The sequence below is a fragment of the Ectothiorhodospiraceae bacterium BW-2 genome (genome assembly GCA_008375315.1).
Lineage (GTDB): Bacteria > Pseudomonadota > Gammaproteobacteria > Thiohalomonadales > Thiohalomonadaceae > BW-2.
The window spans coordinates 749,731-807,401 of the sequence record CP032507.1; the positions used below are offsets into that span (position 1 = coordinate 749,731).

Genomic DNA, 57,671 nt, shown 5'->3' on the forward strand with positions numbered 1-57,671 from the left:
TTAATGACCAGACGATACCAGCTAGGTTCAATAAGCGTCACAATCAGATCATCGATCACCCCCCCCTGCCGATTGAGCATACAGCTATAGAGCGCCTTACCGTGGTTACCGTCCAGTTTAGCGACATCGTTAGCGAGTAGATAGCGCAGCATCTCGCGGCAGCGAGGGCCTTTGAGATCGACAATCCCCATGTGCGAGACATCGAACAGGCCAGCGCGGTGGCGTACCGCATGGTGCTCATCGAGTTGCGAACCATAGTGGAGCGGCATCTGCCAGCTTCCAAACTCGACCATGGTCGCCTGTTGTTGGCAGTGGATAGCGTAAAGGGGGGTCTGTTGCGACATAGCGTTTCATTCACTCCGTTAGTGGTAATGTTGATAGATCGGCATGATAGGAGCTACGAACCATCGGCGCTGATTGGACCCAAGGAAAGCCTATCTCTCGCGCCATCTGGCCATAGCTCTGAAACTCCACCGGGGTGACATAGCGTTTCACCGGTAGATGACATCGTCCCGGGCGCAGATACTGCCCCATCGCTATACGCTCCACCCCTACCTCGTACAGATCACGCAGCACCTGTTCGACCTCACTGTCGCTCTCGCCGAGCCCTAGCATGAGTGCCGATTTAGCCGCCACGCCATCAAGAGCGGCGGCCTGCTGTAGTAGCTCCAACGAGCGCTGATAACGACTCCCCTTGCGCACGGTCGCATAGAGCGAGGGGACGGTTTCAATATTGTGTCCCCAAACCCACCGTTTCCCCGCCGGTAGCACAGAGCGCAGTAGCGCCACCGCCTCAGCCTGGCAGTGGCGAAAATCGGGGGTTAATAGCTCCTGCCCGATAGCCGGATTGAGTGCGTAGAGGGCGGCCATCGTCGCGGCAAAGATCGCCGCTCCGCCATCGGCTAGCTCATCGCGGTTGACCGACGTGAGCACCACATAGCTAAGCCCCATCTGTTTAACCGCAGCGGCAACCCGCTGCGGTTCGTCGCGATCAACCGCGAGCGGTCGACCCGTTTTAACCGCACAAAAGCCGCAGGCACGGGTACAGATATCGCCAAGTAGCATAAAGGTGGCGCTCCCCTCGCTCCAACACTCCCCCCGATTAGGGCAACGAGCCGACTCACACACCGTATGGAGCTGCTGTCGATGGAGTGTTTTGGCGGTCACGCTATAGAGTGCGGCACCTAGGGGTTGTCGAATCCAAGCTGGCATACGAGAGACATTCACCTGAGCAGAGTGGTCAAACGGTGGCCGTTCAAACTCAGCCTCAGACAAAAGAGAGCCCCTCATTGATGCGTGTCAGCGGCAGCTCAAGCAGCAGGCGATTACCGCCAGAGCGGGGGATAATATTGAGCTGACCCCGATGAGCGTAGATAATCCGCCCCGCTAAGTTAAAGCGAAATTTATAGAAGTGGCTGCGCGCATCCTCTGACCACTCGCGATGGCGAAAGGGATCTTCAGCTAACAACTGCTCAATCTCCTGCTGCGACTTCGACTCCCCCCCATACTCAAAGCTAATGGCGGCCCGCTCCGCCTGTGGCTGCCACGAGATCAACAACGGTAGCTCAGGATCACTCTCAAATAGCAGATAGTCAAAAATAATTTCCAACGCATGGCGCATACGCAGACAGTCGATCTGAACCGAGAGCTCACCCCCTGCCTCAATGTGCAGCCTCTGGTGGCGCTCTACCAAGCGTTTGCGATAACAACTCGATAGCTCCTCAATGAGATCGCCGACCATGTAGGGCTGTAGATTAAGCTGTAGGGTATTCGATTCGAGTCGTGACAGATCGAGCAGATCGTTAAGCCAGCTTAACATCCGCTGGCCGCTGTTATGGATATGGCCGAAGTAGTCGCGGATCTGTTCTGGTGAGAGGTGGCGGTAACGATGTTCGCCCATAGAGGCAAAACTGAGGATACCGTGTAGCGGGCTGCGCATTTCGTGCGACATATAGCTCAAAAAACGGCTCCTAACCAGTGAGGCGCGATGGAGCTGATCTAGCGCCTGCTGTAGTTCAGCCGTGCGTTGTAGCACCAGATTATCGAGTTTTAGGGTTAGCTTGAGCATATCCTGCTGATAGCTCTCTAGTGCCTGCTCTCTAGCGGTCACATCGCTCACCGCGCCGTAGAGGCGCTGCGCCTCCCCCCTCACAGAGCGCTCAACGGCTAGGCGACACTCTAGTAGCTGCTGCTCGCCATCGGGTCGCCGCGTAGCGCCCAGATAGTCCTGTATCGAGCAGTTCGGATCACGCAGTAGTCTGTTAATTAACCGTCTTAACATCGACACCCCACTACCAGCTAGGCGCTCGGTCAGCGCATCGTAATCTAGCCGACTATCGAGTGGTAGCTGTAGTAGCGTCCTCAGACCCGATGAGAGCTCAAGCCGATAGTCAGGCAACGACAGCTCCCAGTAGCCGATCTGCAATAGCTGCTGTAGCCGTTCGAAGCGGCTACTCTCCACCGCAATCTCCCCCTCATCCTGATCAGTCATCAACAGCCATATAGTAACGGTTAAGGGCTAATAGATACCGATGTCAAGATAGGTGCGGGAGAGCTTCTTCAGCGCTACCATATATGCCGCCGAACGATAGTCATCGACCGAGGCGTGGCGTTGTCGCTCTAACAGCGTCTCCTGCAACGCCATTCGCATGGAGTCATCGAGCCCCGAACGGACCAAATCGAGCTCGCCGGCACCGCGCACGATACCATCCCGAATCCAGTTAGGCAGATCATTGCCACACCCAACCGACTCAATCGCATCGACAATCTGCTCGCCTCGTGACTCATCGAGCCGCCGCTCTAGCCGTCCAAAGCGCATGTGGGTTAGGTTACGAATCCACTCAAAGTAGGAGACCACCACCCCGCCTGCATTGACTAGCGCATCGGGTAGAATCGTCACGCCACGCTGGCGCAGCAGCTCATCGGCCTCAGCGGTCACCGGCCCATTCGCCGCCTCGGCAATGAGACGACACTGAATCCGATTGGCATTGTCGGCATGGATCACCCCCTCTAACGCCGCTGGAATCAGAATATCGCACGAGAGCTCCAGCGCCAGATTACCATCATTGAGCACCTCTTTAGCACCGGGGTAGCCGACAACGGTGCGGTGTTCGAGTTTATATTGATAGACCGCTTCGATATTGAGCCCATCGGGGTTAACAATCGCGCCACTCCTATCGGTCACAGCTATAATGGTCGCCCCATCCTCCTCCGATAGAAATTTGGCCGCGTGATAGCCGACATTACCAAAACCGTGAATGACTATCCGCTTTCCCCCAAGTCCCAGAGTTAGGCCGCTAGCGGCCACCTCCTCTGGCTGACGAAAGAACTCCCGTAACAGATACTGCACTCCGCGACCGGTCGCCTCGGTTCGCCCCCGAATGCCGCCATGCTCTACCGGTTTACCGGTCACACAGGCGCTATGGTTAATATCATCGGGGTGGAGATGTTTGTAGGTATCGGCGATCCAAGCCATCTCCCGCTGTCCGGTACCGACATCGGGGGCCGGTACATTAATCGCCGGCCCTAAAAAGCCCTTATCGGCCATTTCGCGGGCAAAGCGGCGAGTAATCTGCTGTAGCTCATCGCGGCTGTAACGGGCCGGGTTAATCCGTAACCCCCCCTTCGCGCCGCCAAAGGGGACATCGACGATGGCGCACTTATAGGTCATTAGCGCCGCGAGCGCCTCTACCTCTGCCTGATCGACATTTGGAGCGTAGCGAATGCCCCCTTTCGAGGGGAGTCGGTGGATACTATGCACCGCCCGCCAGCCGGTAAAGAGCTCAATACGACCCCCAATTGAGACCGGAAAGGTGACCTGGAGCACTGAGGTACAGCTACGAATCGCATCGGCAATCCCTTGATCCAGTCCGAGCAGATGCACTGCCCGCTCAACCATTTTATCTACGCTGCGGCGAAACGAAACCCCACTAATCTCTGTGCCACTCATCGCTATCCTCCTCTCAATTAAACTATAGTAGCTGCTGTTTAGCTAACCCATACGCTAGCGCTCGCAAAAAGGCCCCATTCTCCGCCTCTCTGCCAACTGTCACCCGCAGGCACTGCGTTAACAGCCCCCCTTGTGGGTGCAGATTTTTAACTAACACCCCTTGCGATTTTATATCGTTAAACAGCACATCGACCTCTCCCCGCAGCAGCCGCACCAAGATAAAGTTCGCCTGTGAGGGGTAGGGGTGCAGGGCCTCATAGTGACTCAACTGCTGGTAGAGCTGCTGGCGCTGTGCGCAAATATCAAGCGCCTGCTGCTCAAAATCGCTAGCGTGCTGTAGCGCGAAGCGGGCGGTGAGCTGGGTTAGGCTGTTGATATTATAGGGCAATCTTAGCTTATGTAGCTGCTCTATCCAGCGCGGATCCCCCACCAAAAAGCCGCAGCGCAGCCCCGCCACCCCCCATTTAGAGAGGGTTCCCATCAGTAGCAGGTTAGGGTAGCGTGACAGCTCCCCCATCCAGGTGCGTCCTGCGGTAAAGGGGGCGTAGGCCTCGTCGATGACCACTAGCCCGGGGGCGGCGTCAATCATGGCCTCAATATCGGCTTTTGACCAGAGATTACCGGTTGGGTTATTGGGGCAGGCGAGAAAGATTAGCGCCGGCTGCCGCGCCTCAATCGCACTGAGCATCGCCCCCCTATCGAGGCTAAAATCGCTCTGTAACGGCACACCACAAAACGACATCCCGACCAAGGTGGCAATCATGCGATACATCACAAACCCAGGCTCCGGCGCCAGAACCACCCGTCCAGGTGCCGCCACAGCCAGCGCTAGTAGCTGAATAATCTCATCTGAGCCGTTACCGGGTAGTAGCGCCAATCCGTCGTCAATGCGGTAGTGTCGTCGTAGCTGTTGCAGCAGCTCGGTTGCGTTCGGATCGGGGTAGCGGTTCAGGCTCAACTGCTGTAGCTCTGCCATCCACGCCTGCTGCCTCTCAACCGGCCACTCAAGCGGCCAGTTATAGGGGTTCTCCATCGCATCGAGCTTCACCATACCACCGGCAGGGGGCACATGATATGCGCTCAGTTGGCGAATGGGGGGGGCTATCCACCGCTCTATCTGCTGTTCTATCGTCGTCATGGGCGCATGGTAGCACACCCAGCGCCGTTGAGGTAATAGCGACCGCTGCCGATCTGAACGACAACATTGGGTTGCCATCTGGCCAAGATACGACCATAACCGCAGCAGCGGGGGGAGCAGCTAGAATTAGCACAAGAGTTGATTCACAACCACCTGCCCAAGCCCTACAATAGAACCCTGCTGCTGCAACGGCTCGAACAACTATTGCGCAGGTAATCTAACCCTTTCCATCGACACAAGAGGCAACCTAAGGTGACACTAGAGCGAGATATGCTGGATAGACTCGATCGACTAACCCAAATCGGCATCGCCCTCTCCAGCGAACGAGATATTAACCGACTCATAGAGATGATCCTCATTGGCGCTAAAGAGCTCACCTACGCCGATGGCGGCACCTTTTACACCGTCGATGATGAGGCGCGAGAGGTCAGAATGGAGATTGTCCGCACCGACTCGCTCAACTTTGCCATGGGGGGCACCACTGGGGTGGCCATCCCCTTTGCGCCGATCTCGCTCTACAACGAACAGGGCGACCCTAACCACCAGATGGTAGTGACCCACGCGGTACTGGCCGATAAGATGATTAACATCCCTGATGCCTATAACGCCACCGGTTTCGACTTCTCCGGCACCCAAAAATTTGATCAAAAGACCGGCTACCGCTCGCGCTCATTCCTAACGGTACCGATGAAAAACCATAAAAACGAAATTATCGGCGTGCTACAGCTACTCAATGCCATCCACCCCACCACCAAAGAGGTGATCCCCTTCTCCGACGAGGCAGCGCAGCTCACCGCCTCACTCGCCTCACAAGCGGCAATCGCCTTAACCAACCGGCGGCTAATTGCCGATCTAAATACCCTGTTAGAGTCGTTAATTCAACTTATCGCCACCGCCATCGACGAAAAATCGCCCTACACCGGCGGCCACTGCGAACGGGTCCCCCAAATCACCATGATGCTCGCCGAAGCGGCCCACCAGCAGCAGAGCGGCCCTTTTGCTCAGTTTCAGATGAGCGAAGAGGATCGTTACGAACTCAATGTGGCCGCCTGGCTGCACGACTGCGGCAAGCTCACCACCCCTGAATATGTCGTCGATAAGCGCACCAAACTAGAGACCATCTACGATCGCATCGAGACCGTCACCACCCGCATTGAACTGTTAAAGCGCGATGCCACCCTTAACGCCCTAGAGCAGCGGTTAGAGGCACTAAAACGGGGCGAGCCCGATCCGATCGCGCAGCTAGAGAGCCAATTAAACCAGATCCAACAGCAACTCGATGCCGAGGCGAGCTTTTTAGAGAGGGCCAACACCGGTGGCGAATTTATGGATGCCGCCGACCAACAGCGAGTACGCGATATCGGCCAGCAGATGATCACCCTTCGAGGGGAGCCCCGCCCGCTGCTAAATCCCGAAGAGATCGACAACTTAACGATCTCTCGCGGCACTCTAACCAAAGAGGAGCGCGATATTATTAACCACCATATCGTCGCCACTATCGATATGCTCAATACCCTCCCCTTCCCTAAACACCTAAGCCGAGTGCCCGAATATGCCGGCGGTCACCACGAACGGATCGACGGTAAGGGGTATCCGAAGGGGCTCACCGGCGAGCAGATGTCACTCCAGGCCAAAATGATGGCCATTGCCGATATCTTCGAAGCGCTCACCGCCCCAGACAGACCCTATAAAGAGGGTAAAAAGCTCTCCGAGGCGCTTAAAATTATGGGCTTTATGGCCGGTGAGGGGCATATCGATAAGCAGCTATTTAAGCTCTTTATCGATGAGAAAATTTATGCCCAGTACGCCGAGCGCTTTATCGCCCCGCACCAGGTGGATGAGATTGTGGCAGAGAGGATTCCGAACTACGATAAGCTGATCGATTAGTCGGCGCGTGACAGACGATATAGCCTAATGCCAGTAAGCTCAATAGCAGCAGCAGGGGATCGAATCGGTTTGACTCACGACTCACCATCACACAACCTGGGGCTGCATTGGCGTTATTGATACTGTCACAGTCACTATATCCGGGAGTGTTCTGATCTTTACCGACAGGACAGTCGCCGATGCCATCACCATCTAAATCGGCACTATAGCGCCAATCGAATGGAAATAGGTCGTCCTTATCCGATACACCATCATTATCGTCATCAGGATCATCAATATTGGCGATGCCATCTCCATCAATATCTAAATAGGGGCTATTAATTAAATCGTTATCTTTGGCGTAGCGTAACCTGAGCATGGTTGTTGAAACTGGCTCTCCCCTACTGTCTAAAATATATGGCGTCTTTCCAGCACCACCTGACGCATCTGGATCAAGCAGATAACCACTATCGGGATCAACCTGATAGATAATGCCTTGATAGATAAATTGAGTCAACTGTCCTGCTTGACTATAAATATCATCCTCCTCGTCAGGAATACCATCCCTATCGCGATCCGAATGGAAAGCGGCTGAGTAGGGAAAATCATCTTCAAAGTCATTATAACCATCATTATCATCATCAGGATCGACATCATTAGTTAATCCGTCACCATCAGTATCATATAGATAGTGATTTAGGGCATTTTTGTCGGTCTCATACGCCCAAGGTGAGAGCGTGCCAGCAGGAATCGCGGGATTATTCGGTGCAATATCGATTAAATCAGGATAGCCATCGCCATCGCTATCCTTTGTATATTTTGAGTTATAGGGAAAGGCATCATCGACATCATTAACGCCATCGTTATCGTCGTCTGGATCATCAAAATTCATTATGCCATCGCCATCTAAATCGTGCACCATACTATCGACAAGATACTTGCTTTTCTCATAGGTTAAATCGCAATAGTCTGAAGCGATAGTAGAGCTATTATTTAAATTATTGATAATCAAATTTGCACCTGAAACCTCTCCAATCACCGTTCCTAAAACGCCAGATTCATCTTTATTTAAATCGGCCAAGGCCATCTGCTCTGAACACTCCCCCTCCAGATAGGTGACAGCGGCTGAAACAGGTCGATAAATCAGCAGTAGCATTAAATAGACAAGACTAAATCCAAAGAGAGAGTACTTCATAGTTTTATCCTGTATAAAAATATATTATTGAGTGACTTGCATCGCAAATAATGGCATAGAGAAGGCTTTTGCACCATTTCTTCCTAAGCCATCCATCGGATTATCAGAGAGTAGCGGCTCCCAATCAGCCCAACGGTTACCATCTCTATCGGTAATATCTCTAAAGTCTAGCAATAGACAGTCATTCAAATTACCATCAATAGAGCAACGAGAGACTAGCCCACTTAACTGTCTCTTTATGGGTGTGACATCATAGTCTTCACAAGGCTCTATACCTAATGAGTAACTTAATACATCATCATCATCATCCGCCTTAGCAATAACCTCATCCAAATCATCGTGATAGCTATAAAAATAAAATTTTATCCCACTATCGCCAACGACAATTGGCTCATTAAAGCAGACGCTAATTATAGCTGTAGTTTCATTGTACTCAGCCGAAGTGACAAAGGGTGGAATGGCATCTCTAATCACCACTTCAGCTTGGCTCTGTCTGTTAGGTGTCAATATATTTGTTGGTAAATCTTCGACATTGAAATTCAACCGCACCCTATTGGCACTCGCCTCCTGTTGTAACGCCATGATATTGTTAATATGCAAAGTCACGACATCAACACTCTCACCTTCACTATTGAGTAGGTTATTTTCAACTTGCCACCTTTCAATATGATCACTCCCGCTAACACAGGTCAAGCCAGGGATACAGCGAATATCTTCACTAAACGCCACACTAATCGCTCTAGTAGAGCCTGAATCGACAGACAGTGAGCTATAGACTCGGTCACTTTGTGTCAAGTTATCAAGCAGATGTGGAGTAAGGTATAGATAGGGGATTCCGGGAGTATTGTTATAGGCATAGTTAAGCTCCCCCCCACCCGTAAAAGCGCTAAAGTAGTGTGAAGAGGTACCGAACCGATTTCGCGTCCCCAGCAGATAGCTATTTTGTAGAACCGGAAAGGGGGGGACATTATCAACCAACTCATTCAAATCGGATGAGTTAATAGGACGACACGCTTCACCTAAACCGCAGTTCTGCTCTACCCCAGTTAACTTTAGTGGTACGCCGCGGTTACCAAAGTGATCTATCGGGGTAATTTCGACTCTCTGCCCTATTGCCACAGGCGAAAGGATAAAATCAACCCTTTCAATATTGGGCTCCATAGAGAATAGTCGCTTGGAACTGCTCACCGTAGATAACGGCTTAACTTGGGCTGTTTTTGGGTACTGATAGACCGCCTCAATACGACTGACAGTTTTAGTAGCCTCAGGTGATTGCCCCGCTGAATCTAATACGGCAATTTCATAGCTCCAGTTACTTCTATCTTGATCACCAGAAAATGTCAACTTAACTCTAGCAACAGAGACTTGCAACTGTTCTGCGATACGACTATAAGGCTCTCCTCCTGCACGAAGATACTCTTTTAATCTCGATTCCGACTCGGGGCTATTTAACATTTCAATCCCATCGCCCATTGCACCAGAATCAAAGTTATCCAGAAACACCTCGTTAAAATTTTGCACTAAATAGGCGTCATCAATATCACTCGTATCGTCATAACGCATCTGAATCAGGCTCCCGGCAATTTTTGGTACTCCGGTATCTCGCATAGTACATAATTGAATCTTGACCGATTTTATATCCTCATCGCCTTTGGTAACATAATTTAGGTTGGTTAAGGTGGTAAGATTTTTTCCTGTCAGATCACGCCAATACCCCTCTAATAGATGAACATCAAAATTTGTCTGCCGATCAAGCACACCGGTAACTTGAATCGTTAACATGTTGATAGGAATATTATCAAACCTCTCTATTAGAGTTAAAATTGAGTTATATTTTGAGACTGCTATATTATACTCTTTCTGTGCCTGCTCCTGCACATCAATAGTTACATTCTCTAACGATGAAGAGCTAGCCCCCTCCATGGTATCGATCAGCCTATCAAAACTGATACCTACCCCATCAGAGAGCACTTTGTCAATTTCATCCTGAGCTTGTTGAACCATATCATAATTAAAATTGAGCACTTCCTGTTCGCCATCCCCCGCCGCCTCTTCTGCAGGCAACGCACTATTATTGACAAAGACACTAATCACATCGTTGCCCTGCCGCAAATCTTCGAGATCATTTACTACCGAAAAGCTATTATTTAAGATAGAGATAACCTCTGATAACCCATCAGAATCAGCCGCTAGTTCAATATAATTACCAATATTCCGTCTCAAACTAATCGCAGCATTCAAAACACTACTAAACTCTGTCTGATACGCTTCAAAATAGGGTAGTGATGTATTGTAGTAAGAGGTATTTCTAATCATTACATTGTCACGCTGTATGTCGGTTAGCCCAACGCTAGGTTCTGAAATGTTATCAAATATATCCTTAAAACGGCTCAACATATTTTTTAGGTTGGTAATCGATTCGGATAGAGTTTGCATATCGAGCAGCAGATCATCCGCCTCTTTTTTCAATAACTCTGCTTGATCAACGACAATTTGGGCATCATCCAACTTTTGTGTAATTTCACTTGCCTGATTTAAAGAGGTAACAGAAACAGCAACCGGTTCCACAATTCGAGTATCATTCTCATTATCACTCCATTTTCTTATCACCACTGCGCTATCCCAATCTAAATTAGGCACATCTGCAATCGCCTCACTCAGAAAAATCTCAATTTTGCCAATGTTAGCATTCACATTCGTCGTCGAGATATTTTCAATGCCTAGGGCTAATTGAGCCCGATTAGGTAACGGGTTCCCTAACGAGTCGTTACAACTGCCGGGGACTAGGTTATTGATTGCGGTAATATAGGGGGCTTCCCCATCTCTATCCACAACTGTCACATCGATATAGCCTAAATCGATATCGACACCTGGAGTCGTCAAAAAGTCGGCATTAGTTTCAGCTTTGGTTCCATTGAAGCGTTGAATCGATTTAACCTCATATCTTAATAGGCTTTGGGCATCAACAGACTCCACAACTAGAGTAAATTGAGCGTTAGCTGGTACATTTTCAAAGACAAAAGCCCCGTTACTCTGCTTTGTTAGTTGCAACTCATATAGAGAACGACTACCCAAAGTGATATTAGGGTTATTTTGAGTATCATAACTGGTGGAAATAGTGCTGGAATTCAGTTCGGAGCTGTTATTTGATGGCGTTAAATAGTGCAGAAAATCAAAATCTTCGTCTAAAATTATTTTGATGGTTACTTCATCGAGTGGTGCCTTCGTTACGGCATCTCTAACGATACCGGTCACTTGGGCGGCGGAAACAAAGACGCGGCCTAAATCGAGTGGACTATTTTCAGAGAGGGTGAAATCGGATTCTGGGGTTGTCGATGGTAAATTATCTCCCTCAACACCCACCACTCCCATTCCGGCCACCACCAGATTGAGAGGGTGCTCAACCGGCACACCGATAAATGAGAACTCCCCATCATCACCACTGACCGTTTGGAACTGCGTCTTATCAAATATCAACGAAACCCCTGCTGCGGTCGCGATATTTGGCAATGCAAGCTCAAGAGGTCGTTGCGCGATAACGGTATTGTTTTGATCCCGCAGTGTTCCACTCACTGTACCGGTCATAGAGGGCAAATGAATGGTGGCCACTGTACCACTCCAGCCATCCGCGCTCAGTGTGGGAGTCAATAGCACAGTCACAGAGGGGTAGTTAGGCGCACTAATCGCTAGCTCCACCTCGCCGGTATCGGAGAGTAGGCCATTCGCATCAATCTTACTAAAGGTGTAACGACCATTGGTATCAGTCGATTCAATCCGATTTTTGGTCTTAACGACTGCCCCTGCTATCGGAAAACCATCTAGGGTACGGACGACTCCTGTTAAGGAGAGATCAGAAGGCTCGATCCCTCCCGTTGCGAAAGAGGCAACTCCAGTGGGCTCGGCCGTCCCTGCATCAGAATCACTACTGCTGTTACAACCACTTATGCTCAGCCATACCAAGACTAAGCCCAAGAGTCCAAATGTTCTGTACATCGCCTGTTTTCTCCATTAAAACACTTATCACTCTTTTGATCGGCAGCTAATGGAGAGAACTTGAGCGATATTGGCTGTTAATTGCTCCGTTAAACTTTAAGATCGATCTGCTGCATGGTACCGGCGTGGCCGCTCTCCATTAGATAGAGGCCGGTATGACGCACCTGCGCTAGGGTATCGTTATTAGAGTCGGTAATGCGGTGGGGGGTCTCTTGGCGCCCGAGGTAGAGCGCCCCGACACCACTTTGGGCTAGTGTGCTGAGGTTACCCTGCTCATCGCCGTTCCACAGCCGCAGTTTGACAAAGATGGTGTCGTTCTCATCAATCCAGCCGTTACCATCGCCATCATAGGCGGCGAGATCGGCGTAGGCGTCGCCACTAATGGCACCGAATAGTTCGGTGCCATTGTTCACTCGGCCATCGTTGTTGTTATCGAGCGCTAGCATCACATTGCCTCCAGTCAGTTTGGCGATATTTTCCATCTTGCCATCGGCATCGAGATCGAAGTTAAATCGTTCGGTTTCAGAGAGTGAGGTCGGCCCGCCGCCTAGGTTAAGGACTAGCGGATCTTTGAGGGCATCTCCCGCCTTTAGTGAGACCGATTCATAGGTCAGATACTCTCGGCTCATCTCTAGTTGCACATCTAGGTTAATTTGTCGCCCATCGGCCAGCTCCACCACGCCTTGGGCGTGAAAACCGCTCTTTTCCGACTCAAAATAGCTCTCTTCATAGTGGTACTCCATCCCCCACCCTTCGCGTTCATTAGCAGCACTTTCGCCTTTTTTCGCTCTATCCTCTGCCGGTAGGTCGGCGATTTCGCTATGTTTGGTCGGTGTTAGATCGTTCGCATCGAATAGCTCCATCTTTTTGCCGGTCATCTTCTCGACTAGCATCTGTACTAGCGAGGCTTTCATGTTGTAGGCCCACTCCTCCATGCTTTTGGGGGCCGCCTCATCACCCTCCTCCTCTGCCACTGCGCCGCTGTGGTTGATTCTCGATGCCTGTTCTGTCCGAGGGGGTAGTTCGATTGGCGGGCTCACTCGCTGCGGTGCGGCCGCTGGAGGTGTTGCCGCTAGCGCTCTTGGTGCGGCACCTCTTGCGTCATCTACCCAAAAGTGGAACTGTTCGCTCTTTTGATGTAATGAGAGCTGAGTGTGTTGGCTCTGCATGGCAATCGCGCTGTTGTTAATAATCATGGCACTTTTCTCCGGCTCAAAGAGGTTAATCGACAGAAGAGAGACTTTTCTTAAATCAGTATCCGTTTTAGCGGCTCTTGAGGCGGTTTCTTCAGTGTGGTAGCTATGGTAACTATGTAATGAATCGGTTGGGGGGAGTCTCTGTTCGTTCCTGCTTGCTGCGGTGGGTGAGCAGAGTCATTAGTAAGTTCGTGTATAGCAGGATCAAAAAAGGCAGCCCGAAGGCTGCCTTTTTCAGATCTTCCTGATCTTAATTATCAAAACTATTTGTAAACGGATTAACAGTATAGTTCGGATTAGTCGGTGCAGTACGACTACTTACTTCGCTAGGAACAGTTGTTCCCGTCGGTAAGATAAACGGATTTGCTGCAAAAGTTTTAATTTCAGCAGAAGCCTCAGTGGCTGTATCGGTTGCAGTCGCAGTAGCTGTCCCTGTGTTAGTTGCAGTAGCTGTCCCTGTACTAGTTGCAGTGGTTGTCCCTGTACTAGTTGCAGTGGTTGTCCCTGTGCTAGTTGCAGTGGTTGTCCCTGTGCTAGTTGCAGTGGTTGTCCCTGTGCTAGTTGCAGTGGTTGTCCCTGTGCTAGTTGCAGTGGTTGTCCCTGTGCTAGTTGCAGTGGTTGTCCCTGTACTAGTTGCAGTGGTTGTCCCCGTCAGTGGCTGTATCGGTTGCAGTCGCAGTAGCTGTCCCTGTGTTAGTTGCAGTAGCTGTCCCTGTACTAGTTGCAGTGGTTGTCCCTGTACTAGTTGCAGTGGTTGTCCCTGTGCTAGTTGCAGTGGTTGTCCCTGTGCTAGTTGCAGTGGTTGTCCCTGTGCTAGTTGCAGTGGTTGTCCCTGTGCTAGTTGCAGTGGTTGTCCCTGTGCTAGTTGCAGTGGTTGTCCCTGTACTAGTTGCAGTGGTTGTCCCCGTACCGGTGTCGGTAGCAGTCTCAGTAGAGGTAGCATTATCGTCATCGCTATCACTACATGCTGCCAAAGAGATCGACAGCAATGCAGCTAACAGGAGACGAAATGGCATTCTATATTTCGTCATAGTTGGAGTGCTCCTATTCAATTAATCATTACGATGGGCAGGAACGATGCGGCTGTTACCATTAGCATCAGTAGTGAGCGTCATTACCACAACTGGAGCTCTTACTAAAGCTGCTTCATTAGCATACATAGCATCGTCAGCAGCAGCCACGCCACTTCGATTTGCAGCATTAGCTACCGAACCTAGAGTAGTCGTACACATATCAGCAAAGGAGACCTGATACCAACCTTTAGTAGAATACCACAGGCTATTAGCTACGCCGCTTTGAGTGTCAGATACTAAGTTGACTTCAAAGGGAATACCTGTTGGAGCAACTGTTTGACCAGAGCCAATATCTCCAGAGAACACATCAGTGGTAAAGTTCTGTGCCGGTGTAAAGCGACGCTCGTGAGTGTCATAGCTGGTTACCGTATATTGAACCTGAGCTGTGCCATTACAAGCTGCGTCACGAGTACCAAAAATAAAGCTATCAGAGCCTGTCCCTGCGTTAAGAGCAACCGGTGCAACAGCCGTCACCATTCCTGATGTATTGGTAGTATAGGTTACAGCCGGACTGTTACCCGCAGCAGCCAGACCGGCCGCATCATTGGCACCATAATGGTTCCAATAACTCATACCATTAGCAACAATAGCGCCATCATTAAACTCCTGAATCATATTGTAGAGTTCTTGACGGAAGCCATAGTCATAGTCGTAGTGGCTTAAGTTAGTATCGTAGTCGTTGGTATTACGATCACTACTAGCATTATCATTCACATAGTCGATAAATGTTGCCAAAGTAGTGGTTGTGGGCAGAGAACCAATGGTAATGGGGTCAATACCCACATCCAAACCTCTGAATGAGCTAGTTTCAGAAGCATTAATTTGGTTAACTGTCGCATAGTCTGGTGAATTAGCCGGAAGGTGACGATATTTAGTCGGGAAGGTCACAATCAACAGACTCTCAGCATCACCAGCAGGAATGTCTGTATTGGTATTGTTAACCGACTTCTCCATACTATCGTAGGTACCGATAAAGCTAGCCGCACTTAAAGCCCGGTCAATCATGTTAATGTTATCGGTTGCCTGACCCGTTGCAGTAATGGCAGTTACAGCACCGGGAGCACCTGTTAAATCGATATCGTTAACAGCGCCAAAACGAACCCCTAAAGGCACATCATTTTCAGTCACCACATCAAATAGCGGGTTATCGATAACACCAGTACGGTCATCAAGATCTAAGACATCACCATCACCATTAGCATCAGCAGGGGCTGCAGTATCGTCTAGTGCAATCATGTGGTAGTGAAAAGGAGAGGCTTTATCAGCCAGTTTAACCACCACCTCACCAAAGAGCTGAATACGATCATCACTGGTATCTAGGCAGTAGTCTTCGGTATTGTTATTGCTGGTTTCAACATTGACACCACTAGCATAAACAGGGATACCATTGGAAGATATACAGTTAGCTGTATCATTAAAGTTTGTAGGATGAGTTGATGGGACAGGTAGATAGCCATCGTACATACCACCTTTATTCACACCACCAACAGTTGTTGTCTGACCACCACCAGATGTAATCGTTTCAGGGTTAGCGGCTGCAGCACTATTGAATACGACATTATCGATATCGAACAGAATCTCTTTCGGCATAGCACGAGCAATAAAATTCTCATTATTGGCCGAATAGCTGCGGTTTGCACCATTGCCGATTGCATCATTATCGTTATAAACAGCATAAACACCCAAAATTTCCACATGACCTAAGGTGCGGGTATCAGGGAAAGTTGACTTAAATAACGGTTGTGTATGAGGAGCTGCCGGCGAGGGAAATTTACCAGTAGTCGGTGTACCATCGGTACCGCCATTGGCATCGGTATAACCCACCAACATTGAGTCATCATCACTGACTAGGACAACCCGACCATCGGTATCTGTTTTAACAGTTCCGATCCACTCATCACCTGGTGACAGATAGAGTAAGAAGTTCAATAGATCGAGCGAATTTTCAGCAGAACGGAAAGAGACATGCGCTTTCACCGCAATATCGAGACTTGGATTGACCACACGAAACTCTGTGGTTTGACCATTTGCCGCAGCATAGATGGGTGCCAGCAACAGCTGACCGCGATTATCTTGGTCAATTTGAATCGCCTGCGCACTCATGCTTGCGGTAGCAGCCAGAACGGAAGCAGCTAAAGCCTTACGAGCAAATTTCATTGTTTCATTACTCCACTTGGTTTAAAAACAAAAACTTAAAAAAATTGTTAATTGCAGTAAATGCAGTTTGTTCACCACACACAACCTGCCTGTTCCCAAACTGTGAGGTTGGCTACTTATAGCGCCTTAAACCGAAATGCACAGCCAGAAAAGCAACAGTTGCCGACACAGTACCACTTTTTCGGCACGGTTTCAAGATACAGCGCAACGAAAAGAGTCCAGCTAAAGACCCCCACCTAGCTGTAAATCAAGGTGGATACTAAAGCAAACAATGGCCAATGGCAAAACTTTTTTCTTTTTTTTGTTAGCCAGTTAACAAAATAATTTAAGGTAACTACTTAAACAGAGCCGACACGGGGGATTACCCCACCCAACTTGCGGTTTTTGCAGTTAATTTCTTTATTGAGTGCTCGCCTAACCTGCTCTGTTGCCCTGCTCACGCTAACTAACGCTTAAAAGGCCTCTAACTGCCCCTGCAACCGCTTTACCGACACCTTACCTAACACCCCCAACTGCTGGGCAAATAGCGATAGCCGCAACTCCTCTAGCCACCAACGAAACTCAACCAGCTCCGCTGGCCTCTCCCTCTGGCCACGCTGCTGCGCCTGAGCCAACTTCTGCTGCCACTGTCGGCTAAGCTGCTCGATTTGGCGCTGCGCCTCCCGCTCACGCGCCAGATTCTGCCCCATCTTCTCATAACGCAGCGCCATCCCCTGTAGATAGATAGCCAGCCTCGGTAACCACTGCGGCGGAGTGTGGCTAATAAAATCAGGATAGATCAACCCCTGTAGCTGCTGCTCCATATCGGTTAGCTGCTCTAAATAGCTTGGCGGTAGCGCCTTTTTGAGTAGCTTACGACACTGCTGCTGCTGTTGTAGGGCGGCGACGACGGCATGAACCATCGCTGCCGCCGTCTCATGCAGTCGTGGGGCGAGTTCGCTTTGTAGCCGCTCAAACGCGGTGGCCGAGCGCGGTAGTGGGTGCTGTGACTGCGTTATGAGGTGGTGCAGGGTCGCTAACCAGAGCTGTTCGGTTAGCTGTTGGCAGCTCCCGAGCGGAGCGTAGAGTAGGCACGCCTGCTGCAACGGCTGCTGTAGCGATTTGGCCACCCCTTTAAATCGTTGCGCCTCTGTCAGCCGTAGCAGTCGCCACACCCCCTGTCGATGCGCTTCAGCGGCTTGGTGTCGATTATCGAACCGCTGTAGCTCGACCCCATCGCCACAATCGACTAGCGCCGGCCACGCTTGGTAATGAATCCCATGCTGCTGCCGCTGTTCGACCTCGGCTATCTCTCCTATCTGCCAACTTTGGTAACGACACGGCTGGGCAGGGAGTCTGGCGCTAGCCGCCACACCCTCTGTCGTAGGGTTAAACTGCTGCTGTAGCTGCTGTCGCGCCTGCGGGCCATAGGCTCGTTGTAGTGCGATAAGATCACGACTCTCGGCCACCACTCTGTTGCGTTCGTTTTGGAGCTGAAAGTTAAACTGTAGATGGTCACTGACCCGCTCAGGACGAAAGGCCTCTGGTGGTACCTCGACACCGGTCATCCGCTGTAACTCATGGCTCATCGCCGCAAGTAGTGGCTGACGCCCAAACTCAAGTCGCTGCTGTAGCGCTCTGGCAAAGTCGGTCGTCGGCACAAAGTTGCGTCGCAGCGCCTTAGGGAGCGACTTTAGCAGCGCCACTAGCCTCTCGTAGAGCATCCCCGGCACTAACCACTCAAACGGCTCCAGCGTGAGCTGAGTCAGCAGCGGTAGCGGCACAATCGCCGTCACCCCATCGGCCTTATGGCTCGGATCGAAGTGGTAGGTTAGCCGTAGCTGACAGCCATCGAGCTGTAGCTGATCGGGGTAGAGGTGGATATCGCTCGGGAGCTGCTGCTGCACATCTTCGCGCTGTAGATAGAGTCGTTCTGGATCGGCCTGTTTGGCGTACCAGCTATGAAATGAGCGGCTGTCGCGCACCTGCGCCGGTAGCCTTTGATCATAAAATTGGTACAAGGTAGCGGCATCGACCAAAATATCGCGCCGTCGCGCCTTCGCCTCTAGCTGCTCAATCTCGGCCACTAGGCTACGGTTGGCGGCTAAAAAGGGCTCAGTGGTCTCAAAATCGCCCTCCACTAGCGCTTGGCGGATAAAGATCTCGCGCGCTAGTTCGGGATCGACCGGCCCATAATCGACCCGTCGTCGCGCCACAATAATCAGCCCATTGAGTGTCACCTGCTCCCAGGCCGAGACCCGTCCCCGTCGTCGCTCCCAGTGCGGATCGGCGTAGCTTCGTTTGACTAGGTGGCCGGCTAACGGTTCGAGCCACTCTACCTCAATCGCCGCCACCGTACGACCAAAGCGGCGCGAGGTCTCGACTAGCTCGGCGGCCACAATCCAGTCCGCCCGCTGGCTAACGCCGCTACCTGGGAAGATATCGAACCGCATCCCCTTGCCCCCCAGATAGCGCTCTTGTGGCCGTTTCCCCCGCTTTTTGCCCTCTTTGGGGCTCTCCCCCTCGGCCTCGGATCTATCTTTGTAGCCGATATGGGCTAATAGCCCCGTTAATAGCGAGCGATGAATAGCACCATAGTCAGCCGGTTGACGGTTAAAAATCCAGTTAAGCTGCCGCGCCTGCTCGGTTAGCTGCCGCACAATATCGCGCCACTCGCGCCAGCGCAGCCAGTTGAGAAACGATTGACGACAGAGCTTGCGTAGCTGGTTCTGGCTCACTATCTGCTGCTGCTCGTTGAGATAGGCCCAAAGATTGAGCAGGGTGATAAAGTCGGAGCGGCTGTCGTTAAAGGGTTGGTGCGCCTGGTCAGCCTGCTGCTGCTTATCGGCGGGGCGCTCCCGTAGATCGGGGAGCGAGAGCGCGGCGGCGAGCACGACCCCCTCCTGCAGCGCCCCCTCCTTCGCGGCGGCGATTAAGAGTCGCCCTAAACGGGGATCGACCGGTAGCTGCGCTAATTGGCGACCGATGGCGCTAAGCCGGCGCTGCTCGTCGATAGCGCCTAGCTCGTAGAGTAGCTGATACCCCTCGCGAATCGCTCGCCCCTCAGGGGGGTCGATAAAGGCGAACTGCTCAATCTTACCGAGCCGCAGCAGCGCCATCTGTAGCATCACACTAGCGAGATTCACCCGCTGAATCTCTGGGGTCGGAAAGGGATCGCGACCGTTAAAATCCTCTTCGCTATAGAGCCGAATCGCCACCCCCGCCGCGACACGGCCACAGCGACCGGAGCGCTGGTTCGCCGAGGCTTGCGAAATCGCCTCAATCGGCAGCCGCTGAACCCCCGTCCGATGGCTGTAGCGGCTAATGCGGGCGAGACCGCTATCGATGACAAATCGAATCCCCGGCACCGTAAGCGAGGTTTCGGCCACATTGGTCGCCAACACAATACGACGGCCAGTATGGGAGCGAAAGATACGATCTTGGTCGCGAATTGAGAGCCGCGAGTAGAGTGGCAGCGTCTCGGTTTGACGCAAATTGGCTTTGGCCAGCAGCTCCCCCACCTCACGAATATCGCGCTCACCAGCGAGAAAGACCAAAATATCGCCCAGCGGATCGAGCCGAGTTAGCTCATGCACCGCCTCTAACACGGCGGTGGGCAGATCACCCTCTTCCCCCGTCGGTGGCCGATAAAGGATCTCGACCGGATAGCAGCGACCGGAGACTTCGATAATCGGTGCCTGGTTAAAAAAGGCGCTAAAGCGGGCGGTATTAATCGTCGCCGAGGTGATAATTAGTTTTAGATCGCGCCGCCGAGCTAGGAGCTGCTTTAACACCCCTAATAGAAAGTCGATATTGAGTGAGCGTTCGTGCGCCTCATCAATAATCAGCACCTCATAGCGCCTGAGCCAGCGATCTTGCTGGAGCTCGGCTAAGAGAATGCCATCGGTCATCAGTTTGATACGGCTACGGTTTGAGAGGAGATCGTTAAAGCGCACCTTATAGCCGACCAGCTCCCCTAGCGGCGTATTGAGCTCGGTCGCAATCCGCTCGGCAACACTGCGGGCGGCGATGCGACGCGGCTGGGTATGGCCGATGACCCCCGCAGTACCGTAGCCGAGCTCTAAACAGATTTTCGGAAGTTGGGTCGTCTTACCCGAGCCGGTTTCGCCGGCGATCACCACCACTTGGTGTGCGCGAATAGCAGCTGCGATATCGTGCCGCCGAGCACTGACCGGCAGCGACTCAGGGTAGTCGATAGTCACCGACAGCTCTCCGTTAGCCCCCATTAAAACCAGAAACCGGCACTAATTAGCAGCGGCGTGCCCACCACCACCACCACATTTTTCCATAGATGCGATTGCAACTGCGCCACCTCCTCATGCCAGCGCCACACCGCCCGCACCGCACTCAAGGCCAACGGTAGAGTCACCAGCCCTAAAAGAGTCCCTAGCGGCAGACGGCCAGTCACAATGGCATAGAGTAGGGTCGCATAGGCCAGCCCCATTAACAGAGTGTAGATCTGTGCTCCGGTTCGAGTACCGTAGGCGATTAGCAGATGGTAGCGCCCGGCGGCTCGATCGGCCTCAATGTCGGGATACTGATTCAGCAGCAGCAGATTACTAACCAAAAAGAGGGTAATGAGCGACAGCAGCAGCGCATTCACCGTCATCGCCCCAGTCAACAGCAGGGTGGTGCCGAGCACTATCACCGGCCCAAAACCGATCCCAGGGGCGAGCAGACAGAGCCAAGGGGAGCGGGTTAAGTAGCGACTATAGAGCACAATCAGCGCCAGCCCCACCGCCCCTATCACCAACAGCGGCCACCCCTGATGCAAAACAAACCAGAGCCCTAACACCACCGTCACCGCGACAGCGCCCCAGCCGAGATAGTTAGCCGCCGGCAGTAGCTCCGGTCTAGCCGGTAGAGTACCGCTGCCGCCACTAAAGGGGGTGCGTTGCGTCATCTTATCGAGTCCGCTAGTGAAGTCATCGACCTCATTGAGTACATTCACCGCAATATGGGCCGCCACCGCCAGCAGGGTGACCAGAAAAATGGCGCTAAAGTTGAGCCGATAGCCAAACGACTCAACCAACACCACCGCCTGTAGCACACTCACCAGCGCCAGCGGCAAAAAGGGGAGCCGCATCACGCCCCACAATGTGGGGGAACTCTCTGTTTTTTTACCAGCCATAAGCGTCACTACTCACCGTTAGCACTACTGGGGCCACTGGCAATTTCGATCCGATCCCGCCCCCTATATTTTGCCCGATAGAGCGCCCGATCAGCGCGATGTTTCAGCAGCTCTAGCCGCTCATTGCGCTCCTCAAGCGTGGCCAGACCGACACTGGCGGTGACGGAGAAGTTTTCGTTATCGCGACTATACTCTAACGAGGCGATCGCGTGACGAATGCGTTGCGCCACCGTCACCGCCAGATCGACCCCACTCCCCGGTAGCAGCACCATAAACTTATCGGCCCCATAGCGGGCTAGCATATCGTCCTGACGCAACACCTGCTCTATCTGACGCACACTCCGCTGTAGTACCGTATTGCCCATCTCCTGCCCAAAGCGGCTCTCAACCCAGTGGAAGGCGTCCAGATCGATAAACAGTAGCGAGAGCGACTCCTGCCGCTTCTCTGCTAGCAACAGGCGCTCATTGGCCATCTCATCAAAAGTTGTCATATCGAGACACCCCGTCACCACATCGCGCGTCCCCTGCCGCTCGACCAGTACCGAGTGTTGCCGCATTAAGATCGCCAACTCTATCATTTTGGTGCTATAGAGATGGAACACCACCGCCATCACCGTCAGGCTCACCATATAGGTTAAGGTTGCATGCACGGTAAAATTGAGCAGGCCATAACTAATCGCCACCCCGTTCACGACCAGCGATACCAGCAGCACCAAGTAGCCGGTCTGGGCATCGGCCAACATAAACGCAAATAGGATCAGCAGCACAAACCAGATCGGCCGCATACTATCTTGCGGTACCAAAATGAGCACCAATACCAGTTCGATAAGCACCCACAACAAGAACAGATAGACCACCGGGTAGTAGCTGCGCTTAGAGCGACGCAGATAGAGCAGCATCAGCCCTAACCCCAAGATAAACCCCCAGTTAAGAGAGGCAAAAGGGTGCCCGAGCAGATGGATATCGGCCCCATCGAGCAGAGCAAATCCACTCGCCACCACGAGCGAGATGGTAATTAGCCGGTTCAGTAACCGAAACCGAAAGCCGAAAAACTCCTCACCACTGTTAAAATGGTGGCCACTATTATCGATATCACTATCCGTCATCACACACTCCCCATTACCCTAAATGAATGTCACGCCCCAAGCCACAGCCACCTGCCAACTCCCCCCTGCCCACAAAATAGGATATAGTATGCCACAGCCGTCACAGAGAGGAGACATTGAGTGCAAATCTATCTAGTCGGGGGAGCTGTCAGAGATAAGCTGCTGGGCGTAACGCCGAGAGATCGCGACTGGGTCGTCGTCGGCGCGACTCCTGAGGCGCTACGACAACGCGGTTATAAAGCGGTGGGTAGAGATTTTCCGGTCTTTCTCCACCCCGAAACGGGGGAGGAGTACGCCTTAGCCCGTACCGAACGCAAACAGGGGCACGGCTACCACGGATTTCAGTTCCATACCAGCACCGAGGTCACACTAGAGGAGGATCTTAAACGGCGCGACCTAACCATTAATGCCATGGCGATGGATGAGTCGGGTCAACTTATCGATCCATTCGGGGGTGAGGTAGATCTGCAACAGGGGCGACTGCGCCATGTCTCAGCGGCGTTTCGGGAAGATCCGGTGCGACTGCTACGCACCGCCCGCTACGCCGCTCGTTACCATAAGTGGGGCTTTCGGGTCGCCCACCAGACGCATCAATTGATGCGGCAGATGGTTGACCAAGGCGAAGTCGCCCATCTAGTGGCTGAACGGGTCTGGCAAGAGAGCGCTCGCGCCCTGCTCGAAGAGAGTCCACAGCGCTACATTGAGGTACTACATAGCTGCGGCGCATTACAGATCATCTTTCCCGAACTCGCCCAGCTCTTCGGCGTACCGCAGTCGGCCCACGCCCACCCCGAAATCGATAGCGGCACCCATGTCATGCTGGTGCTACAGCAGGCAGCTAAGCTAAGTGGTGAGCTACAGGTTCGCTTTGCCGCTTTAGTACACGATCTCGGTAAAGGGGTCACCCCCTCCAGCCAACTACCGAGCCATAAGGGGCATGAGGAGCGCGGGATAACGCTAGTCAAACAGCTCTGTCGGCGCCTTAAAGTCCCCCGTGAGATTGAGGCTATGGCGCTGCTAGTCGCCGCCTATCATGGCCTCTACCACCGTGCGGATGAGCTCGATGCCGCGACCCTCTACTCGCTACTAGAGAGGCTCGATCTGTTTCGCCGCCCAGAGCGGCTCACCCCCTTTCTACTCGCCTGTGAAGCCGACTCTCGTGGTCGGCTCGGCTTTGAGAATGAGCACTATACCCAACCGGAGACGATTCGCCGCGCCTATGCTAAGTGCGCGGCTATTCGCGCCCAGGAGCTAATCGCCGCCGGTTTTCAAGGTCAAGCGATTAGCGATGAGCTGCGCCGTCGCCGCATTGAGGCGCTCTCTTCCTTGACTTAACCGCCACCAAGGCATAGAATCGCGCGCTTTCTCTGCGTGAAGCATGAATTAGATCTATTTGGAGTAGCAGCAACAATGTACGCAATTATTAAAAGCGGCGGTAAGCAGTATCGGGTCACCGAGGGGCAGAAGCTACGGGTTGAAAAACTCGAAGCCGAGATTGGCAGTGAAGTCGAAATTCCCGAAGTGCTAATGATCGGCAACGGTGAAGAGATTAAAGTCGGCGCTCCCTATCTTGCCCAGAGCAAGGTGACCGCCACCGTCTCTGGCCACGGACGGGAGAAGAAGATTAACATTCTCAAGTTTCGTCGTCGCAAACACCACATGAAACGGATGGGACATCGGCAGTACTTTACCGAACTGCAGATTACCGCGATTAACGGCTAACAGATAACCTAACGAGGTAGTTCAATATGGCACATAAAAAAGCAGGCGGTAGTACCCGCAACGGTCGCGACTCCATCTCCAAACGGCTCGGTATCAAGCGCTTTGGTGATCAGGTCGTGGAGGCTGGCAACATTTTGGTTCGTCAGCGCGGCACCAAAGTTCACCCCGGTGAAAATGTCGGCTGCGGTAAAGATCACACCCTCTACGCCCTAAGCGCGGGCAAGGTGAAATTTGAGATCAAAGGAGCCAAAAATCGCCAGTTTATTAGCGTTATTGCTAGCTAATAGACCGCCTCGGGCTCTCCGCGCTGTTCAGACATTGTAACTAAAACCCGCTCAGGCGGGTTTTTTATTTCCCCCTCCCCCCAACTATTTAGAGAGAGTTTATGGAGACCGACTTTCGTATTCGTCGTACCAAAATAATCGCCACCATTGGCCCCGCTAGTGACAGTGTGGCCACCCTAAAACAGATGATGGAGGCGGGCATGAGTGTCGCCCGCCTAAACCTCTCTTTCGGTGCCGGCCCCGATCAGGTCGCGCGAGTAGAGCGCATCCGCCAAGCCGCTGCCGAAAGTGGCCGCCATATCGCCATTATGGCCGACACCAAAGGGATTGAGATTCGTACCGGCCAGGTTGAGGGGGACTACTTTGATCTGGAGAACGGTGAGAACTTCAACCTCTACTGCGAGCCCGAAGTTGGCAACACCCAAGGGGTCTCGGTCACCTATCGCCACCTCTATCGTGAGGTCGAAATCGGCACTCCGATTCTGCTCGACGATGGTGCTATCGAACTGATCGTGACCGCCATTGAGGGGAGCACTATTCGCTGTAAAGTGATTCACGGTGGGCTGTTAAGGTCGCGCAAAGGGGTCAACCTGCCCCACACCCAGCTCTCATTAAGCGCAGTTAGCCCCGAGACAGAGGCCGATGTGCATCAGGAGATGGCCTTTGCGGTTGCGAACGATATTGAGTATATCGCCGCCTCTTTTATTCAGACCGCTGAAGATATCGAACGCCTTAGAGCGGTCATTCGTGAGTTGGGGGGGGAGATTCCGATTATCGCTAAAATCGAAAATCGGGCCGGCATTCGCAACTTAGAGGAGATTATCGAAGCGGCCGATGGAGTCATGGTCGCCCGCGGCGATCTAGGGGTCGAACTCCCCCTAGCCGATGTGCCGGGGATGCAGAAGCAGATTATTCGCTCTACCGTCTCCAACGGCAAACCGGTCATTACCGCCACCCAGATGTTAGCGAGTATGGAGAGCAACCCTAAGCCGACCCGAGCCGAAGCCTCCGATGTTGCCAACGCGATTCTCGATGGCACCTCCGCCGTGATGCTCTCCGGCGAGAGCGCCATGGGCAAATACCCCATCGAAGCGGTAAGAACCATGGCCAATCTCGCCCTGCGAGCCGAAGCGTCGCTAGCCGAGTATGGCTTTTTGCAAAAGAGCAAACCTAACCCCTCTAATAAGATTACCGAGGCGATTAGCCAGGCCAGCATCACCATGGCAGCTCACCTGAACGCCGCGAGTATCCTCTGCCTGACCGATACCGGTTTTACGGCCCGTCAGATATCGAAACATCGTCCAAACTGCCCGATTTTGGCCATTACCCGCTCTGATAAGATCGCTCGTAAGCTAGCTATCAACTGGGGAGTGATTCCACTGCTGCACGAAGAGGGGGCCGATGATGAGCAGAAGACTCGCTGTGGTCTGCGCAAATCGCTACAGGCGGGCTATATTCACGATGGCGACGTAGTGCTAATTACCGCCGGCCACCACCAAGCCGCTGGGGGTACCGACTATATTCGGGTTATCACTGTCAATCAGCAGGACCAACCGCTGGCCATTTAACGACGATCGATAAAGCAGACGAAGAAGCCGGACGGTTCCTGTGGTGGGCAAAAGATGGCAAGTGGGCCGGGGATAAAATAGCCATTGCTAAAGTCGAAAAAATTTGCGATAAGGCGATTTTTATCACCCTTGAGTCCCACCGGACAGGAGTATCGCATTGATGCACATCTATCGTGATGTTGAACTTGAACAGGGCTACCACTTTCCCCTTGAGGGCAACTTTGTCGTTGCTGAACGAGAAGAGGGGAAAGGGAACGCAATCTATGCGGCTAACAGCTATCGCCGTGGCGAGATGATTGCCCGTTTTACCGGCATTATCCTCCCCTACCGGACTCAACACACTCTACAACTCAATACCAATATCCACCTGTTAGATCTCTCGTTTGTCGGCTATCTAGCCCACTCCTGCTCACCCAATGTCTTTATCGATATGCAGAGCTTCGAGGTCTGGGCGCTAGGCGACATCGATGCTCAGAGCGCCCTAACGATGGACTATGCCGCGACGGAAGATGTTCTCTACAGACAGTTTCGTTGCCTCTGTGGTTCACCTAACTGCCGCCACTGGGTCACCGGTCGCAAAGAGCAGATCAATGAGCAGGGGTTAACCTACCTACAGCAGCGGGGCTACCATGGTTAACCCCCTATCTATGGTGGGAGCGTCCCGATCTCTGTTTCATCGACCAGCAGCTCTCCCTAGGGGGAGAGTCGCTGCTGAAACTCGCCCGCCAATCGCCACTGCCACAGTTTGTCTATAGCGCTGCCCGTGTCGAGCAGAAGCTACAACAGCTCCATCAGGTGCTCAAAGGGACTGGGCTGCCCTATCGAATCTACTACGCCATGAAGGCGAATCGGTTCGCACCACTGCTCACCTTTATGCGCACCACCGGCTTAGTCGGGATCGATGTCTGCTCACCGAACGAGATCAGCCACGCCTTAGGGTGTGGGTTTGAGAGTGGCGATCTCTCCTTTACCGCCGCCTCACTCTCCGAGAGAGATTTAACCCAAATTCTCGCCTACGACGATTTAGCTATTAACTGCGATAGTTTGAGCATGATTCGCCGAATCGGTGAGCTAGCTCCCGGGCGTCGGATCGGGCTGAGAATTAACCCCGCCATGGGAATCGGCTACGGTAATAATCAGCTACTACAGTATAGCGGGGTGAAGACCACCAAATTTGGCATCTACCAAGAGCAGCTACGAGAGGTGAAGACCATCCGCTGCCCCCCCTCGCTGAGGGGGACTATCTGGCGATGCTCAATATCGGTGGCTATGCCGCCTCCATGAGCTCAAACCACTGTATGCGCGGTGAGTTTATCGAACGGCTGCTGCTGCCCCGCTAGGAACGGATGAGTTAATCGTGGTCAAGGTCGGGCAGCTTCAGCGTCAATAGCCAGGTGAACAGCAGAAACAGCGTTGAGCCGACTAAGCAGCCGACTAGCCCGACCATCTGATAGAGCAGCCCTGAGAGCACAGTGCCGGCTAAGCGACCGCCGGCATTGGCCATATAGTAAAAACCGACGCTCATTGCCACCTTATCGTGATCGGAGTAGGCCAAAATGAGATAGGAGTGGAGCGCGGAGTTAATCGCAAACAGAATGCCAAACAGTACCAGACCGATCACTAACACCCCATCCGCAGCCCACCCCTGCGCCATCGCCCAACCGATCCCTGCCGGTGAGAGCGCTAATAGCAGCACCCAAAAGCGGGCGGTGGCCCCCCCTGGGGGGCGGCTCTCTTTTCGAGAGTGGAGCAGTTTGGGCGCTAGAGCCTGCACAAACCCATACCCTATCACCCACAGCGCTAAAAAGGTGCCCACTTCGGTAAATGACCACCCCAACCCCTCGTAGAGAAAGACCGGCAGGCCGACCACAAACCAGATATCACGCGATCCAAATAGAAAAAAACGGGCCGCCGAGAGCCAATTAATGGCGCTAATGTTGGAAAAGACTTGCGTAAATGTCGGCTTACTCTTCATCTTACCCACCCCAGAGGGGAGCAGCAGCAGGGTGATGAGCAGTATCAGCAGCAGCCCGCCGGCCAAAAGCGCCAGCGCCATCCTAAAGCCGACCCACTCTAGCAGTAGCGCACCGACAAAGAAGCCGACCCCTTTGAGGGCATTTTTGGAGCCGGTGAGCAGGGCGACCCACTTAAACAGCTTCGACTCCTCGCCGCCACTCACTATCGCCTTGACCGATGCTTTAGCCGACATTTTATTCAAATCTTTAGCGATCCCCGACAGCGCCTGCGCCGCCATCACATAACCGACCGAGAGCCAGCTATCGGGTACCGTCAACATGAGCAGCGCCACCACCTGGAGCGCCATGCCGATATGCATGGTCAAATTCAGGCCGATACGCGCCCCGAGCCAGCCACCGACTAGGTTGGTAACGATGCCGAAAAACTCATAGAAGAGGAACAGCATCGCCACCTCAAACGGCGAGTAGCCGAGCAGATGGAAGTAGAGTACCACCAACATCCGAATCGCCCCATCGGTGAGGGTAAAGCCCCAATAGCCACCGGTGACAATAAGATAGTTACGGACTCCTCGCTCCATGTTACAGACTCCGAGCGACCTTAGCGGTCAGCTCCATCATGCGATTAACATAGCCCCACTCATTGTCGTACCAAGCGTAGAGCTTCACCTGAGTGCCATCGATCACCATCGTTGAGAGGGCGTCAATAATCGACGAACGGGGATCGTTAACATAGTCCACCGAGACCAGTGGCCGCTCCTCGTAGCCCAAAATCCCGCGTAACTCCCCCTCTGCGGCCATTTTAAAGTAGCCATTTATCTCCTCCACCGTCACCGGACGGGCCGCCTCAAAGACAAAATCGGTCAGCGAGGCGTTAAGCAGCGGCACTCTGACCGCATGGCCGTTGAGTTTTCCCTCTAATTCAGGAAAGATTTTGGTAATCGCTTTAGCCGAACCGGTAGTGGTCGGAATTAACGACTCGCCACAGGCGCGGGCGCGACGCAGGTCTTTATGGCCTCTATCGACGATAGTTTGGGTATTGGTAATATCGTGAATCGTGGTCATGCTGCCGTGAACGATACCGATCTGCTCATGCATCACCTTAACGACGGGGGCTAAACAGTTAGTCGTACAGCTCGCTGCGGTTAATAGATGGTGCTCATCGGGACGATAGAGGTGATCATTAATGCCATAGACGACATTGAGCGCCCCCTCGGTCGGTGCCGCCACAATCACCTTTTTGACCCCCTGCTCAAAGTAGTTTTGCAATAGCTGCGGCTTTTTATGGTGTTTGCCGGTCGCCTCAATCACGATATCGCAGCCTGACCAGTCGGTCTGCTCAATCGCTGCGTGACGGCTATAGACGAGCTCCCGCCCCTCAACCACCATGCGGTTAGGATCACCACTAGCCCCACTCTCCCGTGACCAGCGTCCATGGACGGAATCAAATTTTAAGAGGTGCGCCGAGCCTGCCGCATCGGTTGCTATCTCATTGATCTGCACCAGCTCAAACTCATCTCGCTCCCAGCCGACCCGAAATCCGAGCCGTCCCATGCGCCCAAAGCCGTTAATACCTACTTGAATGGCCATCTGTTCATTACCTCCTAGTGAGTTGGTTAGTGTGTAACCGTTCACTCTCCCCGCTAAATTTTACCCCTCACCCCAACCCTCTCCCGCCGGGAGAGGGAGATTAAGGAGGGAGAGTGAACGGTTACGTTAGTGTTACTGCGCAGCCTCAAGCTGCATAAAAGTTTGATGGATATTGCGCCGATGCCAGCTATCAAAATATTGCAGATGGGCAAATTCGGGCGCTTCAGCCAGAGAGTCGATAGTCTCACTCATCTCCCGCCACTCCTCCAGCGCTAGAGTGACACCGTCAATTAACCAGTTAAGATAGTTACCGCTATCACGCCGCGCTTTGGCCAGATCGCCAGGGGCACCGTGGCCGGGGACAATCCTCTCTGGCTGCAACTGCTCTATCATCTGCCACGATCGCTGCCAGTTGACCACTTTTGAGCTCGGCCAGATCCCCAACATACGGTCATGAAAGAGATAGTCACCACTAAAGAGAGTTTTATGCTCTGGCAACCACAGCAGCGCATCCCCATGAAAGTGGCCACCACCGGGCCAGATCAGCTCAAACGCCACCCCACCAATCTCAAATGACGCTCGCTCTTTAGCGATGAGCTCGCTCGCATGGCGCGGGGTAATCGTCTTAGCCTCAGCACCGATCTCCCGCTCTAAGCGCCCTAGCTGGCTATCCTGCTGTCGTCGCTGATCGGTAGCGGTGATCTGTAGCGCCTGTACTGGAATCTGCCGCTCCAGAAAGTAGCTATTCCCCATCCAGTGGTGATCCTGCACGCCGATATTAATGACTCGAATAATCGGCCTATCGCTCACTTCAGCGATCTTCTGCTCAATGAGCGCTGCCGCTGTCGCTGTTGTGCCGCTGCCGATAAGAACCACTCCCTCAGCGGTCACCACAAAGCCCAAGGTGTTATTTAAGCCGTGGTTAGCGGCGTTACGAGGCCCCACCTCCCCCAATAGAGCATAGATAGTAGCCCCCAGCGGCTCAACCTTCAGCGTAAAGGCCGAGACGGCCATCGCCGAGCAGAGCAGTAACACTAGTCCCCCCCCCTGTCGGCAGAGAGTATGCCACCTAAGGGGGGCGCTTCGTTTCAATAGTAACCACAACAGCATAAAAAATCTCCTAAACTTAAAGTCGTACGCAGGGAGGACGAACCACCACAGCAAAAGATGCACCCTTGGGGCTATTTTTTACCGCTAACAGATTAGCTGCATCTTTTCGGGGCACTGTTCGTCTTCTTGGGAAACCCTTATCCCTACCGTTGGAGTGATCCCTAAATGTTCGATGCCCTTGCCGACCTACTGGTATTTCAAGTGCTTGGCTTAAATCCTGCCAGCCATGCAGGTGCTGCGCTGCACTTTTTTGTGATGGATACGGTCAAAATCTTTGTCATGCTGCTGCTGATCATCTATAGCATGGGGCTGTTACGAGCGATGCTTTCACCGGAACGGGTACGCGACTATGTGCGCGGCAAACCGGTGTGGATGGCACGCACTACCGCCATCGGGCTAGGGGCTGTCACCCCATTTTGCTCCTGCTCATCAGTCCCACTCTTTATCGGTTTTGTCGAGGCGGGGATTCCGTTAGGGGTCACCTTCTCTTTTTTGATCGCCTCGCCCATGATTAACGAGGTAGCGGTGGTGATTTTAGCCGGCATTCTCGGCTGGGAGCTGACCTTGATCTATGTGGCAGCAGGATTGAGTGTCGCCTATATTGGCGGCGTGGTCATGGAGTATTTCAAGCCCGAACGCTGGGTTGAGCCCTATATCTGGAAGATTCAGATGGGGCAGATGCAGCTCCCCCAACCCGACAGATCGTTGCGGGGACGACACCGCTACGCCGTAGGCGAAGTCAATACATTGATCGGTCGACTCTGGAAGTGGATTATCGCTGGAATTGCCATCGGGGCACTGTTCCATGGCTATGTCCCCGAGGAGTGGGTGAGCGAGCATCTAGGCGGTCAAGATAACTGGCTAGCGGTACCGGGGGCAGTCTTGTTGGGGATTCCCCTCTACTCTAACGCCACCGGCGTGATTCCGGTGGCCGAGGCGATGCTCGGCAAAGGGGTCGCTATCGGCACCACCCTCGCCTTAATGATGAGTATTGCCGCCCTCTCGCTACCGGAGATGATTATTCTGCGCAAAGTGATACGCTGGCCAGCGCTCGCCCTCTATGCCACTGTACTGGCGGTCGCCTTTACTCTGGTAGGCTGGGGGTTTAACTGGCTTACCGCCTAAAAGGCCCCCTTCCCGTCAAATTAACCATACTATAGGAGTCACCACGATGTCTGAACAACCGCCACTTCACCCCGCTATTGTCGCCATGATATCGCTTGCAGCCGGTATCGCCGCCAACCATCCGGCGATGGGGCAGTGCCAGCTTGAGCGCCTGCGTCAACTCGGCGTCCCCGAACACCAGATCGATACTGTGATCGAGATCGCCCGCCATCTTCGTGATGAGGCGGGGCAAAAGCTCGATGCGGCCTTTAATGAACAGTCAGCTAGCGCTAAATCAATCCCCATAGAGGGTAGTGGTGAAAGCTGCCACTGTAGTCAAACCGCCAGCGGCCAGTCGTGCTGCTGATTTTTCCCCTTAACCGATAAGATGTATGAGGATTTAATGATGAAAAATATCAAGGTATTAGGTACTGGCTGTGCCAACTGCAACACCACTTACACTATGCTTGAGGAGACGGCAAAATCGCTAGGTGTCGCGATTCAATTGGAGAAGATCGAAGAGTTAGGTGCCATTATGGCCTACGGTGTTATGTCAACCCCTGCGGTGGTGATTGATGAACAGCTAGTTCATGCCGGCGGGCTCCCTAGTCGCGCCACCGTCGAAGGCTGGCTAGCCGACGAGGGGGGTTGTTCCGGTAGCCAGAGTGGCTGCTGCTAGCGCCTTACCGCGATCGCTTTTGGCGAACAGGGGGTAAAGCAGCAGATGGTGCCACTCTCACTAAATCGCACCTGACATAGCTGCTGTAGCTCCTGTTTGAGCCTCTTTCGGGCTCGCTGTAGCCGCGATTTGGTAGCCGGCAGCGATAGCGCCGCTTGATCGGCATACGCCTGCTGGCTCATCCCCTCTAGATCACACTGCTGGATAATCGCCGCCTCGGCCGCCCCTAGTCGCTGTAGCGCATGGGGAAGACACTCAGCTAGATTGAGCAGTGGCGGTAGCTCCTCCTCAAGCGGTTCGGGCACATCACCCCTCTCTTCGCTGCGCTGATGGCTACGCAGGTAGTCGATGAGGCTATTTTTAGCCACCCGAAATAGCCAAGCGCGACGATTCTCGACGGCACAAAAGCGGCTCTGCTGCGCCATCGCCTTTAGAAAGATATCTTGCAGCAGATCGTCAGCCTGCGCCCAGTCGTGTAGCTGACGATAAAAAAAGCCTCTTAGCTCCTGTTCATGGCAGTGCCATGCCTCAATGACACAGTTCATATCGCTGCTGTTAATTGCTCTTAAAAACCTAATTGTATCGGCTTGCTCAATATTTGCTTTAATTGGTGGGCCCAGTAGGACTCGAACCTACGACCAAGGGATTATGAGTCCCCTGCTCTAACCAACTGAGCTATAGGCCCCTATCAAGAAGGGGGCTATTATTCATAATCTGGCTGCAAAAGTAAAGCCACCCCTAGTGCTCTACCAACTATTTCTCTCTCGCTCAGTGAGCGAGGGAAGCGTTAGGGCATAAATGGATTCATGACTCCCATAGGTTTAGCAATTTGGTTCACATTGCCCCGCATAATCAGCACGCCGGTAGCGATGTGATTAAAGCTAGAGTTAATGAGCTGCACATTCTGACTCATCTGTACCATTTCAGTATTGATCTGATGCATCCCGTTAACCACACTGCCCACACGCTGATTCATCTGCGGCATCGTCTCACTCATTAGGATCATGCTATCGTTAATCTGCTCCATGCCGGTCATGTAGCTATTTAGCTGTGACATCGTATCGACCACAATATCCATATCGCGTGAAATCGAGCGGGTGTTCTGCTCTAGCAGTGAAATATTATCGACTATCGCCAGCATACGCAGATAGAAGTCGTAGGCATATAGAACATTAAACACCGCCACTATCAGCATTAGTGCCGCCGATATCTTGACGATGGTGTTAGTCAGACGAAAATGGTAGTGGCGCTCAAATCGATTCTGTTCGGTTAATTGATCTAACCTATCGAGTGAACGACACAGCATCTCTCGCAGCTCACGCTGCTGCTGCTCTTCGGTAATCGCTTTAGCCATTGAGCAGAGACTCCTTTATGGAAACGGAAACATATTATTCATAGCACGAGCCGGTTTCGACATTCGATTCACATCCCCATTCAGCCGAACCACTTCGGCATCGACGCGCTGGGTCGTGACCGCAATCTCGGTAATATGGCGCTCAATATCGCCCATATGTTGCTGCATGGCATCGATCTGTTGGCTCATCTGGCCGACATGCTGATTCATAATCACCACATCCTGCCCCATTTGCGCCACTTTATCAGATATCGATTCCATGTATTGTACTTGCTGCTGCATCGATACCATCACATCAGAGACATCACGCATCTTTTGCGACACTTTGGTGAAGTGGTGGTTCATACTCATCACCACATCGGAGATGCGTTCAACCTGAGTGGCCATAATCATCAATATGAGCAAAATAGAGATCGCAATCAGGCTCAGAACGACCATCCCGCCCCGAATACCATACTTTACCCGCTCGGCGAGTTGATCCTGCACATCCATACGCGACTGCATAATAATTTCAAATCGCTGAATGGCGCGTTTCAGATCACCACAACTAGGGCCATGATTGTTAGGTTGCTGTTCTATGGTAGCTACTCCTACTCTGTTATTGCACTCTTTTAGAGACCGCTGCAATCGGCTATTTTGACCCTTTTTGCGGTCGTTGCCAACCGAGGATTGTCACCTGCCGGCTACGACTGAGGGTCAACGCCTCTGCCGGAGCGGTTTTGGTAATTGTCGAACCGGCACCAATGGTGGCCCCATCGGCTATCTCAACCGGCGCCACTAGCTGCGTATCGGAGCCGACAAAGACTCTGTCACCGATCACTGTCTGGTGCTTATTCGCCCCATCATAGTTGCAGGTGATCGTGCCGGCACCGATATTTACCTCACTCCCCATGGTGGTATCGCCAATATAGCTCAAATGGTTAACCTTGGAGCCTCTGCCAATGGTACTCTGTTTCACCTCAACAAAGTTACCGATTTTTGCCCCCTGCTCTAGTTCCGTTCCCGGACGCAGGCGGGCATAGGGGCCGATGGTACACTCTGCGGCGATCACAGCACTCTCGATCAGACTCATCGGCTCAATAGTCACCCGCTCCCCTATCTGGCTATTGCGGATGATAGAGTAGGCCCCTACCGTGACCCCGTCGGCGAGGGTTACCTCGCCCTCAATAATCACCCCCACATCAAGGCTGACATCCTGGCCACAGCGCAGTGAGCCGCGAATGTCGATTCGATTAGCGTCGGCTAGCTCAACCCCCTCTTGTAGCAGCTTTTCGGCCTGACGCCGCTGCCAGATCCGCTCTAACTGTTGTAGCTGTAAGCGATCATTCACTCCGGTAACGCTCAGTGGATCCTCAGCTGCCCGCCCCACCACAGTGACCCCCTCGGCCACCGCGAGTGCGACTAGATCGGTCAAATAGTACTCCCCTTGGGCGTTGCTATTTTTCAGCTCGCCTAACCAGTTAGGTAGGGGGGCGGCGGCAAAGGCGATAATGCCGCTATTGACCTCGCCAATACGCTGCTGTTCCGCAGTCGCCTCTCTCTGCTCCACAATGGCGATAATATCCCCCTCCCCGCTGCGCACAATGCGGCCGTAACCGTGGGGATTCGGTGGAAAAAAGGTGAGTAGCGCCACACGCCCCGCCGCCGCCTCTTGGCTAAGTGCTGCTAGTGACTCTGGCTGGAGTAGCGGTACATCGCCATAGAGCACCAGCACCTCGCTATTGCGATCGATATGGGGCAGCGCCTGTAACAGCGCGTGGCCGGTACCTAACTGCTGCGCCTGTAGCACTCCGTTGACCTGTAGCTGCCTCAGCAGTGGTAAGACCTGCTCTCCACCGTGGCCATACACGACATGAATCCTCTCCGGCCGCAGCTCTCGCGCTCGCTCTATGACATGCTGCAGTAGTGGTTTACCCCCTAAGGTGTGCAATACCTTCGGTCGCCGTGAACGCATCCGACTCCCCTGCCCTGCGGCTAAAATGACAATCTCTAGTGCCATAATCGACTCTCTCTCCCCTCTAAACTACGATGACATCGCCCCTGGCGTCTGTGAGACCCCATTCTCAAGCTCCTGCGCTGTCGCAGCCCGAATCTTGACCACAGTGATATGAAAGGTCAACTTTTTGCCGGCAAAGGGGTGGTTGCCATCGAGGGTCACACTGCCACTATCGACATGGGTGACGACAAATTTGCGACTCTCCCCTCTATCGTTCATAAAGTCGGCCTCGGCCCCGATACGGCGATACTCTGGTGGCACATTTTCAATACGATCACTAAAGGTTAGCTGCGGATCCCACGCGCCAAAAGCATCCTCTGGCGACAGCTCTACCGCGATCGACTCCCCCTCCTCTAGCCCCTCTAGCGCCTCATTCACCCGCGGATAGAGGCCACTGTTATCGCCATAGACAAAACTGACCGGCAGATCGATTCGCTCTAGCGGCTCCCCCCTCTCGTCGGTAATATGGTAGGTGACCGACACCACCCGATCTTTTGCGACATTCACAATCGGCTCTCTCCTCATTACTTAAAGGACAACTCAGCTCTCTCAGCAAGTACCCATCCGCCCTATTGAAGTATATAATAGCGCCATGACAACCCTCTACTTCACCAAAATGCACGGTCTGGGCAACGACTTTATGGTCGTGGATGCGGTACGCCAACGGCCCCACTTTACCACAGAGTTGATTCGCCAGTTAGCCGACCGCCACTTTAGCATCGGATTTGATCAACTACTGCTAGTCGAGCCCCCTGGTTCAGACGATAGCGGCATCGACTTTCGCTACCGAATTTTCAATGCCGATGGCAGCGAGGTCGGTAACTGCGGCAACGGTGCCCGCTGTTTTGCCCGCTTCGTGAAAGAGCAGGGGCTACACCATGGGGAGCAGGTGACCGTGGCGACTCGCACCGGTCTTCTGACGCTCTATCACACCGATGATAGCCGCGTTCGGGTCGATATGGGCACCCCCGACTTTGCTCCAGAGAGCCTGCCGATGCTCACCCCGTTTCAATCCCGTTATCAGCTCGAACTAGAGGGTGAACAGCTCACTTTTGGGGCTGTCTCCATCGGAAATCCCCACATCACCCTGCCGGTAGAGTCTATTGAGAGCGCTGAGGTTGCCCGTTTCGGCCCGCTGCTAGAGTCGCATCCGCTCTTTCCTGAGCGAGTTAATGTCGGCTTTATGCAGCGAATTGACCCTCATCGGCTGCGATTGCGAGTCTTTGAGCGCGGTAGCGGTGAAACTCTCGCCTGCGGAACCGGTGCCTGTGCCGCAGCGGCTATCAGTCGCCAATGGGGTGAAACCGAAAAGTGTGTTACTGTAGCGCTCCCCGGAGGAGAGTTAACCATTGAGTGGCCGGGCAGTGGTGCTAAGTTATGGATGACTGGCCCTGCCACGGTAGTTTTTAACGGAACCATCGAACTATGAGTGCAGAATTACGACCGACCGAACAGCCGCTGACACAGCAACAGATTGCTGACTACCTGCAGCGCTACCCCGACTTTTTTGAGCAGCACCCCGAACTGCTACTACAGCTCAATCTGAGCGACAAGCGCCACAGCAATGCCACTGTCGCACCGCTGATTGATCGCCAACTAGCGCTGCTGCGAGAGCAGAATAGCCAGCAGCAGCGCCAGCTTGCCCTGCTCAAACAGAATGCGCGTGATAACGAACAGCTACTGCTCAGTCTGCAGCAGCTCATTATCTCACTACTCGAAACCAACTCGCTTGATGAGGCGATTCACTGCCTACGAGAGGCGCTGATGGAGCACTTTTTTGCCGATGTGGTCAAAATCAAGCTCTTTAGTGATAGAACAGACCGACCGGAGTATATCTCCCGCGATCACAGCCGCTTACGGCCACTTGAGGCGCTTATTGAGCGCAAAGGTACCATCTGCGGTCAACTTAAGCCGGAGCAGCAGCAGGCGCTATTCGGTAAGAGTGAGGATCCCCCCATCGCCTCCTCAATCGTTATCCCTATCTGTCGCGATAATGGCCCCTGTAGCGGTATTCTCGCTATCGGCAGCAGTCATCGCAACCGTTATCACCCCGATATGAGTACCCTGTTTATTACCCATTTAGGGGCAATTATCCATAAAATTTTTCAGGATTATCTCAGTTAAGGCGGGGGGGAGCGATTCTCATGCCAGATCCGCTTCAGAGCGATAGCGCTTTTACAACTGACATCGACCACTTCTGCGGCTATCTACAGGTAGAGAGGCGCTACTCGCCCCATACCGTGAGCAGCTACCGGCGCGATTTAGAGCAGTTTGCCATCCAGCTACAGCCCGAAGCCACCGATTGGTCAGCCGTCTCCCCTCAGCAGCTACGACAGATCGTCATGCAGCTACACCAATCGGGGCTCGCCCCCCGCTCTTTGCAGCGCAAGCTCTCGGCACTACGCAGCCTCTATCGCTATCTTAACCGCTATCGGGGCGATAGCCACAATCCTACCAATGCGATTCGTGCCCCCAAACAGGAGCAGTCTCTCCCCGATCACCTCGATATCGAACAGATATCCCAGCTACTCGATGTTGCTCCCGACTCGCCCCTAGCGCAGCGAGATCTAGCGATGATGGAGCTGTTCTACTCCTCGGGGCTACGCCTAGCAGAGCTCACTTCACTCAATCTTGAGGATATCGATCTGAGACAACAGATCCTCATCGTCACCGGTAAGGGGAGTCGCCAGCGCCAACTGCCCATAGGCTCCAAGGCGGTGGCCGCACTAGAGCAGTGGCTCAAGCTTCGCCCCCAATTTATTCGGCCTACCACCTGCGCCGAGAGCGCCTCGGCACTGTTTCTCTCCCAACAGGGACGGCGGATCAGTCAGCGCTCGGTGCAGAAACGGCTAGAGCGGTGGGGACAACTTCGGGCGCTCTCTAGCCATCTCCACCCCCATACACTGCGCCACTCCTTTGCCTCTCATCTGCTACAGTCGAGTGGCGAGCTTCGTTCGGTACAGGAGCTGCTAGGCCACGCTGATATTGCGACCACCCAAATCTATACCCATCTCGATTTTCAGCATTTAGCCCAAATTTATGATCAAGCCCACCCTCGCGCCCGCAAGCGCCGTGACTAAAAATCGGCTACACTACTCCCCTTCACCTAACCGCAACCAACGGAGGTTTACCATGACCAAGCCGCGCTATCTCGTCCCGCTGCTACTGCTTCTCGCCACTCAACCGGCAACTGCCGCCAAAGAGGGGGGCGGCTGGGTAGATGGCAAACCGAACTACTATCCCATCACCCCAGCTCTGACCGTCAATTTAAATGAGTTCGGCATCAGTTTTGCCCAGATAAAACTACAGTTAATGACTCAGGAGGTAGCCACTATCGAGGCGGTCGAAATCAATAAACCGGCAGTTATTGACGCACTGATAACGGTGATCTCCTCTAAAGATAGAGAGACGATGAACTCGATTCAGGGGCGAAAAAAGGTACAAGAGGAGATGAAGCTCAAGATACAACAGGTATTAGAGCAGCTCGCCCATATTACCCCCGGCGAGAGTGTCGGTAAGGGGGAGAGTGCGAAAGAGATTAAAAGCATCGAGCAGGTGCTAATTACTGACTTTGTAGTACAGTAACCTTACAAAAAAAGGCGGTCTCCGTTACGGTAACCGCCCTAATCTCAGAGGCATGAACGGGTTACTATTGCAGGTCACCTATCAGTGCTTGGCGCACATTATCGGCCACAACAGTCGTGTGGTGGTAGTTTTTATGCTCAATGCCGGCTAAGAGAGGGAGACCGGCTTTAAGATCGGCCACCATCTTGTCGGTTAACTCAAAGCGGAGAAAGTGAACCGAGGCTGTCTTCTCATCGCTGCTGCGGTCGAGATCTTCATTTGCAATCGGGTACACCTTCTCATGCCCCTCAACCTCCACCCAGAGAGTCTCCTCAATCCCGACTAGCCGCGCGAGCGCGACACGCCGCTGCTCGACATCGCTATACTCCATCATAAAGGTCGCTTTCCAGTTACTCCCATCGGGAATAAGCGGATTATAGACCTCCAGCTCCTCCTGAATCGCTGCGGCCTCAAAAATGCGCTCAATACGCAACATCTCCTGAATCTGATACTGCATAGTGAGCCGATCTTCAAAATAGAGCGCCGCATTAGGGCCGATAGGGAGGCGGCGATCTTTTTTGTGAGCGATCACTTTAGCTCGAAACTCAGGGCGTACTTCGGCGTACTTCTCTAGTGAATAGAGATCTTCTCGACTTAACTTCATCATCCATTCGCTCCGTTATCAGATACCATAGGCCTGCCGTAGCAGGGTTATCGGATGCTCTGCCACCCTACCGGCGGCGTGGGCAATATGGCCACCGGCCATGGCACAATCACTACCGAAGTGATCTGCTTGATATTTTTTGACCCGATCAGCCGCCGGTTTAACAATTTTCATCGACGACTCATAAAACTCCTTTTTAACCGCGTAGGTGCCATCGTGACCGGAGCAGCGCTCGATAATCTCCACTTCGGTATCGGGGATTAGATCGAGTATTTCGCGCGTCTTTTGGCCGATATTCTGCACCCGTTGGTGACAAGCGGCCTGATAGGAGACCCTACCTAGGCCGCGATTGAAGTCGGTCTTAAGTTTACCCTCTTTATGGCGCAGCATCAGATACTCAAACGGATCGAAAAAGGCGTTTTTAACCTTGCGTACCTCAGGATCATCGGGAAACATAAGGGGGAGCTCCTGCTTAAACATTAGCACACACGATGGAATAAGCGCGGTCAGATCCCCCCCCTCATCGACCATTTTAGCTAGCACCGGAATATTGATCTCTTTTGCTTTAGCGACCGACTCCAGATCACCTAGCTCCAGTTTTGGCATACCGCAGCAGGTCTCCTTAGGTGGCGTCGTGATCGGGATACCGTTATGTTCAAATACTGCCACCAGATCCTCACCTGGCGCCGGTTCGTTACGGTTCATAAAGCAGGTGGTAAAGAGCGCCACTTTACCGCGAGTTCTCCCCGCCGGTTCGGGAGTTAAGTCACTTTGGTGGCTAGCGAGCCGTTTACGCAGGGTATGGCTATGATATTTGGGCAGATTGGCATCGGCGTGAACCTCTAATACCGCCTCCAGCACCTTGCGGGTCGGTTTGAAGTTATTAGCCGCATTCACTACCGAGGAGATCACCGGCATACCGGCTAGATTCCCCACCGCATCGACACTGGTGAGAATTTTATCGCGCATTTTGACCTCACCCTGCTGATATTTGTACGCCTTAGCGCGGAGCATTAGGTGGGGAAAGTCGAGATTCCACTCATGGGGCGGCACATAGGGGCACTTGGTCATATAGCAGAGATCACATAGATAGCAGTGATCGACTACCTTCCAGTAATCGGCCTTATCGACTCCGTCAACCTCCATCGTCTCCGACTCATCGACTAGATCAAATAGGGTCGGAAACGATTGGCAGAGGCTAACGCAGCGGCGGCAGCCGTGACAGATATCAAATACCCGTTCTAGTTCGTTAAATAGGGCCTCTTTGTCATAAAAGTGGGGGCCCTTCCAATCTAAAGGGTGGCGAGTCGGTGCCTCAAGGTTGCCCTCTTTGACGGTGGTAGCCATAACTATTCTCTCCTTAGCGCATCTGCTACATTGTAAGGTAATCCATACAGCCCTCTGCCTAATCTTAACACAGAGGGCTGAAGGGAGACCCTAAACGGTTACTGAATTAAGCATCCAGTTCGTTGAGGGCTTTTTGATAGCGATTCGCATGAGAACGCTCGGCCTTAGCCAAAGTTTCAAACCAGTCGGCAATCTCCTCAAAGCCCTCATCGCGGGCATCTTTGGCCATACCAGGATACATATCGGTGTACTCGTGAGTCTCACCGGCAACCGCTGTTTTCAGGTTATCGGCGGTACCCCCAAAGGGCATACCGGTGGCCGGATCACCACACTGCTCCAGATACTCTAGATGGCCGTGGGCGTGACCAGTCTCTCCCTCTGCTGTGGAGCGAAACAGCGCAGCAACATCGTTATAGCCTTCGACATCAGCTTTGGCCGCAAAGTAGAGATAGCGACGGTTAGCTTGTGATTCGCCGGCAAACGCATCTTTCAGGTGTTGCTCGGTTTTGCTACCTTTTAGTTCCATATTGATACCTCGTTCAAGTGATTTAGGTTTAATTGGGTTCTGCCTGTCATCAGGACAGGCGCTAGAGTAGCGCTCAAAGAGGAGCAAGAAAAATCGTTTATTCTGATAGGTTCGATTGACAAAGCCTATCAAAGCCCCCCCTCTAGCCCCACAGATAGTAAGGCCATTTTTGGGGGTCAGAAGGGTTAGAGGGGTAATTTTTTAGTCATTGGTTTACAATTCGCCACCACTGTCCGCTTAAATGGCAACCGCAACCCATCACAACATTGAGGAGAGAGAGTTGAGCAGTCCAGTATCACTTCAGCAGCTAATCGTCGCTATTGGTACCATCACCCTGCTGGTGATCGTTGCCGCCGGCCTGATTACCAGCTATAAACTAGACCAATATCAGCAGGTTGCCGATACGATGACAGAGCACCTGCAACAGGCATCCACAGCGGCCTCTCACCAAGCTCTACTCACGGTTGTCGATCAGTTTCGGGACGATCTCGCAAGCTGGGATCGCACCATCTTGGTGATAACTATCGTGCTGTTTATCCTCTTTTTTCTCGCCACCCGCTATGTTATTCGGCGTATTATCGCTGATATTCTCGCAATTAGCGCCAATTTAGAGCAAATTGCGATCGGCGATAGCCAAAACCATTTCACGAGCCGTAGTTCGAAAGGGTGCCTAAAGAGTGTCGAGCGGAGTATCAGCCAACTTATCGACTACTTTACCGGCCTCATTGAACGCGAAAAAGAGAATCGCCACCAGAGTCAGGCCTCACTCTTCTCCCTAAGAGAGGAGCTAGAGCGGAGCCAATTTAACTACCATATCAACACCTCAGCGAGCGAGGATATGAATGGCGGACTGGAGCTAGTTCGTCACGATATGTCAGACAATGTCAATTTGATTAAGGGCGTCTCCGAATCGACTCTAACCATCTCCCGTGAGGCCGCCAATGGTGTTGGCCAGGTAGAGCAGTTTCGTGGCCATATTCAGCAGCTACAGCAGCTAGCCGAGCAGTCACAAGCGACGGTGAGCACCATGGTCGAACGCAATCGGCAGATTAATGACATCGTCAAAATGATCGAAGGCATCGCCGAACAGACCAACCTACTAGCACTCAACGCGGCGATTGAAGCCGCCCGTGCCGGCGAGCAGGGGCGCGGCTTTGCCGTCGTGGCTGATGAGGTTCGCAACCTTGCTAACCGTACCGCCAGCGCCACCACCGAAATTAGCCAATCGATCGAGACCCTTAACGATGAGATCGAACAGATTAGCCGCAACTCACATCGACTCTTTGATAAGGTGACCGAATCGAGCCAAGCTATCGGCGAAATTGTCACTATTTTGCAAAATTTTGACCAAAACGCGACCGATCTTAGCCGCACCACCTCCTATATGCACTACCATATTTTTATTACTCTAGTCATGATCGACCATGTGGTCTTTAAGGCCAACGCCTACTTCTCCATCTCGACAGGACAGAAGACGATGAACTTCAGTGACCACCATAGCTGCCGCCTCGGTAAGTGGTACGATACCGTTGGCAAAGAGCTGTTAGGTCACTACCGTCCGTTTCAACAGATGATTGAGCCGCACAAGGGGGTACATAGCTGCTCTTTGCGCAACATGGAGTTTCTTGAAGCCGGTACGGTGGATCAGCACCGAGACGAGATTCAAGCCAATTTTGAGCAGATGGAGCGGCACAGTGACGAGCTATTCCGTCTGTTTGAGCAGCTACTCAAGGAGATTAGCCAGTAGCGGCACACTGCGCAGGGGTTAGCTCAGATGATTTAAGTGCGGGCGCCAGCCATAATAGATAATAGATAATAGATTGATACCCAGCGGCCTCGTTGTGCTAAAAGCCCCCCTCTGCTCATAGGCAGCGGCGGGTTGATCCTCTATACTCTGCCCCCTTTCTCTACATCCACAACCCAATTGAGTCTTGAAGGAGCCCAATATGAGTGTAACCACAGGTGAACCTATCGCCGACTTCTCCCTACCCGCGACCAGTGAGCAGAGAGTCACCCTCAACGAACTAGTCGGCAAACGGGTGGTGATCTACTTCTACCCCAAAGATAACACCTCCGGCTGTACCACCGAAGGGCAGGAGTTTAGCGCCCTCTATCGCGAATTTGAGCAACACAACTGCCTGATCTTCGGAGTCTCGCGCGAGTCGATTCGCTCACATGAGAACTTTAAAGCCAAATACGAGTTCCCGTTTGAGCTCATCTCCGATCCCGACGAGACACTCTGCCAGCTCTTTGATGTTATCAAAGAGAAGCAGAACTACGGTAAGACCTATATGGGTATCGAACGCAGCACTTTTTTAATTGATGAGAACGGTGTGCTGCGACAGCAGTGGCGCAAAGTTAAAGCAGCAGGACACGCCGCTGAGGTTTTACAAGCAGTCAAAGCGCTCGATAGTTAATCGTTAATTAAACAGTGAGGCCAAGCCACTTATGAGTAACAAAAAAAACAAGCTATTTGTGCTCGATACCAATGTACTGATGCACGATCCCACCGCCCTGTTTCGGTTTGAACAGTGCGATCTCTTCCTACCGATGGGGGTACTGGAGGAGCTAGACAATAATAAAAAGGGCCACTCCGAGGTAGCTCGTAACGCCCGCCAAGCGAGCCGCTTTATGGACGAGCTGATGGGCCATGTGCCCCAGGATCAGATCTGCGATGGCATTCCACTCTCCGGCATCGCTAGCGGGGAGGCCGAGACTCTAGAGCTAGGGCGACTCTTCTTTCAGACCGAAGTGGCTAAGGCGGGTCTCCCCTCGACCCTGCCAGGTTCAAAGCAAGATAACTCGATCTTAGAGATTACCCTAGCTCTAAACAACCGTATGCCGGAGCGGCAGGTGGTGCTGGTCTCGAAAGATACCAATATGCGCATTAAAGCCGCCGTGCTAGGGATTAAGGCTGAGGATTATCGCAACGATCAGGTACTAGAGGATGTCGAACTGCTCTATAAGGGGGTGAGCCACCTAGGCGACGACTTCTGGCAACAGCACGGCAAGGATATGGCCTCATGGAGTGAAGAGGGACGCAGCTACTATAAACTGACCGGTCCTGCGGTCGGCGAGTGGTATCCAAATGAGTTTATCTATACCGACGATCCCGACGCCCCCTTTAGCGCCATTGTGCGCCACATAGAGCTTGAGGGCAGCAGCGCCACCGTAGAGGTGATTAGAGACTATAGCAGCGATCACAACAGTGTCTGGGGCATACAAGCCCGTAATGCCGAACAGAACTTCGCCTTTAACCTGCTGCTAGATCCTGCCATCGATTTCGTCACCCTAGTCGGCCAAGCCGGTACCGGTAAAACCCTACTAGCGCTAGCCGCCGGATTAGCCCAAGTGATGGAGAGCAAAACCTACGCTGAGGTCATAGTCACCCGCGTCACCGTGCCGGTAGGTGAGGATATCGGCTTTCTCCCAGGGACTGAGGAGGAGAAGATGACCCCGTGGATGGGGGCGCTACTCGATAATCTGGAGGTCTTAACCGAAGGTGAGAGCAACAGCGAGTGGGAGCGGGCCGCGACCCAAGATCTACTCCATAAGCGGATTAAGATCCGCTCGCTCAATTTTATGCGCGGTCGCACCTTTCAAAAGAAGTATATTATTATCGACGAGGCGCAAAACCTCACCTCCAAACAGATGAAGACACTCATTACCCGCGCAGGCCCCGGCACCAAAATCGTCTGCCTAGGTAATATCGCCCAAATCGACACCCCCTATCTGACCGAAACTAGCTCAGGGCTCACCTATGTGGTAGATAGATTTCAGCGCTGGGAGCATAGCGGCCATGTCATGCTGGTTCGCGGCGAGCGCTCGCGCCTAGCCGACTACGCCGCCGAGGTGCTATAGCGCCTCATCCCCCCACGACGCCAGCTCTTTTGCGAGCAGAGCGTAGTGCCAACTCCCACTATCGAGCGGTAGCGCCATCTGCACCTGATGGCCACTACCGGGGGCGACCCCTACCGCCTCCCCCCCGAGCTTTTGCATCTGCTCTAATTGAAACCGAGAGTGGCCATTTGGGGTAATTAGCTGAAGGGTATCCCCCACCTCAAAACGATTTTTAACCACAATAGTCGCGATCCCGCTCTCTGGATTGAACTCACTAATCTCACCGACAAACTGCTGCCGAGTCTCGGTCGAGTGGTTGGTGAGATAGTTTTGGTGCTCATGGCTGTGGTGGCGCTGATAGAAGCCATCGGTATAGCCACGATTGGCCAAAAAATCGAGTTCAGTCACAAGCGCCGGATTAAATGGCCGACCCGCTACCGCATCATCGATCGCCCGCCGATAGACTTGAGCGGTACGGGCGACATAGTAGTGCGATTTAGTTCTACCCTCAATTTTTAGACTATCGACACCGATCTCAACCAGCCGCTGCACATGCTCCACCGCCCGCAGATCGCGCGAATTCATAATATAAGTCCCCTGCTCATCCTCCTCTATCGGCATCATCTCACCCGCTCGGGTCACCTCCTCTAGCAGATAGCTACCGTCGGCCTCAGGGTGGCGCTCGGTGCCGAGCATACTCTCCTGCCCCCCCGCCTCTAAGCGGTACTGCCAACGGCAGGCGTTAGTACAACTCCCCTGATTTGCATCGCGATGGTTAAAGTAACCCGATAGCAGACAGCGACCGGAGTAAGCGATACAGAGCGCCCCATGGACAAAGAGCTCCAGTTCGGTGTCGGGACACTGCTGGCGAATCTCGGCCACCTCATTGAGCGATAGCTCCCGTGACAAAATCACCCGCTGAACCCCGAGAGAGTGCCAAAAGCGCACCGCTGCACTATTCATGGTGTTCGCCTGTACCGATAGATGGATCACCTGCTCTGGCCAGCGCTGGCGCACCAGCGCAATCAGACCGGGATCGGCCATAATTAACGCATCCGGCTTTAGATCGATAATCGGAGCCATATCATCAATAAAGGTCTTGACCTTAGCATCGTGCGGCAGCACATTAGTAGCCAGAAAGAGCTGTTTACCCTGACTGTGGGTCTCATCAATCCCCCGCTGCAGCTGCTCTAGGGTCGAAAAATCGTTATTGCGTACCCGCAAACTGTAGCGCGGCATGCCGGCATAGACCGCATCCGCCCCGTAGGCAAGTGCATAGCGCAAGTTGTTAAGGGTACCGGCAGGGGCCAGTAATTCGGGTTTAACCATCGCCTGATAGGACTCCGTTGTGGTAAATTAGCTCTATGTTATCAGAAATACTACCCTAAATACCGGAAACTATCGCCTATGAAACCGCTACTCAAACCCTATTGGCTACTGCTACTCCTCTTTAGCACTGCCACTGTGCTAGCTACCCCCCCACCCCCCTCTCAACTACTGAGTGAGGCGACCGAAAAGCTCATCGAGACACTCACCGAACAGCAGCAGCAGATAAAAACCAAGCCGGAACTGCTGCTCACTATTGCCGATACCCACCTACTGCCGCTGTTTGATGTCAAATTGATGTCGCGCTATGTCCTCGGGCCGAGCTGGAATAGCGCCTCCCCCGAACAGCAGCAGCTATTTGAGCAGGAGTTTACCAATTTAATCATGCGCTTCTATATTTCGGCCCTAATGAGCGACCCACAACGCATCGATCAGCTAGTCGAAGCAGGAAGCCAAATCATCACCTACCATCCGGTAACCAATCTCAATGATAAGAGCCGTAAAGTAGTGGTCAAAGCGACGGTGACTCTACCGGGAGAGGGTCAACAGCTACCGGTCGATTTTCGGCTCTACCGCCGCAGTAGTACCGATGGCTGGCGGATTTACGATCTAACAGTGGAGGGGATCAGCCTGATCACCAACTACCGCAATACCTTTAGCATCGAGATTAGCCGTGATGGGCTAGCCCCCATGCTCAAACGGCTACAGCAGAAAAACGCCGATATTTTGCAGCAGATCCGCCAAAGCGGTACGCTTAAAGAGCCAGCGGCCTAACGCGATGGAGCAGTACCACGCCACAACCATTTTAGCCGTCAGACGCCACAATCAAGTTGTCATTGCCGGTGATGGCCAAGTCACTCTAGGCCACACCATCATGAAGGGCAACGCCCGCAAAGTGCGCCGCCTCTATAAAGACCGAGTCTTAGCCGGCTTTGCCGGCGGCACCGCTGACGCCTTTACCCTCTTTGAGCGCTTTGAGGGCAAACTAGAGAAGCACCAAGGCCATCTAGTCCGCTCAGCGGTTGAGATGGCCAAAGATTGGCGCACCGACCGCATTTTACGCCGACTAGAGGCGCTACTACTGGTCGCCGACACCGAGACCACACTCATGATTACCGGTAACGGTGATGTCATTGAACCGGAGCAGAATCTGATTGCCATCGGCTCTGGCGGCCCCTACGCCCAAGCAGCCGCCACTGCGCTGATGAACGAAACCGAGCTCTCTGCCCGAGAGATTGCCGAAAAGGGGCTCGCCATCGCCGCCGATATCTGCATCTATACCAACCAAAACCTAACGATTGAAACGCTAGAGAACAGTGATTAATACCGACACCCTCACCCCACAACAGATCGTTGCCGAACTCGATAAACATATTATTGGCCAAGCCGCCGCTAAGCGGGCAGTGGCGATTGCGCTACGAAACCGCTGGCGTCGTAGCTGCGTCGAAGAGTCGCTACGAGATGAGATTACCCCCAAAAACATCTTAATGATCGGACCGACCGGAGTCGGCAAGACCGAAATTGCCCGCCGCCTAGCCAAACTGGCCAACGCCCCGTTTATTAAAGTCGAAGCGACCAAATTTACCGAAGTCGGCTATGTCGGTCGCGATGTCGAATCGATGATTCGCGATCTGGTCGATATCGCCATTAAAATGCTGCGCGAACAGGAGATGGTGCGAGTAGAAAATATCGCCTATGACGCCGCCGAAGAGCGCATTTTAGATAGTCTCCTCCCCCCAGCGCGAAATGAGAGTGAAGAGGAGGAGAACCAGTGGCGTCAAGAGAACCCCACGCGGCAAAAGTTTCGTAAAAAGCTACGAGAGGGCGATCTGGATGACAAAGAGATTGAAATCGAAGTAAGCTCCCCCTCCATCGGGGTTGAGATTATGGCCCCCCCCGGCATGGAGGAGATGACCAGCCAGCTCCAGAGCCTATTTCAAAATATGGGCAATAAAAGGAGCAGACGGCGCAAAATGAAGCTAGCCGATGCGCTTAAAAAGCTCACCGAAGAGGAGGCGGCCAAACGGGTTAACGAGGATGAGATTAAGCTCAAAGCGGTCGAAATGGTCGAGCAGAGCGGCATTATCTTTCTCGATGAGATCGATAAAATCACCAGCCGCTCCGAAATCAAAGGGGGCGATGTCTCCCGTGAGGGGGTACAGCGTGATCTACTACCGCTCGTCGAAGGCTCGACCGTCACCACTAAATATGGCATGGTCAAAACCGACCATATCCTCTTCATCGCCTCGGGGGCGTTTCATCTCGCTAAACCGTCCGATCTCATTCCAGAGCTACAGGGGCGGCTACCGATTCGGGTCGAACTAGAGGCGCTAGGAGTCAAGGAGTTTGTCCGCATTCTGACCGAACCTAACGCCTCACTGACCGAACAGTATCAGGCGCTACTCGCCACCGAAGCGGTCACGCTACACTTTAGCGAAGCGGGGTTGGCCCGTATCGCCGAAATCTCCTGGCAGGTTAACGAAGCGACCGAAAATATCGGAGCCCGCCGACTCCACACCGTACTAGAGCGGCTATTAGAGGAGATCTCATTTACCGCCACCGAACGACAAGGTCAAACCATCACCATCGACCGCGACTATGTCGATAACCAGCTTAGCGAACTGGCCGATGATGAAGATCTGACCCGCTACATTCTGTAGCCAGCCCCCTTCCCCCTAACCAGATAGTATGAGATAGCGATGAATAGACATATTCCAACCGAAATTACCCTCCATAAACAGGCGCGTCAACTTGAACTCGCCTTTGATGATAACCAGCGCTTTCAGCTACCGTGCGAATTTTTACGGGTTTACTCCCCCTCGGCCGAGGTGCGTGGCCACGGCCCGGGTCAAGAGAGGCTGCAAGTTGGCAAAGAAGATGTTAATATCGAAAAGATTGAGCAGGTTGGCACCTATGCCATTAGCATCACCTTCGATGATGGCCACGACAGCGGTATTTATGACTGGAACCTGCTCTACGACTACGGTGTGAACTACCTTAAATATTGGCAAGCCTACCTCGATAAGCTTGAAGCGGCTGGCCACAAACGCAAGGTCGCCACAGCGCAAACTTAACCCCTACGGCACGATCTGAGGCAGAGAGATGAGAGAGCAGACCACCCATTTTGGTTTTGAGCAGGTCGCCACCGATGAGAAGGTGCGACGGGTTGCCGGCGTCTTCGACTCGGTTGCCGATAAATACGATCTCATGAACGATCTGATGTCACTCGGCATCCACCGTCTCTGGAAACGCTTTACCATCGAAAAGAGCGGCGCTCGTCGTGGCCACCACATTCTCGATATTGCTGGCGGCACCGGCGATCTCACCGCCCGCTTCGCCGATATTGTCGGCCCCTCAGGCTCAGTCACCCTAGCCGACATTAACGCCTCAATGCTCAATAATGGCCGCGAACGACTCATCGATAGCGGCCATATCGGCAATATTCGCTATACCCAGGCTAACGCCGAACAGCTCCCCTTTGCCGATAACCAGTTCGATATTATTACCATCGCCTTCGGCCTACGCAATGTCACTGATAAAGAGGCGGCGCTACGCTCCATGGCGCGGGTAGTTAAACCGGGGGGGCGAGTGCTGATTTTAGAGTTCTCCAAGCCGACCTCGGCGCTACTCAATAAACTCTATGATCTCTACTCATTTCAGCTACTACCCCGCATCGGTCAGCTCGTTGCGAATGACGCCGATAGCTACCGCTATCTAGCCGAATCGATTCGAATGCACCCCGATCAAGCGACGATGCGCCAAATGGTGCTCGATCACGGCTTTGATGAGTGCGATGTTACCAACCTTAGTCAGGGCATTGTCGCCCTCCATCGCGGGTTTAAATATTAGATGTTCACCACCGCCCTCTGCGCCACGCTCGAACAGGGTCTGAACGCACTACTGCGGCTAGAGCCAGAGCTGCACCAACAGCTCGCCGAGCTAGAGGGGCGTACCTTACACCTTAAGCTCCAAGGAGTTGCGCTTAGCGCCACCCTTCGTTTCGGTCACCGCATCGAGATCCTCTGTCACGACGACGGTCTAAGCGATGTCACCCTAAGCGGCCCACCGCTCGCCCTGTTGCGACTCATGCAGCAGCGCCCCGGCAGCGAGCTGTTTGGTAGCGGCGCGGTCGATATTCAAGGCGATGTCGCGCTAGTACAACAGCTACAGCAGATGATCGACCGAGCCGATATCGATCTTGAAGAGTGGCTATCGCATCTACTCGGCGATGCCCCAGCCCACACCCTCGGCCGCATGACCCGTTCGGTTACAAGGTGGTTGGCACAGAGCTACGCCGATCTACGCTACCAGAGCGAACAGTACCTCCACCACGAAACCGAACAGCTACCGCTGCGTTGGGAGGTGGATCAATTTATTGACGCAGTTGATAAGCTGCGTAACGATACCGATCGCCTAGAGGCGAGACTTAACCACTACCTCTCTAAAGGATAATTGCCAATGGCCACCTCTCTATTACAGCGCGCTCTCCCACTGCTGCCCCTCCTGCTACTACCGATCGTGGCGACGGCCGCCCCCAAACAGCCACCAGAGCGACCCGACATGATTAAAATGATGGATAACAACGGCGATGATAGCGTCAGCCTACAGGAGTTTACCGCTGCGGCCCAAAAACAGGCCGAGGAGGCATTTGGCCACATGGATCTCGACAGTAACGGCCAAATTAGTCGCGCCGAACTAGAGGAGCTAGATAAAATGATGCGCGAACAGTGGCAGCTACGACGCGAGCAGAGGGAGCGGCAGCCCTAACGGTCGCCGATGGCCCCCGGAGAGCTGTGGCGCATCCTCTTTATCGGCTGGACCTTCCTACGGCACGGTCTGGATGAGCTGCTATTTGCCACCCCCCTATTTCGTCCCATCCACTTTTTGCGCTGGACACTCTGGTGGCACTGGCTTAGACGAGATCGAAAACTGGGTAATCGCGGTGAGAGGATCCGCTGTGCCTTAGAAGATCTCGGCCCTATCTTCGTCAAATTTGGCCAAATCCTCTCCACTCGTCGCGATCTACTCCCCGACGATATCGCCACCGAGCTCATCAAACTACAAGATAGAGTCCCCCCCTTCTCCGGCGAAGTGGCGCGCAAAATCATCGAAAAGGCGTATCAGCAGCCACTAGAGAAGATCTTCAAACAGTTCGAGACCACCCCACTCGCCTCGGCCTCCATCGCCCAAGTCCACTGCGCCACCCTCCATGATGGCACCCCTGTGGTGGTCAAGGTGATCCGTCCCTCAATCGATAAGGTGATTCGGCGCGACATCGGCCTGCTCTATACCCTCGCCCACAGCGTACAGCGCTACTGGTCGGAGGGGGCACGACTCCATCCGGTAGAGGTGGTGCGCGAATTTGAGAAAAATCTGCTCGATGAGCTCGATCTACTGCGCGAAGCGGCCTCAGCGACCCAAATAAAGCGTAACTTCGCTAACTCCGAGCTACTCTATGTCCCCGAAATCTACTGGCCTTGGTGTCGTAAGCAGGTGATGGTGATGGAGCGAATTAACGGCATTCCGATTGGCGATATTGCCGCGCTAAGAGCCGCTGGAGTGAACTTTAAACAGCTAGCCGAGAGAGGGGTGGAGATCTTCTTTACCCAAGTCTTTGAGCACAACTTCTTTCACGCCGATATGCATCCTGGCAACATCTTCGTCTCGGCCGAAGAGCACCACTATCTGGCGATCGACTTTGGCATTGTCGGCACCCTAAGCCCCGACGATAAGCGCTATCTAGCTGAAAACTTCCTCGCCTTCTTTAAACGCGACTATCAACGGGTAGCGGAGCTCCATGTCGAGTCGGGTTGGGTGCCCAAACATACCCGAGTCGATGAGTTTGAGGCGGCGATTCGTACCGTCTGTGAGCCGATCTTTGAAAAACCGCTACAGGAGATCTCCTTCGGTCAGCTACTGCTACGGCTATTTCAGACCGCTCGCCGCTTCAATATGGAGGTACAGCCGCAGCTAGTGCTGCTGCAAAAGACGCTGCTCAATATCGAAGGGTTAGGACGACAACTCTACCCTGAACTCGATCTGTGGCAGACCGCCAAACCCTTTTTAGAGCGCTGGATGGATGAACAGCTCGGAGTACGGGCAGTCGTCGCTCGGGTGAAACGGGCCTTTCCCCGCTGGAACGAAACCGCAGCCGATATGCCGATGCTTATTCACGACACCCTACAGCAGGCGACCCACGGTAAGCTACAGTTACAACTGCACGAACAGAGCCTAAATAAAATTCAACAGATCCTAGAGCAGACTCAGCGTCGTACCGCGTCAACCATTATGGCCGCAGCGCTCATTATTAGCGCAACGGTATTAATGGGGTTACAGAGCTACTATCAACCTAGCGCCGCCGGCGTACCGCTATTAAGTTGGCTGATGGGGATAGCTGGGGGGGTGCTCTATTTTCGGGGGCGCTAAACCGGCACCAGTTACGAGTTGACTAAAGCTGTCGAATCCTCTCCGACTGCTGCTGTAACTGTCGCAGAGAGCCTTCGGCATCGGCCAGTTTCGCCTGCTCGTTAGCCACCACCGCCTCGGGAGCATTGGCCGTAAAGTTGGCGTTACCTAGTTTGCCTCGCAGCCGTTTGACCTCCTGCTCTAGCTTGGCCACCTGCTTACCGAGTCGCTCCAGTTCAGCTCCCTTATCAATCAGCCCCGCCATGGGGACCAGTAGCTGCATCTCGCCGACTAGAGAGGTCGCCGACTCCGGTGACTCCTGTTCCGGCTCTAGCCAGATAATTTGCTCTAGTTTGGCTAGCTTGAGCAGCAGCGGGCGGTAGCTATGCAACCATTCGCTATCCTGTGCCGAACCGTTGTTAAGATAGATAGTCAGTGGCTTGCTAGGAGCGATATTCATACCCGAACGGATTTTTCGCACCCCAACCACCACTGCCATCAGCCACTCCACTTCAGCCTCCGCCTCGGTATCGATGAGCGCCTCATTCGACTTAGGATAGGGTTGTAGCATCACCGTCTCACCCCTCACTGCGGCTAGGGGGGCCACCTTTTGCCAAATCTCTTCGGTCAGATAGGGCATTAACGGGTGAGTTAGCCGCATCATCTGCTCTAGCACCTGCACTAGCGTACGGCGGGTGCCTCGTTTAAGCGCGGCAGAGCTCTCCGCGCTATTGAGGATCGGCTTGCTTAGCTCCAGATACCAGTCGCAGTAGATATTCCAGCTAAACTCATAGAGGCTTTGCGCCACCAGATCGAGCCGATAGTCGGCCATCGCCTTGTGAATCGTGGCGATGGTCTGTTGTAGCTTCGATAATATCCAGCGATCAGGCGACGATAACTCGATCTCTCCCCCCTGCTGGCCGCAATCTTCGCCCTCCACATTCATTAGTACAAATCGAGCCGCATTCCAGAGCTTGTTACAGAAGTTACGATACCCCTCCACTCGACCTAAATCGAAGTTAATATCGCGACCGGTGGAGGCGAGTGAGGCGAAGGTAAAGCGCAGCGCGTCGGTGCCGAAAGCGGGGATCCCTTTGGGAAACTCTTTACGGGTGAGCTGCTCTATCTTTGCCGCCATCTCGGGCTGCATCAGGCCACTGGTACGCTTTTTAAGCAGCGATTCGAGATCGATACCATCAATCAGATCAATTGGATCGAGCACATTGCCCTTCGACTTGGACATCTTCTGGCCGTGGGCATCGCGCACCAGTCCATGGATATAGATATCGCGAAACGGTACCTGTCCCTCCATAAACTTCATTCCGAACATCACCATACGGGCGACCCAGAAGAAGATAATATCGAAACCGGTCACCAGTACCGACGTGGGATAGAACTGCCGCAGTCGCTGCTCATCATGGGGCCATCCGAGGGTGGAGAAGGGCCACAGTGCCGAGGAGAACCAAGTATCAAGCACATCCTCATCTTGGTGTAGTCGCAGCTCGACGCTGAGTTGATACTTCACTCTCGCCTCTGACTCGCTACGGGCGACATAGATATTGCCCGCCTCATCGTACCAAGCGGGAATACGGTGCCCCCACCAAATTTGGCGCGAAATACACCAATCTTCGATATGACGCATCCACTCAAAGTAGGTGTTCTTCCAGTTATCGGGCACAAATCGTATCGTCCCCTGCTCTACCGCCCGAATCGCGGGCTCGGCGAGCGGTGCCGTATTCACAAACCACTGATCGGTCAAAAGAGGCTCAATCACTGAGTGGCTGCGATCCCCACGAGGTACCATTAGGGTGTGATCATCGATCTTCTCTAGCAGCCCCTGCTGCTTTAGATCATAGATAATCTCATCCCGCGCCTCATAACGATCTAGCCCCCGATAGCGCTCAGGGCCATTCTCATTAATTTTGGCATCCACTGTGAGAATATTGATTAACGCTAACTGGTGGCGCTGCCCCATCGCATAGTCGTTAAAGTCGTGCGCTGGGGTGATTTTGACACAGCCTGTTCCAAACTCGGGATCGACATAGTCATCGGCAATGATCGGAATCTCCCGCCCGACTAGCGGTAGCTTGACCATTTTGCCGATGAGATGTTGATAGCGCTCATCGTCAGGGTGAACCGCTACCGCACTATCGCCTAGCATCGTTTCGGGGCGAGTTGTGGCGACGATTAGATAGCCCGACTCATCGCTTAACGGATAGCGCATGTGCCATAGATGCCCCCGCTCCTCGCTAGCGACCACTTCGAGATCTGATACAGCGGTATGCAGTACCGGATCCCAGTTGACCAGCCGCTTGCCTCGATAGATTAACCCCTCATCGTAGAGGCGCACAAAGACCTCTTTGACCGCCTCAGAGAGCCCCTCATCCATGGTAAAGCGCTCATGCCCCCAATCCACTGAGGAGCCGAGTCGGCGCAGTTGGCGGGTAATGTTGCCCCCCGACTCCCCCTTCCACTGCCACACTCGCTCCATAAAGGCCTCTCGCCCCAAATCGTGGCGACTCTTCCCCTCAGCGGCGAGCTGGCGTTCAACCACCATTTGGGTCGCAATGCCGGCATGATCTGTTCCTGGCTGCCATAGGGTATTATCGCCACACATACGGTGATAGCGGATGAGGGTATCCATCACGGTATTATTGAAGCCGTGCCCCATGTGGAGGCTACCGGTCACATTCGGCGGCGGAATCATAATGGAGTAAGCGGGCGCACCGCTCTTTTGTGAGGGGGCAAAGTAGTGACGGCTCTCCCACTGCTGGTACCAGCGCTGCTCTATCGATTCGGGGGTATAGGTTTTGTCCATAGATACCTTTTCGCAGTTAACTTAATAACGGAGTTAGCCGGTAAATTTACCACTGGAGATCCGCTGCGCCTCCATGAGCTCAATTTCGCGCGAACCGGAGATGACAATACGCGAGTCAGGCACATAGTCGAGCACCGGATCACGGCCATTGTAGTTAATAGAGTTTAGAATCACCTTCATCGCATTAAGTCGGGCGGCGTGTTTATCGTTCGAACGAATAATTGTCCACGGCGTCACGGTGGTATTGGTCCGTTTTAACATCTCATATTTAACTTTGGTAAAGTCATCCCAGCGATCTTGCGCCTGTAGGTCAACTTCAGAGAGTTTCCACTGCCGTAGCGCATCGGTCTTGCGCCGCTCAAAGCGATTCGCCTGCTCCTCCTTGGTGACGCTAAAATAGAGTTTAATGAGCGTGATCCCCTGTTTAACAAAGTCCTTCTCAAACCCCGTCACTCCCTGCATAAAATCCTCATACTCGACATCGCTACAGAAGCCGAAGACCCGTTCGACCATGGCGCGGTTATACCAGCTTCTATCGAACATCACGATCTCTCCTGCATGGGGAAATTGGGAGATATACTTCTGATAGTACCATTGGGTACGCTGCTCCTCGGTCGGTTTACCTAGGGCGACAATACGGTAGTGCTTTTCGTTCATATAGCGCGAGACGCGTCGAATGGTGCCCCCCTTACCGGCGGCATCACGACCTTCAAAGATGATAATCATCTTGCGCTGCTCATGCTCTAGATGCTGCTGTAGTTTAATGAGTTCGGCCTGATAGGGCTTAAGCTGCTTCTCCTGCTGACGGCGGATAACCGCCTTTTTCTTCTCATTTTTAAGCCTGCGATTCTCCTCTTTTAACTGTAGAATCTGCGCTTGTAGCTCCTCATAACTCAATTCGGGCTCCTCTCTAGCGATATTTTCAGCCCGATTGATCTCAGTTGTGTCACTCATCATCTCTCTCCTGCCCTATCGGCTCTAAATCTAATTACTCGGT

At 53.2% G+C, this 57,671-nt stretch carries 53 protein-coding genes, 1 tRNA gene and 1 pseudogene (2 of these 55 only partly in view); 26 read left to right on the forward strand and 29 right to left on the reverse strand.

Annotated elements, in window-relative coordinates; translation table 11 throughout:
- The 5 genes in view from gcvT to D5085_03460 are tightly spaced (at most 27 nt apart) and all read right to left on the reverse strand, a layout consistent with a single transcriptional unit that may run on beyond the window.
- On the reverse strand, positions 1–344 hold the beginning of the coding sequence (gcvT, locus tag D5085_03440) for a glycine cleavage system aminomethyltransferase GcvT (GenBank protein QEP42270.1). Its footprint begins 739 nt before the window's first position; the window shows 344 of its 1,083 coding nt (coding positions 1–344); its start codon is at positions 342–344; the stop codon falls past the left edge of the window.
- Positions 345–354: 10 nt separating this feature from the next.
- On the reverse strand, positions 355–1,290 hold the full coding sequence (gene lipA / locus D5085_03445; protein ID QEP42271.1) for a lipoyl synthase: 936 nt from the start codon (positions 1,288–1,290) through the stop codon (positions 355–357).
- The gene (locus D5085_03450; GenBank protein QEP42272.1) at positions 1,268–2,491 is read right to left on the reverse strand and encodes a sensor histidine kinase; all 1,224 of its coding nucleotides are present in this window, start codon (positions 2,489–2,491) and stop codon (positions 1,268–1,270) included. Before D5085_03450 ends, lipA begins: the two co-directional genes overlap by 23 nt.
- Before the next feature lie 27 nt (positions 2,492–2,518).
- A complete protein-coding gene (locus D5085_03455; GenBank protein ID QEP42273.1) occupies positions 2,519–3,949 on the reverse strand; it encodes a Glu/Leu/Phe/Val dehydrogenase in 1,431 nt (476 codons plus the stop codon).
- A 22-nt stretch (positions 3,950–3,971) separates the two neighbouring features.
- On the reverse strand, positions 3,972–5,087 hold the full coding sequence (locus D5085_03460) for a histidinol-phosphate transaminase (GenBank protein ID QEP42274.1): 1,116 nt from the start codon (positions 5,085–5,087) through the stop codon (positions 3,972–3,974).
- Between the two features lie 270 nt (positions 5,088–5,357).
- Here D5085_03460 and D5085_03465 point away from each other — a divergent pair, with 270 nt between their 5' ends.
- Positions 5,358–6,974: a GAF domain-containing protein gene (locus D5085_03465; protein QEP45039.1), complete on the forward strand. Its 1,617-nt coding sequence runs from the start codon at positions 5,358–5,360 to the stop codon at positions 6,972–6,974.
- Here the strand turns inward: D5085_03465 and D5085_03470 are convergent.
- From D5085_03470 to D5085_03505, 8 genes and pseudogenes are all read right to left on the reverse strand, one after another.
- The gene (locus D5085_03470; protein ID QEP42275.1) at positions 6,904–8,148 is read right to left on the reverse strand and encodes a hypothetical protein; all 1,245 of its coding nucleotides are present in this window, start codon (positions 8,146–8,148) and stop codon (positions 6,904–6,906) included. The genes D5085_03465 and D5085_03470 overlap by 71 nt on opposite strands.
- Before the next feature lie 24 nt (positions 8,149–8,172).
- Positions 8,173–12,141, reverse strand: a complete 3,969-nt coding sequence (locus D5085_03475) for a carboxypeptidase regulatory-like domain-containing protein (GenBank protein QEP42276.1) — start codon at positions 12,139–12,141, stop codon at positions 8,173–8,175.
- A gap of 89 nt (positions 12,142–12,230) precedes the next feature.
- Complete coding sequence (locus D5085_03480; protein ID QEP42277.1) at positions 12,231–13,337, reverse strand: hypothetical protein; 1,107 nt, start codon at positions 13,335–13,337, stop codon at positions 12,231–12,233.
- A gap of 731 nt (positions 13,338–14,068) precedes the next feature.
- A pseudogene (locus tag D5085_03485) lies at positions 14,069–14,251 on the reverse strand (histidinol dehydrogenase).
- Between the two features lie 138 nt (positions 14,252–14,389).
- The gene (locus tag D5085_03490) at positions 14,390–16,567 is read right to left on the reverse strand and encodes a hypothetical protein (GenBank protein QEP42278.1); all 2,178 of its coding nucleotides are present in this window, start codon (positions 16,565–16,567) and stop codon (positions 14,390–14,392) included.
- Between the two features lie 452 nt (positions 16,568–17,019).
- A complete protein-coding gene (gene hrpA / locus D5085_03495; protein QEP42279.1) occupies positions 17,020–20,793 on the reverse strand; it encodes an ATP-dependent RNA helicase HrpA in 3,774 nt (1,257 codons plus the stop codon).
- Entirely contained in the window at positions 20,793–21,698 is a 906-nt protein-coding gene (locus D5085_03500) for a prenyltransferase (protein QEP42280.1), read from the reverse strand. The genes hrpA and D5085_03500 overlap by 1 nt, the downstream gene beginning before the upstream one ends.
- 8 nt (positions 21,699–21,706) lie before the next feature.
- Positions 21,707–22,804, reverse strand: a complete 1,098-nt coding sequence (locus D5085_03505) for a GGDEF domain-containing protein (GenBank protein ID QEP42281.1) — start codon at positions 22,802–22,804, stop codon at positions 21,707–21,709.
- A gap of 120 nt (positions 22,805–22,924) precedes the next feature.
- Here D5085_03505 and D5085_03510 point away from each other — a divergent pair, with 120 nt between their 5' ends.
- The 7 genes from D5085_03510 to D5085_03540 all read left to right on the forward strand — a co-directional run bounded on the left by D5085_03510 (position 22,925) and on the right by D5085_03540 (position 27,718).
- Positions 22,925–24,139 carry a multifunctional CCA addition/repair protein gene (locus D5085_03510; protein QEP42282.1) on the forward strand — a complete coding sequence of 405 codons (1,215 nt, stop codon included), beginning with the start codon at positions 22,925–22,927 and terminating at the stop codon, positions 24,137–24,139.
- A gap of 75 nt (positions 24,140–24,214) precedes the next feature.
- Positions 24,215–24,526, forward strand: coding sequence for a 50S ribosomal protein L21 (gene rplU / locus D5085_03515; GenBank protein QEP42283.1), 312 nt, complete (start codon positions 24,215–24,217; stop codon positions 24,524–24,526).
- Positions 24,527–24,552: 26 nt separating this feature from the next.
- On the forward strand, positions 24,553–24,810 hold the full coding sequence (locus D5085_03520; protein ID QEP42284.1) for a 50S ribosomal protein L27: 258 nt from the start codon (positions 24,553–24,555) through the stop codon (positions 24,808–24,810).
- A gap of 101 nt (positions 24,811–24,911) precedes the next feature.
- On the forward strand, positions 24,912–26,378 hold the full coding sequence (pyk, locus tag D5085_03525; protein ID QEP42285.1) for a pyruvate kinase: 1,467 nt from the start codon (positions 24,912–24,914) through the stop codon (positions 26,376–26,378).
- 160 nt (positions 26,379–26,538) lie between these two features.
- Positions 26,539–27,015 carry an SET domain-containing protein-lysine N-methyltransferase gene (locus D5085_03530; protein QEP42286.1) on the forward strand — a complete coding sequence of 159 codons (477 nt, stop codon included), beginning with the start codon at positions 26,539–26,541 and terminating at the stop codon, positions 27,013–27,015.
- 38 nt (positions 27,016–27,053) lie between these two features.
- Positions 27,054–27,662 carry a hypothetical protein gene (locus D5085_03535; GenBank protein ID QEP42287.1) on the forward strand — a complete coding sequence of 203 codons (609 nt, stop codon included), beginning with the start codon at positions 27,054–27,056 and terminating at the stop codon, positions 27,660–27,662.
- Positions 27,551–27,718 (forward strand): hypothetical protein, encoded by a 168-nt coding sequence (locus D5085_03540; GenBank protein QEP42288.1) that lies wholly within the window; start codon positions 27,551–27,553, stop codon positions 27,716–27,718. Before D5085_03535 ends, D5085_03540 begins: the two co-directional genes overlap by 112 nt.
- Positions 27,719–27,729: 11 nt before the next feature.
- Here the strand turns inward: D5085_03540 and D5085_03545 are convergent, their stop codons facing one another.
- From D5085_03545 to D5085_03555, 3 genes are all read right to left on the reverse strand, one after another.
- Positions 27,730–28,932 carry an MFS transporter gene (locus D5085_03545; GenBank protein ID QEP42289.1) on the reverse strand — a complete coding sequence of 401 codons (1,203 nt, stop codon included), beginning with the start codon at positions 28,930–28,932 and terminating at the stop codon, positions 27,730–27,732.
- 1 nt (position 28,933) lies between these two features.
- On the reverse strand, positions 28,934–29,941 hold the full coding sequence (gap, locus tag D5085_03550; protein ID QEP42290.1) for a type I glyceraldehyde-3-phosphate dehydrogenase: 1,008 nt from the start codon (positions 29,939–29,941) through the stop codon (positions 28,934–28,936).
- A gap of 132 nt (positions 29,942–30,073) precedes the next feature.
- On the reverse strand, positions 30,074–31,051 hold the full coding sequence (locus D5085_03555; GenBank protein QEP42291.1) for an MBL fold metallo-hydrolase: 978 nt from the start codon (positions 31,049–31,051) through the stop codon (positions 30,074–30,076).
- A 165-nt stretch (positions 31,052–31,216) separates the two neighbouring features.
- On the opposite strand from D5085_03555, the gene D5085_03560 reads away from it, so the two are divergent.
- From D5085_03560 to D5085_03570, 3 genes are read left to right on the forward strand one after another with little or no spacing between them, the layout of a single operon-like run.
- On the forward strand, positions 31,217–32,176 hold the full coding sequence (locus D5085_03560) for a permease (GenBank protein ID QEP42292.1): 960 nt from the start codon (positions 31,217–31,219) through the stop codon (positions 32,174–32,176).
- A gap of 46 nt (positions 32,177–32,222) precedes the next feature.
- Positions 32,223–32,522, forward strand: a complete 300-nt coding sequence (locus D5085_03565) for a hypothetical protein (GenBank protein ID QEP42293.1) — start codon at positions 32,223–32,225, stop codon at positions 32,520–32,522.
- 39 nt (positions 32,523–32,561) lie between these two features.
- A complete protein-coding gene (locus D5085_03570; GenBank protein ID QEP42294.1) occupies positions 32,562–32,834 on the forward strand; it encodes a thioredoxin family protein in 273 nt (90 codons plus the stop codon).
- On the opposite strand, the gene D5085_03575 is transcribed toward D5085_03570, so the two are convergent.
- The 6 genes from D5085_03575 to D5085_03600 all read right to left on the reverse strand — a co-directional run bounded on the left by D5085_03575 (position 32,831) and on the right by D5085_03600 (position 36,709).
- Entirely contained in the window at positions 32,831–33,379 is a 549-nt protein-coding gene (locus D5085_03575; GenBank protein QEP42295.1) for a sigma-70 family RNA polymerase sigma factor, read from the reverse strand. The genes D5085_03570 and D5085_03575 overlap by 4 nt on opposite strands.
- Positions 33,380–33,442: 63 nt before the next feature.
- Positions 33,443–33,519 (reverse strand) — tRNA-Met (locus D5085_03580).
- A 102-nt stretch (positions 33,520–33,621) separates the two neighbouring features.
- Entirely contained in the window at positions 33,622–34,188 is a 567-nt protein-coding gene (locus D5085_03585; protein QEP42296.1) for a hypothetical protein, read from the reverse strand.
- Positions 34,189–34,203: 15 nt separating this feature from the next.
- Positions 34,204–34,815 (reverse strand): methyl-accepting chemotaxis protein, encoded by a 612-nt coding sequence (locus tag D5085_03590; protein ID QEP42297.1) that lies wholly within the window; start codon positions 34,813–34,815, stop codon positions 34,204–34,206.
- A 4-nt stretch (positions 34,816–34,819) separates the two neighbouring features.
- On the reverse strand, positions 34,820–36,190 hold the full coding sequence (glmU, locus tag D5085_03595; protein ID QEP42298.1) for a UDP-N-acetylglucosamine diphosphorylase/glucosamine-1-phosphate N-acetyltransferase: 1,371 nt from the start codon (positions 36,188–36,190) through the stop codon (positions 34,820–34,822).
- Positions 36,191–36,211: 21 nt separating this feature from the next.
- Positions 36,212–36,709 carry a peptidylprolyl isomerase gene (locus D5085_03600; GenBank protein QEP42299.1) on the reverse strand — a complete coding sequence of 166 codons (498 nt, stop codon included), beginning with the start codon at positions 36,707–36,709 and terminating at the stop codon, positions 36,212–36,214.
- A gap of 67 nt (positions 36,710–36,776) precedes the next feature.
- Here D5085_03600 and D5085_03605 point away from each other — a divergent pair, with 67 nt between their 5' ends.
- From D5085_03605 to D5085_03620, 4 genes are read left to right on the forward strand one after another with little or no spacing between them, the layout of a single operon-like run.
- Positions 36,777–37,613 carry a diaminopimelate epimerase gene (locus tag D5085_03605; protein QEP42300.1) on the forward strand — a complete coding sequence of 279 codons (837 nt, stop codon included), beginning with the start codon at positions 36,777–36,779 and terminating at the stop codon, positions 37,611–37,613.
- Positions 37,610–38,308, forward strand: coding sequence for a DUF484 family protein (locus D5085_03610; GenBank protein ID QEP42301.1), 699 nt, complete (start codon positions 37,610–37,612; stop codon positions 38,306–38,308). Before D5085_03605 ends, D5085_03610 begins: the two co-directional genes overlap by 4 nt.
- Positions 38,309–38,328: 20 nt before the next feature.
- Positions 38,329–39,264 (forward strand): tyrosine recombinase XerC, encoded by a 936-nt coding sequence (gene xerC / locus D5085_03615; GenBank protein ID QEP42302.1) that lies wholly within the window; start codon positions 38,329–38,331, stop codon positions 39,262–39,264.
- Positions 39,224–39,769: a hypothetical protein gene (locus tag D5085_03620; GenBank protein QEP42303.1), complete on the forward strand. Its 546-nt coding sequence runs from the start codon at positions 39,224–39,226 to the stop codon at positions 39,767–39,769. The genes xerC and D5085_03620 overlap by 41 nt, the downstream gene beginning before the upstream one ends.
- 64 nt (positions 39,770–39,833) lie before the next feature.
- Here the strand turns inward: D5085_03620 and D5085_03625 are convergent, their stop codons facing one another.
- From D5085_03625 to D5085_03635, 3 genes are all read right to left on the reverse strand, one after another.
- Positions 39,834–40,415: a DUF3501 family protein gene (locus D5085_03625; GenBank protein QEP42304.1), complete on the reverse strand. Its 582-nt coding sequence runs from the start codon at positions 40,413–40,415 to the stop codon at positions 39,834–39,836.
- A 15-nt stretch (positions 40,416–40,430) separates the two neighbouring features.
- Positions 40,431–41,759, reverse strand: coding sequence for a Fe-S oxidoreductase (locus D5085_03630; protein ID QEP42305.1), 1,329 nt, complete (start codon positions 41,757–41,759; stop codon positions 40,431–40,433).
- Between the two features lie 106 nt (positions 41,760–41,865).
- Positions 41,866–42,285, reverse strand: coding sequence for a rubrerythrin (locus D5085_03635; protein ID QEP45040.1), 420 nt, complete (start codon positions 42,283–42,285; stop codon positions 41,866–41,868).
- 241 nt (positions 42,286–42,526) lie between these two features.
- On the opposite strand from D5085_03635, the gene D5085_03640 reads away from it, so the two are divergent.
- The 3 genes from D5085_03640 (at position 42,527) to D5085_03650 (ending at position 46,146) form a co-directional block, all read left to right on the forward strand.
- A complete protein-coding gene (locus D5085_03640; protein ID QEP42306.1) occupies positions 42,527–44,032 on the forward strand; it encodes a hypothetical protein in 1,506 nt (501 codons plus the stop codon).
- Positions 44,033–44,231: 199 nt separating this feature from the next.
- Positions 44,232–44,702, forward strand: coding sequence for a peroxiredoxin (locus tag D5085_03645; GenBank protein ID QEP42307.1), 471 nt, complete (start codon positions 44,232–44,234; stop codon positions 44,700–44,702).
- A 31-nt stretch (positions 44,703–44,733) separates the two neighbouring features.
- Entirely contained in the window at positions 44,734–46,146 is a 1,413-nt protein-coding gene (locus D5085_03650) for a PhoH family protein (GenBank protein QEP42308.1), read from the forward strand.
- Here the strand turns inward: D5085_03650 and D5085_03655 are convergent.
- Entirely contained in the window at positions 46,141–47,454 is a 1,314-nt protein-coding gene (locus D5085_03655) for a U32 family peptidase (protein QEP42309.1), read from the reverse strand. The two genes, D5085_03650 and D5085_03655, sit on opposite strands and share 6 nt — an antisense overlap.
- A gap of 78 nt (positions 47,455–47,532) precedes the next feature.
- Here D5085_03655 and D5085_03660 point away from each other — a divergent pair, with 78 nt between their 5' ends.
- The 8 genes from D5085_03660 to ubiB are packed head-to-tail and all read left to right on the forward strand — an operon-like array spanning position 47,533 to position 53,877.
- Complete coding sequence (locus D5085_03660) at positions 47,533–48,225, forward strand: ABC transporter substrate-binding protein (protein ID QEP42310.1); 693 nt, start codon at positions 47,533–47,535, stop codon at positions 48,223–48,225.
- 4 nt (positions 48,226–48,229) lie between these two features.
- Positions 48,230–48,775: an ATP-dependent protease subunit HslV gene (gene hslV / locus D5085_03665; protein QEP42311.1), complete on the forward strand. Its 546-nt coding sequence runs from the start codon at positions 48,230–48,232 to the stop codon at positions 48,773–48,775.
- On the forward strand, positions 48,771–50,111 hold the full coding sequence (gene hslU, locus D5085_03670) for an ATP-dependent protease ATPase subunit HslU (protein ID QEP45041.1): 1,341 nt from the start codon (positions 48,771–48,773) through the stop codon (positions 50,109–50,111). Before hslV ends, hslU begins: the two co-directional genes overlap by 5 nt.
- 39 nt (positions 50,112–50,150) lie before the next feature.
- Positions 50,151–50,525, forward strand: coding sequence for a DUF971 domain-containing protein (locus tag D5085_03675; protein ID QEP42312.1), 375 nt, complete (start codon positions 50,151–50,153; stop codon positions 50,523–50,525).
- A 28-nt stretch (positions 50,526–50,553) separates the two neighbouring features.
- Complete coding sequence (gene ubiE, locus D5085_03680) at positions 50,554–51,300, forward strand: bifunctional demethylmenaquinone methyltransferase/2-methoxy-6-polyprenyl-1,4-benzoquinol methylase UbiE (GenBank protein ID QEP42313.1); 747 nt, start codon at positions 50,554–50,556, stop codon at positions 51,298–51,300.
- Positions 51,301–51,903 carry a hypothetical protein gene (locus D5085_03685; GenBank protein QEP42314.1) on the forward strand — a complete coding sequence of 201 codons (603 nt, stop codon included), beginning with the start codon at positions 51,301–51,303 and terminating at the stop codon, positions 51,901–51,903.
- Positions 51,904–51,909: 6 nt separating this feature from the next.
- Complete coding sequence (locus D5085_03690; protein QEP42315.1) at positions 51,910–52,218, forward strand: hypothetical protein; 309 nt, start codon at positions 51,910–51,912, stop codon at positions 52,216–52,218.
- A 9-nt stretch (positions 52,219–52,227) separates the two neighbouring features.
- Positions 52,228–53,877: a ubiquinone biosynthesis regulatory protein kinase UbiB gene (gene ubiB / locus D5085_03695; protein QEP42316.1), complete on the forward strand. Its 1,650-nt coding sequence runs from the start codon at positions 52,228–52,230 to the stop codon at positions 53,875–53,877.
- Positions 53,878–53,899: 22 nt separating this feature from the next.
- Here ubiB and D5085_03700 read toward each other — a convergent pair whose 3' ends face one another.
- The 3 genes in view from D5085_03700 to D5085_03710 are tightly spaced (at most 34 nt apart) and all read right to left on the reverse strand, a layout consistent with a single transcriptional unit that may run on beyond the window.
- Complete coding sequence (locus D5085_03700; protein ID QEP42317.1) at positions 53,900–56,674, reverse strand: valine--tRNA ligase; 2,775 nt, start codon at positions 56,672–56,674, stop codon at positions 53,900–53,902.
- A 33-nt stretch (positions 56,675–56,707) separates the two neighbouring features.
- Positions 56,708–57,628, reverse strand: a complete 921-nt coding sequence (ppk2, locus tag D5085_03705; GenBank protein ID QEP42318.1) for a polyphosphate kinase 2 — start codon at positions 57,626–57,628, stop codon at positions 56,708–56,710.
- Positions 57,629–57,662: 34 nt separating this feature from the next.
- Positions 57,663–57,671: the end of a hypothetical protein gene (locus tag D5085_03710; GenBank protein ID QEP42319.1), read on the reverse strand. The gene runs 291 nt beyond the window's last position; only the last 9 of its 300 coding nucleotides appear in the window; the start codon falls outside the window, past its right edge — the gene reads right to left on this strand; it ends in the stop codon at positions 57,663–57,665.

Coding starts and splice junctions, on each gene's coding strand:
- D5085_03505 (QEP42281.1), bottom strand. CDS start 22,804: ATGACGGATAGTGATATCGATAATAGTGGCCACCATTTTAACAGTGGT.
- D5085_03650 (QEP42308.1), top strand. CDS start 44,734: ATGAGTAACAAAAAAAACAAGCTATTTGTGCTCGATACCAATGTACTG.
- D5085_03585 (QEP42296.1), bottom strand. CDS start 34,188: ATGGCTAAAGCGATTACCGAAGAGCAGCAGCAGCGTGAGCTGCGAGAG.
- D5085_03600 (QEP42299.1), bottom strand. CDS start 36,709: ATGAGGAGAGAGCCGATTGTGAATGTCGCAAAAGATCGGGTGGTGTCG.
- D5085_03630 (QEP42305.1), bottom strand. CDS start 41,759: ATGGCTACCACCGTCAAAGAGGGCAACCTTGAGGCACCGACTCGCCAC.
- pyk (QEP42285.1), top strand. CDS start 24,912: ATGGAGACCGACTTTCGTATTCGTCGTACCAAAATAATCGCCACCATT.
- D5085_03605 (QEP42300.1), top strand. CDS start 36,777: ATGACAACCCTCTACTTCACCAAAATGCACGGTCTGGGCAACGACTTT.
- D5085_03570 (QEP42294.1), top strand. CDS start 32,562: ATGAAAAATATCAAGGTATTAGGTACTGGCTGTGCCAACTGCAACACC.
- D5085_03530 (QEP42286.1), top strand. CDS start 26,539: ATGCACATCTATCGTGATGTTGAACTTGAACAGGGCTACCACTTTCCC.
- D5085_03555 (QEP42291.1), bottom strand. CDS start 31,051: ATGCTGTTGTGGTTACTATTGAAACGAAGCGCCCCCCTTAGGTGGCAT.
- gap (QEP42290.1), bottom strand. CDS start 29,941: ATGGCCATTCAAGTAGGTATTAACGGCTTTGGGCGCATGGGACGGCTC.
- D5085_03645 (QEP42307.1), top strand. CDS start 44,232: ATGAGTGTAACCACAGGTGAACCTATCGCCGACTTCTCCCTACCCGCG.
- hrpA (QEP42279.1), bottom strand. CDS start 20,793: ATGGGGGCTAACGGAGAGCTGTCGGTGACTATCGACTACCCTGAGTCG.
- D5085_03460 (QEP42274.1), bottom strand. CDS start 5,087: ATGACGACGATAGAACAGCAGATAGAGCGGTGGATAGCCCCCCCCATT.
- D5085_03500 (QEP42280.1), bottom strand. CDS start 21,698: ATGGCTGGTAAAAAAACAGAGAGTTCCCCCACATTGTGGGGCGTGATG.
- xerC (QEP42302.1), top strand. CDS start 38,329: ATGCCAGATCCGCTTCAGAGCGATAGCGCTTTTACAACTGACATCGAC.
- hslV (QEP42311.1), top strand. CDS start 48,230: ATGGAGCAGTACCACGCCACAACCATTTTAGCCGTCAGACGCCACAAT.
- ubiE (QEP42313.1), top strand. CDS start 50,554: ATGAGAGAGCAGACCACCCATTTTGGTTTTGAGCAGGTCGCCACCGAT.
- D5085_03675 (QEP42312.1), top strand. CDS start 50,151: ATGAATAGACATATTCCAACCGAAATTACCCTCCATAAACAGGCGCGT.
- D5085_03620 (QEP42303.1), top strand. CDS start 39,224: ATGATCAAGCCCACCCTCGCGCCCGCAAGCGCCGTGACTAAAAATCGG.
- D5085_03685 (QEP42314.1), top strand. CDS start 51,301: ATGTTCACCACCGCCCTCTGCGCCACGCTCGAACAGGGTCTGAACGCA.
- D5085_03545 (QEP42289.1), bottom strand. CDS start 28,932: ATGGAGCGAGGAGTCCGTAACTATCTTATTGTCACCGGTGGCTATTGG.
- D5085_03625 (QEP42304.1), bottom strand. CDS start 40,415: ATGATGAAGTTAAGTCGAGAAGATCTCTATTCACTAGAGAAGTACGCC.
- D5085_03450 (QEP42272.1), bottom strand. CDS start 2,491: ATGACTGATCAGGATGAGGGGGAGATTGCGGTGGAGAGTAGCCGCTTC.
- D5085_03690 (QEP42315.1), top strand. CDS start 51,910: ATGGCCACCTCTCTATTACAGCGCGCTCTCCCACTGCTGCCCCTCCTG.
- D5085_03560 (QEP42292.1), top strand. CDS start 31,217: ATGTTCGATGCCCTTGCCGACCTACTGGTATTTCAAGTGCTTGGCTTA.
- D5085_03490 (QEP42278.1), bottom strand. CDS start 16,567: ATGAAATTTGCTCGTAAGGCTTTAGCTGCTTCCGTTCTGGCTGCTACC.
- D5085_03575 (QEP42295.1), bottom strand. CDS start 33,379: ATGAACTGTGTCATTGAGGCATGGCACTGCCATGAACAGGAGCTAAGA.
- D5085_03635 (QEP45040.1), bottom strand. CDS start 42,285: ATGGAACTAAAAGGTAGCAAAACCGAGCAACACCTGAAAGATGCGTTT.
- D5085_03700 (QEP42317.1), bottom strand. CDS start 56,674: ATGGACAAAACCTATACCCCCGAATCGATAGAGCAGCGCTGGTACCAG.
- rplU (QEP42283.1), top strand. CDS start 24,215: ATGTACGCAATTATTAAAAGCGGCGGTAAGCAGTATCGGGTCACCGAG.
- lipA (QEP42271.1), bottom strand. CDS start 1,290: ATGAGGGGCTCTCTTTTGTCTGAGGCTGAGTTTGAACGGCCACCGTTT.
- D5085_03565 (QEP42293.1), top strand. CDS start 32,223: ATGTCTGAACAACCGCCACTTCACCCCGCTATTGTCGCCATGATATCG.
- D5085_03480 (QEP42277.1), bottom strand. CDS start 13,337: ATGATTATTAACAACAGCGCGATTGCCATGCAGAGCCAACACACTCAG.
- D5085_03520 (QEP42284.1), top strand. CDS start 24,553: ATGGCACATAAAAAAGCAGGCGGTAGTACCCGCAACGGTCGCGACTCC.
- D5085_03640 (QEP42306.1), top strand. CDS start 42,527: ATGGCAACCGCAACCCATCACAACATTGAGGAGAGAGAGTTGAGCAGT.
- D5085_03660 (QEP42310.1), top strand. CDS start 47,533: ATGAAACCGCTACTCAAACCCTATTGGCTACTGCTACTCCTCTTTAGC.
- D5085_03475 (QEP42276.1), bottom strand. CDS start 12,141: ATGTACAGAACATTTGGACTCTTGGGCTTAGTCTTGGTATGGCTGAGC.
- D5085_03655 (QEP42309.1), bottom strand. CDS start 47,454: ATGGTTAAACCCGAATTACTGGCCCCTGCCGGTACCCTTAACAACTTG.
- ppk2 (QEP42318.1), bottom strand. CDS start 57,628: ATGAGTGACACAACTGAGATCAATCGGGCTGAAAATATCGCTAGAGAG.
- D5085_03455 (QEP42273.1), bottom strand. CDS start 3,949: ATGAGTGGCACAGAGATTAGTGGGGTTTCGTTTCGCCGCAGCGTAGAT.
- D5085_03465 (QEP45039.1), top strand. CDS start 5,358: ATGCTGGATAGACTCGATCGACTAACCCAAATCGGCATCGCCCTCTCC.
- D5085_03610 (QEP42301.1), top strand. CDS start 37,610: ATGAGTGCAGAATTACGACCGACCGAACAGCCGCTGACACAGCAACAG.
- D5085_03470 (QEP42275.1), bottom strand. CDS start 8,148: ATGAAGTACTCTCTCTTTGGATTTAGTCTTGTCTATTTAATGCTACTG.
- ubiB (QEP42316.1), top strand. CDS start 52,228: ATGGCCCCCGGAGAGCTGTGGCGCATCCTCTTTATCGGCTGGACCTTC.